This window comes from Asticcacaulis solisilvae (assembly GCF_052327315.1).
Taxonomy (GTDB): domain Bacteria; phylum Pseudomonadota; class Alphaproteobacteria; order Caulobacterales; family Caulobacteraceae; genus Asticcacaulis; species Asticcacaulis solisilvae_B.
In genome coordinates, this window is sequence record NZ_CP166196.1 from 1,765,445 (window position 1) to 1,823,115 (window position 57,671).

Consider the following 57,671-nt stretch of genomic DNA (forward strand, 5'->3'; position numbering starts at 1 on the left):
GCGGACGCTTAAGCTGTCCTATGTCGGCGAAAGCTGGGCGGCGGACGCCCTGCGCGATATCGACAAGCGCTATGACGACCTTTCGCTGGGTTCGTACCCGTTCGGCCTGGCCCAGGGTGAATTCGGCACGCAACTGGTCATCCGCGGTCAGGACGCGCATAGCCTCGATGCCGCCGTTTCCGAACTGAAGGCGGCGCTGGAACCCGTCATTGCCGAAGGCAAGAAGCGCAACCCCGAAGCCCGCCTCGAAGAAATCACCGCGTAAAGGACCTGCCATGAAGATCGCCGCTGTCGCGTTCGCCGCCCTCGTTTTCGCCGGTTTTTCAGGAATTGGCGGGCCGGCGCTGGCGAAACCCAAGCCGATGATGCCGGTCCCGAAGCCCGTGCCGGCCCTGACGCCCGAAGCCCAAGCGGCGATTTTACGCGACGATGCCCTGCAATCGAACGTGGCTTACCAGTGGGTCAGCGATATTACGACGCGCTTCGGCGCGCGCCCGGCCGGCAGCGCGAAGGAACGCGCCGCGGGTGAATGGGCGGCGTCCCGGTTGAAGGCAATGGGCTTCGATACCGCCGTGGTCGAAAGCTTCCCGTACCATGCCTGGGTGCGCGGGGCGAACGACAGCATCGAAGTCACCGGGCCGTTCCCGCAGAAGCTGGTCGGCGTGGCGCTGGGCGGCTCGACCGCCGGAGACGTCGAAGCCGAGGCCGCCGTCTTCGAGTCCTGGCAGACCTTCCTCGATTCGACGATCGACGTGACGGGCAAGATCGTCGTCATCATCCAGCCCATGGCGCGTTCGACCGCCGGCGAAGGCTATGGCGCCATGTCGGGGGCTATCCGCTGGGCCGGACCGCAGGCGGCGCAGAAACGGGGAGCCGTGGGCTTCGTGCTGCGTTCGCTCAGCACGGACGACCATCGCTTTCCGCACGCCGGCGCGACCAACTGGTCGGACGGCAAGGGCATTCCGGCCATGGCGATCAGCGCGCCGGACGCAGAGCAACTGGGGCGCATAGCGGCTATGCAGCGCAAGGGCGAGGCCGGACCGGTCCGCCTGCACATGGTCTCGGGCGCGGTCTTCCCGCCACTCGGCACCTCGGTCAACGTGGTGGCTGAAATCAAGGGCTCGGAGCACCCCGAGCAGGTCGTCGTCATCGGCGGTCACCTCGACAGCTGGGACCTCGGCACGGGCGCGATCGACGACGGGGCCGGGCACGCCATCGCCATTGCCGCCGCCAAGGCGATCCTCGACCACGGCCTGCGTCCCAAACGCACCATCCGCGTCGTGCTGTGGGGCTCCGAGGAGATGTCGCAGCCTGACGGTTTCGGTTCGGGCGGGTTCAACTATGCCAGGGCCCATGCGTCCGAGGCCGGCAACATGGTCGCCGCCATGGAGGCCGATTTCGGCGCCGACAAGGTGATCACGGCCTCGCTGCCGGCGACCGCCGACACGGCCTATGGCAAGACGATGAACCGGCTGCTGACGCCGCTGGGCATCGCGGTCAAGCGCGAGCCTTCGACCGAAGGCGATTCGGATACGGACGTGCTGCATGACCTGGGCGTGCCGTGCCTGACCCTGAACCAGGACGGCTACGACTATTTCAACACCCACCATACCCCGGACGATGTGCTGGACCGGATCCATCCCGAGAACCTGAACCAGGTCGTGGCGGCCTGGTCGGCGACGTTGTGGATGGTCGCCGACAGCGACATCAGCTTCACGCGTCCCGAACCCACCAAGGCGGAGAAGTAGGAAACCTTCTTGCACCTCCCCGTTTCGCAGAAATGGGGAGGGGGACCGCACGACTGAGCCGCAGGCGAAGGAGATGTGGTGGTGGGGTTTCTTACTTTCTTGTACGCTCCCTCAAGGACCTGAGGATTCTCGGATTTACCTATCGACGCTGACCCGAGCCTTCTCTATAACCCGGCCAGGGTCTACGCGGGCATGGCGGAATGGTAGACGCAACGGACTTAAAATCCGTCGGGGCAACCCGTGCCGGTTCGAGTCCGGCTGCCCGTACCACCCAGGGGCAGGGCCCCTGGCCCCTGACCTTCGTCGCCGGGAGCGACTGATTTTCCGACAATGTGCCTGACGCAACAGTCTACGGCGGTTATTAGCCTCACTTCACGTAATCCTGCCAATTCATCATGTCGGCATCTTTGGGGATTTCGTGACGCTTCCCGTCGCCCGTTATGATCATGGTCAGCTCGCAGCCATAACACCGATGAATCGAAGCCCCTTTGATAAGGCCCGTAGCGTTCATCGGACGATCTCCGCAGAAATCGCAAAGTAGCGTTTCTTTCGAAAACACGCGGTCGAAACTTGTATAGTAGGGCGTGTGTCCCTGGGCCAGGAAATGGCGATTGAACGCCTCTCGCCTGGCCGCATTGAAGTGTTGGGCGTTAATCCCCGAGCTGTCGCCGCCGTACCAGACTTGGCAACCGGCAACGGCCGACTCGAGGAACTCGACCAAGGCGCGGATAGTGGGCCAGTTTCCACGCTCATAACCGGGACCATAGTATCGCGACCAAAGGTGCACCCGGATGAATTGCTCCTGAGGTGCCCCGATGACAGGGGGGCCGTCTTGCTGCCAGACGGGGGCATCGTCGGGATGGCCGATCAAATCGTCAGCGCTCTCTCCGTATTCAGCGGCTTCGGCCCGCACGGTGGCAACAGTATCGGTTACAATCGAAAGCGCGTGGCGTGGGGCTTCGCCGTTTTGTGGCTTGCGATGGAAATGGAAATTTTCCGGCCCGATCAGGGCGCACAGATCGCCAGCCAGAAAGTGGACCTGTTTTTCGGTCAAATGCTGGCCTGCATGGCGAATGAAGATTTGGGCGTCAACGCCCATTGGCAAATTCCTTATGGAGAGGCGGCGCCTCGGTCAGATATCGTGATCCTTCGACGCAACGATGCAGGCGAGCGTAATCAGGGCCGAAACGCCCAGATAATAGCCGACATAGGGCAGGCCGTAGGTCTTCTGCAGCCAGGTTGCCGCGTAGGGCGCCAGCGACGCCCCGACAATGCCTGCGAAATTGAAGGCCAGCGAGGTCCCGGTATAGCGGACGCGCGTCGGGAAGGGCGCGGCAAGCGCCGTGCCGATGGGACCATAGGTCATGCCCATCAGCGCCATGGCCAGGGCGGCGAACACACAGATGCTGGTTACCGAGCCGCCCAGCAGCGGCGCCAGGGCGAACGAAAACAACGCGATCAGCACCGTGGTCCAGATCAGGACTTTCCGGCGGCCGTACTTGTCGGCCAGCCAGGCGGTCAGCGGAATGAACAGCAGGAAGGCGAACGAGCCCAGGATCTGGATGGCCAGGGCGTCGAGGAACGGGATGCCGCGCACCTTGACATTATAGGACAGAAGGTAGGCCGTGCCGATGTAGAACAGTACGAAGGTCGCCAGCGCTGCGAAGGTGCCGAGGAACAGGGCGCGCTTGTGACGGGCGAACAGCTCGCCGATCGGCACACCCGTATGGCCCTCCTGTGCGGCCGATTCGCGGAATTCGCGCGTCTCGGTCAGCGACAGACGCATCCACAGTCCGACGCCGATCAACACGATCGACGAGATGAACGGCACGCGCCAACCCCAGCTGATGAGCGCGTCCTGCGAGATGAAATGCAGCAACAGCCAGAAGACGCCTGACGACAGGAACAGGCCGACCGGCGCGCCGAGCTGCGGGAACATGCCGTACCAGGAGCGCTTGCCCGGCGGGGCGTTTTCCGTGGCCAGCAGGATGGCGCCACCCCATTCGCCGCCGAGGCCGAAGCCCTGGCCGAAGCGGCACAGCGACAGCAGCAGCGGCGCCACGACGCCGATCTGCCTGAAGCCGGGCAGAAGTCCGATGATGACGGTCGACAGGCCCATGGTCAGCAGCGCCGCGACCAGCGTCGCCTTGCGGCCGACGCGGTCCCCGAAATGGCCGAAGACGGCCGCGCCGATCGGCCGCGCGAAGAAGGCGATCGAGAAGGTGGCGAAGGATTGCAGCAGGGCCGAGGTCGGATCGCTGGACGGGAAGAACAGGGTCGGGAACACCAGGACCGCCGCCGTCGCATAGACGTAGAAGTCGAAGAACTCGATCGTGGTGCCGATCAGGCTGGCGACCAGGATGCGAAAGGGTGAGTTCAAGGCGACGGGCTTTTCGGTCATGCGTGTGTTCCCCTGGCGGTTACGGTTTCCGGCCTAACCTATGTCACGGGAAAAGGGGAGGTTTTTTTGCTCGGATCGAAAAGCGGAATGGCGTATTCCAGACGCATGACCGTCTATATCGATGACATGTACCGCTATGCCGTCGGCGAATTTCGCGGCATGCGCATGTCGCACATGATCGCCGACAGCGACGCGGAACTTCATGCCATGGCCGTCCGAATCGGCATGAAGCCCGAATGGTTCCAGGGCGATCATTACGATGTGCCGTTGCCCCGCCGCGAACTGGCCATCGATGCCGGAGCGGTTGCGATTACCTATCGCCAGGCCGGCGCCATGCGCCGCCGCCGCGTTGTCGAAGGGCATTGCGGCGAGCCGGGCATGGCGGTGGCCTGGTACGCCGCCTGGCTCAGGCGCTGACATATTTCCGGCGCCGTTAATGCCCCGAATCTACGGCCGAGACCGCTACAGACGTCTTTGCATCGGCCAGACAATTCTCATCGTACGCTTTTTTAAGACTCGTCTTTATGCGCTCGGCTTCAGCCTCCTGCCCGGGACCGGATGCATTGGCGATCGCGTTGTAACCGGTAATGAAGTGGCCTGCGCGCTGGAGGATGTTTTCCCGTTCATGCGCGTCGAGCTTAGCGAGGCTTTCATGTACGTCCCTGATGACGATCGGCTGAAGAGGATCAACCTTCTGAAGCTCGAGTTGCAGCAGTGTGCATTCATAAGCCTGTCTTGCAGTGTTGCCGGTTGTCAGGGTTGTATTGATCTGACTCAAATATCGCCCCGTCGCTTCCATCTGGGCTTCGGATACCCGGTTCTGGTTCGAGATTTGATTGATCTGGATTTTGGCGCTGTCCAGCTGGTTCTGCAGATTTGCAATACGCGCCTGAAAGGCCTGAATTTCCTCACCTTGGTAACCGGGCTTTTGATTCAGGGTTGTCGACATGCTGCTTTGAGTCGATGAAATTTCCTGCAGCTGGTCATGGACGTAATCCATCTGGTTCTGGATATAGGTTGCCGACTCCGCGCTGATATTGTTCTTCGTCAGAATATAGGCCCGTTGGTTGTCCGATAGATGGATGGACGGCGGCAGCCCTTTCTCTACCAGTTCAATATCGGTTTGCATTTTCGCCGTATCGGCCTGTTGCGCCACACCTATGCCGACCAGCCCGAGGCCCAGGACGGGAGCCGCCAGCTTCTGGGCAACGTCGAAAGCGCTGGTGACATCTTGCAGCATGATTTGAGGAAACCAGATTCCGAACGCGATGGTCAGCAGGCTGCCGAAGACGGTCGGCAAAACACCGGCCAAAGCACCCGACAGTAGCGGTTTTGCGTGAGGTTGGCGCTCCATTCGATGACATGTTGCGGGATGCCTTTATCGTCAGCATCAAGAGCGAGGACAAAATGTGTTTCAGTAATCTCTTGTGCGGGCGGGTGATAAGAAAAGAAAATATGAAATATAAAATATATCCCAGCAATTGCAGCATATGTTGCTACAACAATTAGTGTTGATCGCGGTAATTTTAAATTTTGTCCTGAAAAATTTATTAAAGAAAATAAAATATATGTCGTTAAGGAAAATAAAAAAATCGACGCCAGCAGATATAGCGCTATAAATTTGTCTGTGTGATCTTTTAAAGCTATATAAAATTGCATACCAACAAAGGTCAGGAGAGCCAGGCCTCCACCGCAAATAAGTGCGCCTATTATGATGTTGGACCGGTTTCGCAGATCTTCCTGGAAAGGCTCACCGCCGTTGAAATTGCGTTGCGTACGTATCCCGTTCGGCATTCAGTGAGCCCTCCGAAAAAATACGGCTCGGGCTTTCCGGTAAATGAATTGTGCTGCCCCAACGCCGTCCCCAGCCAGTTATCAGTGTAACGCAAAAGATTTGAACGGCTTACGGTATCATGGCGTTGGGGGCACGTGAAGGTTGCGCCGGCAGTACGCGACTATCTCCGCGACGGTACGACATTTCTGCCACTGTGGGTACTGGGGCCGCCTGACCATGCTGGCACCGCGAGCACGGTGCCGGAGCGGAAACGCCTTGTCCCGGAAACGTATTGCCCTGCGCAGTACGGGCTCAGAGGCTGGATCAGCGGCGCGGTACTGAACCGCGGGGTGTGTGCGGTCAAGCCGTACCATGGCCGATTTCTCCCCGGCAATGCGGAAGGGCGGCTTTTTTCATCCTATAGTGACGGACGGTAACCCGTTGTTGTTTCTGGACGAAATGTTTTTGTACGACTTATGCAGTAAATCCGTATCGGGTGAGACAGTTTTTCGAACTATCAAAACGGTGTTATTTGGTATACGGTCGTGCGAGGTCACCGCGCCTGCGTGTTTCGCCAGTACTTTATTGCGATGCACCAGCAGTCCGATGCAATTGAAACGGCAAAACTCGCCTATTCGGAGCATTAAAAGTTTGTAATGTGCGACAATGTGGCGGAAAATTGACACTTCCCCCTTGACGACTGGCAGTTAACTGACTTTTGTAACGATCTCGATGCAATAGTAAGGAGCTCCGTATGAACGGCAGGACGAAGTTCGCAGGCAAGCGCTTACGGTCTGGTCTTCTTGGCGGGGTCTTTCTGTCCCTGGGGCTTATGGCGGGCGCAGCCGGCGCGGCGACCTACACGCCTCCGGCCAATCCCATCCCCATCGATGCAATCGCGCAGTATGCGAGTCTTCAGGACCTGACCATTTCGCCCGATGGCAAACACATTGCCGGTCTGCTGGCGGTCAAGGGACAGCAATGGCCGGTCATCTCGATCTGGGATACGTCGGACCTGTCGAAGACGCCGGTGTGGATTCCGTCCGCGACGCAGCGCATCGACCAGGTCGGCTTCTTCAGCAGCGACAAGATATTCTTCGTGACCGAGCAGCCGATCAACGGCAGCGACGGCCGCCCGACCTTTATCCGCAAGCTCTATTATGTCGACGTCGACGGCCGCAACATCCAGGAGCCGTTCAAGATCACCGGCACGATGAACAAGGATGTCCGCGACGAGATGGAGCGCGGAATCTCGGTGAAGCCGTTCAACACCAGCCTGTACGATCCGTCCAAGGTCCTGATGGAGACCATCGACCCTGATTCGTTCGTTCAGAAGATCTTCGAGCTGGACACCAAGACCGGCAAGACACGCACCGTGGCGCTGGGCTCGGACAAGAGCGAATACATCAGGGAAGGCGTCGATCTCGAGACCGGCGAGCCGATGATCCGCCGGGCCGAGGAACTGGTCGGCAACGACTACTGGGTCAAAATCTTCATCAAGGACAAGGCCTCGGGGCAGTGGGTCTATCACCCTCAGCTCAGCTATCCGGTCAAGGATCGCAAGACGATCAGCATCCTGGGATACGACACGGATCCGTCGAAACTGGTCGTTGCGACGGACCTCAAGAGCGATAACGCCCAGGTCTACGATTACGATATCAAGGCGCAAGCCTTCTCGGGCGAGCCTTTGTTCGCCAACGACAAGTACAATGTCGATGTTGCCTTCCATATCGACCGCGCGGCGCACAAGACGGACATCTTCGGCGTGGTGGTGCATGGACCGAGCGAAACCGTGGTCTATCTCGACGACAAGTGGTCGGGCATCCAGAAGGGAATCCAGGCGGCTTTCCCGGGCAAGAACGTCTATTTCACTATCGACCACGCGCTCGACAAGGCTGTCGTCAAGGTCGATGCGCCCGACTATCCGCCGGAATATTACCTGTTTCAGGACGGCAAGCTGCTGAAGATCGGCGCCGAGCGGCCGTGGATCGATCCGAAGACCCTGGGCAAGGCCGAGTTTGTTATCTTCAAGGCGCGCGACGGCCTGGAAATTCCGGCCTTCGTTACCTATCCGGCGGGATGGACGCCGGACATGGGTCCTGTTCCCCTGGTCGTCATGCCGCATGGCGGGCCGTGGGCGCGCGATGAGTTCGAATGGGATCCCGCCGGCTGGGTCCAGTTCCTGGCCACGCGCGGCATCGCCGTCATCCAGCCGCAATACCGGGGTTCCGAAGAGTGGGGCTACAAGCTGTGGCGGGCCGGCGACAACGAGTGGGGCCAGAAGATGTCGGACGACAATGACGACGCGGCCGCCTACCTGGTCGCGAAGGGCGTCGCCGATCCCAAGCGCATGGCGATCTTCGGCTATTCCTATGGCGGCTTCGCGGCCATTGCCGCCAGTGTCCGTCCCAACAGCCCTTACAAATGCGCCATCGCCGGGGCAGGGGTGTCGAGCCTGGACCGTATCGGCAACCTGTGGGGGGACAGCCATATCCAGCGCGACGTCCAGGGCCACACCGTCGCCGGCATGGACCCGTTGAAGAACGTGGCCAAGGCGAATATTCCGATCATGCTCTATCACGGCGATCACGACCGCCAGGCCGATACCGATCATTCGCGCATGTTCTATGCGGCCATGAAGGCGGCCGGCAAGGATATCGAATACCATGAGATCAAAGGGATGTGGCACACCATTCCCTGGCATGTCGAATGGCAGCAACAGTCCCTGGGGTACATTCAGGACTACCTTAAAAGTCCTAAGTGCGGGCTGATACAGTAACGGCTTTCAAATCGAGGGGGGAAGATTGGTGTCGCAACGCGGGTTTGCGAAGCGATGCCGTGTGTCCTGGCTGGAATACTGTGTCTTTGTGATCACAATGGACCGGCCATGACGCGAAACACTGTGTTTTAATTTGCGTCAAATGTATGACGGTTTAGTTTCAAAAGTGCGGCAAGTCCTCAAGTCTCACCCCCCGGAGTATCTTCATGTCCAACCCTAAAGGTTTCTCCCGCCACTGGCTGCTGGCGGGTACCATCCTGACCTCGCTTGCGATCGGCCTGCCCGCCATCGCTCAGGACAACAGCACGCCCGCGCCGGCCGGTACCGAGAAGACGGCTCCGCCTAAGCCGGTCGCCAAGGTTCCTGCGGCGGCGGCCGACACGCAGGAAGTCGTGATCACCGGATCGCGCCTGCGCAAGAACGAGTTCAATTCGCCGTCGCCGGTGCAGGTCATCACGGCGGAAAAGTCGAGCCTGTCCGGCATGGTCAGTGCGACCGAAGTGCTGCAAAGCTCGTCCGTCGCCAACGGCTCGGGCCAGATCAACAACACCTTCACCGGCTACGTGGTCAACGGCGGTGACGGCGTCAACAGCATCTCGCTGCGCGGCCTGGGTTCGCAACGCACCCTGGTCCTGCTCAACGGCCGCCGCCTGCCGCCCGCCGGCGTCGGCGGGACGGTTGCCGCCGTCGACCTCAACACCTTGCCGGAATCGGTGATCTCGCGCTATGAAATCCTGAAGGACGGCGCGTCGTCGATCTACGGCTCCGACGCCGTCGCCGGCGTCGTCAACGGCATCACGCGCAAGAATTTCGACGGCCTCGAGCTCAATACGACGCTGAAGCCCAGCGAGCACAAGGGCGGCGACCAGTACGAAGCCGACCTGATGTGGGGCAAGACGTTCGACAAGGGCCACATCATGGTCTCCGTGTCGCACTATGAGCTCAAGGAACTGACGCAGGGCGACCGCGCGGCCTTCTCGTGCCCGATGAACAACTATGTCGGCGCCAATGGCCAGAATGCCGACCTGATCGACCCGAACACCGGCACCTACAAGTGCTACGGCGGCGCGACCAACGGCTATGTCGGGACCTATTTCGCCAAGGACTACTGGCAGCTGCTGTCCGACTACGGCATCTCGAACTACTACGGTTCGCGCGCCATCACGCCGAACACGCCGTGTACGCCGAACAATTTCGACGGCTGCGCCACCAACTGGGCGTTCATCCCGTACCAGAACCGCGATCTCAACGACAAGCGCCTGCAGAACAGCACCATTATCTCGCCGGTGCAGACCAATACGCTGTTCTCGGAAGGCTCCTACCGTCCCGACTGGGCCGGCGGCACGGAATTCTATTCCGAACTGCTGCTGACCCAGCGCAAGTCGGAACAGAGCGCCTGGCGGACCTTCTTCCCGCGTTACAACGAAAACTCGTCGGCTAACCCGTGGAACCAGGCCTGCGACCGCTACTTCTGTCTGCCCTTGCAGGCCGAACCCTACCTGGCTGTCCCGGCCAATTCGAGCCAGGATGTGAAACTGTATCGTGTCCTGGGTGGCGCGCGCGGCAGCTGGACGAACGGCTGGACGTGGGATGCCTACATCTCGACCTCGCAGAACAACGGCACCTACCACGACATCGCCATCCCGAACGACCGCGTCGAAGCGGGCACGGGCACCAGCCAGGAGACCTACGACCTGCTGCCCGGCGGCGTCTGCGGCGCCGGTTCGCCGACGGGCTGCGTGCCGCTGAACGTCTTCACCAAGGACATCCTGGAAAACGGCAACTGGCCAGACGCGCTGAAGAACTATTACTTCGTGCCGGAAACGGGCAAGACGATCTACGATCAGACGATCGTCGAAGCCAGCGCCACGGGGAACGTGTTCAACCTGCCGGCCGGTCCGGTGGCGGTGGCCCTCGGCGTTTCGCTGCGCCGCGACCACATCAAGGACACGCCGGGCGAATTCTCGCGCAACCACAATGTCTGGGGTTTCTCGACCGCCGGCGTCACCCAGGGCACCGACACCGTCAAGGAAGTCTTCGGCGAAGCGGAATTCCCGCTGTTCAAGGGCCAGCCCTTCATCGAAGACATGAAGCTCGACACTTCGGTGCGCTATTCGGACTATGACAGCGTGGGCTCGGCCACGACCTACAAGGTCGGTCTCGACTGGGCGGTCGACAACGTGCTGCGCCTGCGTGCCACGGCGGGGACCTCGTTCCGTGCGCCCGGCCTGTTCGAACTGTTCCTGGCCGACCAGACCTCGTTCCTGTCGCAGGTCCAGGTCGACCCCTGCATCAATTACGGCCTGAAGGATCAAAGCGGCAATTTCGTGCAGACCAACGCCACCATCCGCACCAACTGCGCGGCTGACGGCCTTCCGCAAAACTTCTCGGGCGGCGGCGCTTCGGCGACCATCATCCAGGGCGGCGGTTCCAGTCTGAAGCCGGAAGATTCGTACGCGGCGACGTTCGGCTTCGTGCTGACCCCGCCGGATACGGGCTTCAAGCTGGCGGTCGACTATTGGCGCATCCAGGTCAACAACCAGATCCTGTCGACCACCGCGGTCGTCAGCGCCTGTTATTCGAGCACCTACTTCCGCAGCCGCCCCGGCTTCTGCGACCTGTTCCACCGCGCGGCCGACAACTCGATCCAGACGATCGACGCCAGCTACCGCAACATCCCGACCGAGAAGACCGGCGGTATCGACTTCACCGTCAACTATACCAAGGACTTCAACTTCGGCACGCTGAGCATCGACTCGCAGGCGACCTATACCGCCTACGACAAGTCGCAGACCTTCCCGGGCGATCCGTTCGAAGACTTCAATGGTACGATCGGCGATCCCAAGTGGGTCGGCGACGTACAGTCGAAGTTCAAGCACAAGGACTGGACCTTCACCTGGACGGTCAACTACGTGCAGGAATCCGACAACAAGGGCTTTGCGGGTGAAACGGGCTCGACGACCGATATCTTCGGTACGCCTGTGACCTACCGCACCCAGGTGCCGGACTTCATCACCCACGACCTCAGCGTGCGCTACAAGGCCAAGAGCTGGCAGGTCATCGCCGGTGTCACCAACCTGCTCGACAAGACGCCGCCCTATATCGGCACGTCGGCGGTCGGCTTCGGCAAGATCGGCAACTATCCGTTCAGCAGCCAGTACTACAGCGGCTATATCGGCCGTCAGTATTTCGTCACGATCAGCAAGGACTTCTGATCCTGGCAACAGCCAAAGGAAAAGCGGCGGAGGTAACTCCGCCGCTTTTTTATTGGGACAACGCTTTAAACGTCCGCGCCGACATAGCCCATGGCCTCAAGCTGTGCGCGCAGGGGCTCGAGCTCGGTGGCGTAGCGGCGCCAGGCGCCCACGCCTTCGGCATTGATGGGCGCGCGCACCTGGGCTGAACTGGCGGTGGCGACCGCGCCCCTGGCTTCGTGCGGGCGCAGGCAGGCGTCTTCGAACGGCATGCCGCACAGGTCCAGCAGGCGGCGAATCTGCGCCTCGGGTTCGCGGATCAGGTCTTCGAGCGAGATCTCGACCAGCGGCTGGCCTGAGGCATCGAGGCAGGTCCGCCAGTACGTCATCAGCCGGCGATACTGGTCGTAGTGCTGCGCCAGGTGCTCCTGGCTGTAGGACCAGCGGTGGGCTTGCGAGAACAACAGCTTGTATGCACCGAACAGCGAGTCCATCGGCTCGCGCCGGACATGGACGATGATGGCGTCGGGGAAGGCGAGGCGGATCAGGCCGGCATATTCGTGGTTGGACGGCAGCTTGTCGATGGTGAAGGCCGAACCGTCGTGAAGATAGGCCGTTTGCTCCGTGTACCACTCGGCCAGGGCCAGGGGATCGAGGCGGCTGGCGGCAGCGATGGTGTCTGGGTCGAGCAGGCGCGGCGTGGCGGTCTGCCCGAGAATCTTGACCGCCGCGCCGAAGGTCTTGAGCTCGCCCAGGGCCTGCACCTCCGAATGCGCCACCAGGATTCGTTCTACCAGGGTCGTGCCCGACCGCGGCAGGCCGATGATGAAGATGCGGCGCGGGCCTGGCCGGGGGCGGTCGTCCGCCGTACCGAAGCGCGAGGGGGGAAGATATGCCTGCCAGCCGTCGAGCAGGGCCTTGTCCTCGTCGACCGACCACGGATCGATCGATCCGCCGATCATCGAGCCGTGCTGTAGCGCGTCCCAGGCGGCGGCCGTATTGCCCGTATCGTCATATTCCTTGAACAGGGAGTAGGCGACGCAGGCGGCGTCGAGGGAATGGCGGCACTGGGTGGCTTCGAGCCGGGCAATATGGTTGTCCTCCGCCGTCCAGCGCCGCAGGCGGGCCAGCGACATCCAGGCCATTGGCACGGGATTTCCAGTGCGCAGTCCGCACTGGATCGAGGTTTCGAACGCCGCTTCCGCGCCTTTGAGGTCGCCGAAGAACTGCCGGGCGCCGGCCAGGCCGAACCAGGCGGCGGCGTCATTGGGCGCAAGGCCGGCGGCGCGTTCCAGCAGCGGGCGAGCCTCGGCCTCCAGCCCGGCCTCGGACAGGACGGTGGCGGCGGCGACCAGGCCCGGCGCTTCGGCGATGCTGTCTATTGCGGCGCGGATATCGGCGACGGCGTCGGCCGCGAAGCCTTCGGCGATGCGGGCGCGGGCGCGCAGGGTCATGAACTGCCCGCGCGTCGGTGAGCCTTCCGGTGCGCGGTTCACGCCTTCGGAAAAGGCCGCGACCGCATCGTCGAAGCGGTTCGCGCTCGTCGCTATATTGCCCAGCACGTACCAGGCTTCGAGATGATCGGGATTGTGCCCGGTTGCGCGCAGGGCGGCGGCGCGGGCGCGGTCGAGATCGCCTTCGCGGTGGGCGGCATAGGCCTGGCGGACCGCTTCTTCGGCAGGGGACAGGCGCGGGCTTACAAACATGGGATTTCCGTCGAAAGATCGAACGGACATCTTATAGGTGGGGGCCATTTGCGCAACTGGCGGCGCCTACCTTGATTATCGAAAACGCCTTTTGGACGTGTGGCGCTGCTTAAATGGCTGCGGCGACCGAATAAACCTGCTTAAAATCAACATAACGTTGTGTTTTTGGGAAACTCGTGTTCATATTTCTTTCAAATTTTTTTTGAAAATCACTCCGGGGGCGACGGATGAGCAAACACGAATCCGGCTTTAGCATAAATGAGCTGGTGATTATATTTTGTGCGGCCACTTGGGTGGGAGCGATAATTGAGATTGCAAATCGCGATCCCCGCTACATAGACTGGTCTTTTTTACTTATGGCAGCCATGACATTTTGCCTGGTGCCGATGGAATATCATACCACGAAATATTGGGACATCATCAGCCAGCGCTATATGCCGTCACAACAATCGATAAGAGCTGATCGGACAAATGCCCTTTTGGTGGTCATTGAGACGTTCAGAATATTGTTTTTATCCTTGTGTTTTGTTTATATGAGAATACCGTTAAAAATTACTGGTAATGCAAAGATTGGAAATAAAGAATATTGCTATTACATCGCCTTTATAGGTGTATATCTTGTATTTACGTTTTTCTGGAACTTGGTGGCCCTGGGAGAGGATCGCGCAGTAGACGGTAGCGGGACGCGGAAAGCCCTTTATGGCAAATACGGACTTTTTTTCAAAAATTACTGTGAATCCAATGAGTACAAACAAAATAAGGACTATGCCTTTTTCGAGCAAATCGTGAACGGAAAGCCCGTTCTTGCCATTCGTTTTTCCAGCATTGTATCGTTCTTTAAAAATGCCAACCTTTTCATATATGGGGCGTTTTTTCCCATTTTGGGTCTGTTTGCCTTGGCATATGTAGGTGCCTGTTATGAAAACAACCTGATATTAAAGCTAACCGGGTATTCTTTACTTATAGATTTACCACATTACACGACTTTGATCACATTTTGGTTCTTTGGCGCGCAATTGGTATTCAAGATATTTCAGAACCTTATTTTGACTGTTATGATTGATGGCCGCACTGGCGGCGGAAGGGCGGTAGCTTAATGCCGGAACCAAGGGATTATCTCGCCACGATATTCAATATCGACGATCACAGCCTGAGACGCATGCCCGTCCCTTCTGAGCAATTGGCCGAGTTTCGCCGCAAGGCGTTCAAGGGCGATCTCAGGCGCGTTTACCCCGGTCTCGACAACCTGATTCTCGACAAGTGGGATGACGTCGCGGATCACGCGCTTTGTATGAAGGGCAACCGGATTGTCGGGGCTTCGCGCGTGGTGCCCGCCATGGGAGGTCTTCTGCCATTGTCCGCGAATATCAAGTTTGCTGGCTTGGCGTTGCCTAACGGCGCCTCCGAAATGGGGCGATTTATTATCGAATACGAAGCCCGCGTCGGAGCTCCTGCCGTCGCGTTATTTTCTGCCTGCATCGCCATATATCGCAGGAACCTATCCAAATATCGCGGCACGATATATGGCGATGTTATAGACGAGGGCAGGTTTCGGCTGCATCGCAGAAGTTACCTGAGAATGGGGTTCGACGATTTAGGTATTGCCTATTACGATCAGGATTACGCCGCGCGTTGCCGGGTATATTCCATGAAGGCGGAAAACCGGCAAAAATTCTACCAGTTCATCGACTGTCTCCAGAACCATAGAAGGGTCGTCTCCTTGCGAGACACCGGATAGTACCGTAGCCAGGCGGCTCTTTGCCTTATCGACGCCGGAAGTCGGGAAGGCGGTTCGGATCCGCCTCCCCATACCGGTATGTTGCTTACAGAACCCCAAGCATCTGGGCGACCAGCGGATGGCGCACGATATCCTTGTCCATGAGGCGGACGACGGCGATGGTGTCTACGCTTTCGAACTTGTCCGCCACATCGGCCAGGCCCGACACGCCGGGCAGCAGGTCCGACTGCGCCGGGTCGCCGGTGACGATCATGGTCGAGTTCCAGCCCAGCCGCGTCAGCAGCATCTTGAGCTGGACGTAGGTGCAGTTCTGCGCTTCGTCGATGACGACGAAGGCGTTGTTGAGCGTTCGGCCGCGCATATAACCCACCGGCGCGATCTCGATCAGGCCTTCCGCCATCAGCGCCTTTACGCGCTTCATCGACAGGCGGTCGGTAAGGGCGTCGTAGAGGGGACGCAGGTAAGGGGCCAGCTTGTCTTCCATGTCGCCGGGCAGGAAGCCGATCGATTCGCCGGCTTCGACGGCGGGCCGCGACAACACGATGCGGCCGACCTTGCCGGCCTCCAGCGCTTCCACGGCCTTGGCGATGGCCAGGTAGGTCTTGCCCGTGCCGGCGGGGCCGAGCGCCAACACCAGGTTCTTGTCGTCGATGGCGTTGAGAAGCGCCGCCTGGCCATCGGATTTCGGCTTGATCGTCTTGACGTAGCTCTGATCCCGGTCCTCGTTCGCCGCATTGCCCATGGGCGACCAGCCGCCGCCTGTGTGCACGTTCAGCCGGCGCACCTTCGTGTCAGGCTGGAATGCCGCCTCATCCAGATGGCCTTCACGCAGGAAACGCTTGGCGGATCGCTTGGTCATGGACGTGCTCCTTTACGGGCATAAAAAAAGGCGAAGCCACAAAAGGCATCGCCGGACGAACGCGTAGGATTGAAGAACAGGCTTCGGGCAGAGGGCCCGCCGCTGCCGAAATACGGCGGCGGAGGAAGTGGGATACCAGACATGCTACGCGGTCTTGCCACATCAACCTCAAAGGGCTTAAGCCTGGAGGCACGGGCGGCCCTGGGCCTCCCGTACACCTTACGAAGGAAAGCTGATTCCCGGGTAAGGATGCAATCAGATTCCGCTCTGAATATTACCGGAATATTAAAACTCGCGACCCTGTGGATAAATTCACGTAACTGTAATATCCGGAGCTTTTCCATGCCAGTTTATGCGCTTGATGATGTTTCCCCGCTTGTGCCGGAGACAGGCTGGATCGCGCCCGATGCCTCGGTCGCCGGCAATGTGAGGATGGGCGAGGGCGCCAGCGTCTGGTTCGGCGCGGTCGTGCGCGGCGACAATGAGCCGATCATTATCGGTGCGCGCAGCAATATCCAGGACGGCGCCGTGCTGCATTCCGATCCGGGTTCGCCGCTGACGGTCGGGGAGGGCGTGACCGTGGGGCACAAGGTCGTGCTGCACGGTTGCACCATCGGTGACAATTCGCTGATCGGCATCGGCGCGGTCGTGCTGAACCGGGCCAGGATCGGCAGGAACAGCCTGGTCGGAGCCGGGGCCCTGGTGACCGAAGGCAAGGCGTTTCCGGACGGTGTGCTGATCGTCGGTTCACCGGCGCGGGTGGTGCGCGAACTGACTCCGGAACAGATCGAAGGGCTCAGGCGCTCGGCGGAGCACTATGTCGGCAATGCCCGGCGGTTTGCGAAGGGGCTGAAAGCCGTTTAGTCGATGCAAACGCCCGGGCCCGACATCTTGCCGTCTTCGACGATGGCGTAGCATCCGAAGGTCGCGTGCTCGGCCTCGCACTTTCCGGTGACGGCGTCGCCGGGTTTGAGCGTCTTAACGGTCTGGCCATCGAGGTCGATCAGACAACGGCCCTGGCAATCGATCTTGCCTGTACAGGCCTTGCCGCCGTCAGAATACGGAATCTGGCAGAGGGGAGCCCCGAAGGGCGAGCGGCTTTCATGTCCGCCCTGGGCGCGGCAGGTCTCCGCGCTGGAGGCGGCAACGGGTCTCGGAGTCTGCGAGCAGCCGAAGAGAACCGCCGCCAGGACTATCAAGCCGATAAATGCCGTTTTGCGCATGCCGTTGCTCCCGTCATGTCGCCACTATAGCACGATTTACGACGCCGCCCTTGCCTCGGTAATGCCCTTGTTGGCCAACTGGTCGGCGCGTTCGTTGAGGTCGTGCCCGGCATGGCCCTTGACCCAGTGCCAGCGGATAGTGTGCCCCTTCTGCGCGGCGTCGAGCCGGATCCACAGGTCGTCGTTCTTAACCGGCTTGTTGTCGGCCGTCTTCCAGCCGCGCTTCTTCCAGCCGTGGATCCATTCCTTGATGCCCTTGAGCACATACTGGCTGTCGGCGTGCAGATCGACGTCGCACGGCTTCTTCAGGGCCTCCAGCGCCTGGATGACTGCCATCAGTTCCATGCGGTTGTTGGTCGTGACCGCTTCGTAGCCATAGAGCTCTTTTTCATGGCCGCCCGACATCAGGATGGCGCCCCAGCCGCCCTTGCCCGGATTACCCTTGCAGGCGCCGTCGGTATAGATTTCGACCTTTGGTTTCATGCTTGGGTCAGCACGCGCGGCAGCTTGAACGTCACCGTTTCCAGCACGCCGGCGTTCTCGATCACCTCGGCGTCGTAGCGGTCGGTGACGGCCTTGATCAGGTCGGTGATCAGGTTTTCAGGGGCCGAGGCCCCCGCCGAGATGCCGAGCGTATTCACGCCTTCGAACCACGCCCAGTCGACATGGCTGGCGTCGTCGACCAGGTAGGCGGCGCGGGCGCCGGCGCGCATCGCGACCTCGACCAGACGCTGCGAGTTCGACGACTTGGCCGAGCCGATGACCAGCACCAGGTCGCAGTCGGCGCCGATCTGCTTGACGGCCTCCTGGCGGTTGGTCGTGGCGTAGCAGATGTCTTCCTTGTGCGGCTCGGCGATCTCGGGGAAGCGGTCTTTCAGGACGCCGACTATGTCCGACGTATCGTCGACCGACAGGGTCGTCTGCGTCACGAAGGCGACATTGCCGGCGTCTTTCGGCGTAAAGGCGCGGGCGTCGTCTACCGTTTCGATCAGCTTCACCGTGCCTTCGGGCAACTGGCCCATGGTGCCGATGACCTCGGGGTGGCCGGCGTGGCCGATCAGCACGATCTCGCGGCCTTCGCGAAAATGGCGCTCGGCCTCGACATGGACCTTCGAGACCAGCGGGCAGGTGGCGTCCAGATAGAACATCTTGCGGGTTTTCGCCTCGGCCGGCACCGATTTCGGCACGCCGTGCGCCGAAAAGACGACGGGGCGGTCGGGCGGACACTGCTCCAGTTCCTTGACGAACACGGCGCCCAGCGCCTTCAGCCGGTCGACGACGTGGCGATTATGCACGATCTCGTGGCGCACATAGACAGGGGCGCCGTAGAGCTCGAGCGCGCGTTCGACGATCTGGATGGCGCGGTCGACACCGGCGCAGAAACCGCGCGGCGTGGCGAGATAGACCTTGAGACGTTGTGGGGCAGGGGACATGACTCGTCATGTAAGGCTTTTTCGGCGTGCGCGCCATAGCCGAGGCGCTATAGACACAGATATCACACCTGAATATCCTCCGCCGCGATTTGGCCGTAGTCGGTCGATAAAAGCCTTTGAATTCGCACCCACAGGCGCTACACATCGCCTGAAGGCGCCGTCTTCGGGGGAGACGGAGTCGTCGTTTTAAATCCCCGCGCACTCTTAGGAATCGCCAACCCATGATGCCCTTCTCGCGTAGACTTCTGGCCGGCCTGTGCATCGGTGTCCTTCTCAACACCGGCGCCGTCGTCGTTGCCCACGCCCAGCAGGGACCGGGCGGCGACCAGGGCGACGAAGACAAGGCCAAGGAGCGCGACAAGAAGGACGACGAGTGGAACGACCGCCAGCTGTCGCTGAAGAAGCTGCACGCCGAAGGCCCTTGCCCCTATGTCAAGGTGCTGTATGACGCCGCGCGTTTCCACGAGTTCAAGGACAACAAGGAAACCAGCAGCGCCGCCCAGTGGACCGGCGAAATCAACGGCGTCAATTCGGACTGCGCCTACAAGGGCGGCGATCCGATCCAGGTCGGCGTTGATATCGGTTTCTCGCTCGGCCGCGGCGCGGAAGCCGACGGCCAGACCAAGATCTATCACTACTGGGTAGCGGTGACCGAGCGCGACAAGACGGTGCTGGCCAAGCAGGAATTCGAGCTGCCGGTGACCTTCTCGGCGGGCGAACAGCGCAAGGACCTCAATACGCGCATCGACGGCATCGTCATCCCGCGCAAGGACGCGACGATCTCGGGCTCGAACTTCGAAGTCCTGGTCGGCTTCGACGTCACGCCGGAAATGGCCGAGTTCAACCGCGAAGGCAAACACTTCCGCTTCGTCTCGTCGGACGAGCAGAAGAAGCAATAAGACTTGTCATAGCAAAGTCCGGTGCTTAAGAGGTCGGGACTTTCCGACCTCTGGACCGTATTATGTCTGACGCCTTCGCTCCCTCGCACGATTTCAAGACGCAACTGACCGATACCGTTTCGGCGGCCTTCGTGGCCGAAGGGTTCGATGCGTCTGCCGGCCGGGTCAATGCGTCGGACCGTCCCGACCTGGCCGATTTCCAGTGCAATGGCGCGCTCGCCGTGGCCAAGCAGGCCAAGGCGAATCCGCGCGAGGTCGCGGGCAAGATCGTTGCGCATTTCGCAGGCGATACCCGTTTAAAAAGCACCGACATCGCCGGCCCGGGCTTCCTCAACTTCGTGCTGTCCGACAGCGCGCTCAGCGACCGCGTCAACGCGATCAACGCCGATCCGCGCGTCGGCGCGCCCGCAGTCGCGCAAAAGCGCAAGGTCATCATCGACTTCGGCGGTCCAAACGTCGCCAAGGAAATGCATATCGGCCACCTGCGCACCGCCGTCATCGGCGAAAGCCTGAAGCGGGTCATGCGTTTCATGGGCGACGAGGTCATCGGCGATGCGCACTTCGGAGACTGGGGCTACCAGATGGGCCTGCTGATCGTGGCGCTCAACGAATTGCAGCCGGAGCTGCCCTATTTCGACGAGGCCTATACAGGCGACTATCCGTCGGAGCCGCCGGTGACGCTCGACGATCTCGGCCATCTGTATCCCTCCGCCGCAGCGCGCGGAAAGACCCATATGGATTTCCGCGATCTGGCGAGGAAGGCCACCAAGGAATTACAGGCTGGCCGCCGGGGCTATCGCGCCCTGTGGCAGCACTTCGTCAATGTCAGCCGTGAAGCCTTGAAGCGCGACTATGCCGCCCTGGGTGTCGAATTCGACCTGTGGAACGGCGAATCCGACGCCGATCCGTACGTTGAGCCGATGATCGCCGACCTCGACGCCAAGGGGTTGCTGGTCGACGACCAGGGCGCGCGGGTGGTTCACGTCGCGAAGCCCGGCGAAACGCGCAAGAAGAAGCTCGACGACGGTTCGGTCGTCGAGGTTCCCAGCCCGCCGCCCTTGCTGGCCGTGTCTTCGGAAGGCTCGGCCATGTACGGTACGACCGACGTCGCCACCATCGTCCAGCGCCAGAAGGAATTCGGGCCCGACCTCAGCCTCTACATCGTCGACCAGCGTCAGGCAGAGCATTTCGAGCAGGTCTTCCGCACGGCCTATCTGGCCGGCTATGCCCGCGAAGGCCAGTTGGAACACGCCGCCAACGGCACGGTCAACGGCCCCGACGGCAAGCCGTACAAGACGCGCGACGGCGGTACGCTGAAGCTGCACGTACTGCTGGCTGAAGCGATCGAAAAGGCCACCGAACGCCTGCATGAGGCCGGGCTGGGCGAAGGGCTGTCTGAGGCGCAGTTCGCCGACACGGCGCACAAGGTCGCGGTCGCCGCGCTCAAGTTCGCCGAACTGTCGAACCACCGCCTGACCAACTATATCTTCGATCTTGACCGCTTCACCACCTTCGAGGGCAAGACCGGGCCGTACCTGCTGTACCAGGCGGTGCGCATGAAATCGATCCTGCGCAAGGCGGCGGAACAGGGCCTGGCCGCAGGCGGGATACTGGTCGCGGAGCCTGCCGAGCGCGAGCTCGTTCTGCTGCTCGACGCCTTCGACGGCGCGCTGAAAGAGACCTATGTCAAGCGCGCGCCGAACCTTTTGGCCGACCACGTCTACCGGCTGGCCCAGGCGTTTTCCAAGTTCTACGCCGCCTGTCCGGTCCTGGTGGGCAACGACGCGGCCATCAAGGCGTCACGCCTCGGCCTGGTCACGCTGACCCTGAAGCAACTGGAACTCGGCCTAGACCTCATGGGCTTGTCTGCGCCCGACCAGATGTAAGCAGGCCAGGGGGCAAGCCCCCTGGACCCGGACCCGCGACGGTGGAAACGCGCTCCACTTACTTCTCCTCCCCATCTTGATGGGGAGGGGGACCCCGAAGGGGTGGAGGGGTATCTTGCTTTCTAAATCTCGCCCGAAACGCAAATCCTGCTGACAAACTGCCGAACTTAGGCTTTAGTGTTACCGGCAGGTTAACGCGGAACTTAAAGCGTCATGGCGTCGAAGCAGGGGCAGGGGAAAGACACGACGCGCGCCGGCGGCTGGCATCTGCCGCTGTTCCGCAAGCGTGCGGCATTCTACATCGACGGCTTCAACCTCTACCATGCCATCGACGCCTATAAGCGCCCCTATCTCAAATGGTTGAACCTCAAGGCGCTCGGCCGCGCCATCGCGCCGAAGTCCGAGGTCGTCAAGCGCATCGTCTGGTGCTCGGCCATCCGCCAGCAGAACAAGAGCAAGATCAAGCGCCACGAAGACTATATGAAGGCCTTGCAGTCGCAGGGCGTGCTCTGCCGCATGGGCCACTTCGTCCACGCCCAGGACGGCTGCAATGCCTGCGGCCATAGCTGGCAGCTGTCGGTCGAAAAGCAGGGCGACGTCAATCTGGCCCTGTCGATCGCGGCGGACGCCGAAGACGACCTGTTCGACGTCTGCTACCTGGTCACCGCCGACGGCGACCACGCCGCCACCGCGCGCTATCTCAAGCAGCGCTTCCCCAAGAAGAAGCTGGTCCTGGTGACGCCGCCCGGCCGCTATCACAATCGCCATATCGAGCGCCTGGCCGACGAATGCGTCGAGATCGAGATGCACCATATCGAGGCGTCGCTTCTGCCGGAAATGACCAAGGTGCGCAAACGCCTGCTGGCCCGGCCGACACTGATAGAACGCCCGGAGCCGTACGACCCGCCGCAACTGCTTGAAAAAGGCCACCTGCGCCTGATCGTCAACAACGGCTAATTCATATTTGCCGTGAGCGGGGCGCCCCGGCTTGACTCTTTAACCTGCGCCGGGCACAAGGCCAGCGTTCTTGCGGGAGAGATCGCGACTCGTCGCGACGCCGAAGGCGCAACCGCCCCGGAAACGCTCAGGCCCACGGACCGCAGAACACACTGAACGCTGGAAAGTGATGCTTGAAGCATCCGCCGACGGAGCAAGGACGCTTGATTTCAGCGTCTAAATCTCTCAGGCTATCAGGACAGCGGGGGCAGACACGTTCAACAGACGATCTGCGAGTCCCGCCATGCCCGACACCCAAGATATCCCTCTCAAGTCGACCGCGCTTTACGATCGTCACGTCGCCCTTGGCGCGCGCATGGTGCCGTTCGCCGGCTACACTATGCCGGTGCAGTACGAGGGCGTTCTGGCCGAACACCGCTGGACGCGCGAAAGCGCCGGCCTGTTCGATGTGTCGCATATGGGGCAGGCGCGCCTGACGGGGGCGGATGCGATCGCCACGCTGGAAAGCCTGACGCCGACGGACTTTGCGGCATTATCTCAAGGAAAGCAGAAATATTCCCTGCTGCTCAATGACACTTCCGGAATTCTGGACGACTGGATGGTGTCGCGTCCCGAAACGAGCGGTTTCTTCCTGGTGGTCAACGCTGCCTGCAAGGACCAGGATTTCGAGATCATCGCCGAAGAGATCATCGGCGACACGCATTTCCAAGTCCTCGACGACCGGGCTTTGCTGGCCCTGCAAGGCCCGAAGGCCAAGGACGTGATGCAATCCGTCTGCCCGGCGGCCTGCGACATGTATTTCATGGACTGCGGCACGTTCGAGATCATGGGCGAGACGGCCTTCTTCTCGCGCTCGGGCTATACTGGCGAGGACGGCTTCGAAATCAGCGTACCGAACAGCATTGCCGGCGCCCTGTGGGACCGCCTGCTGACCGACCCCTTCGTTAAACCGATCGGCCTCGGCGCCCGCGACAGCCTGCGCATGGAAGCCGGCATGCCGCTCTACGGCCACGAAATGGACGCGTCCTATACCCTGGCCGAGGCCGATCTGAAATTCGCCATGTCGAAGTCGCGTCTGACGCGCGGCGACATCAAGGGCATCGACCGTCTGAAAAAGCAGCTCGACGGCCATCTCGACCGTGTGCGCGTGGCCTTGAAGATCCTGTCGGGTCCGCCGGCGCGCGAAGGCGCTGTCATCGTCGCCAAGGACGGCGGCGTGCTGGGCAAGATCACCTCGGGCGGGCCGTCGCCCAGCCTCGGTTACTCCATCGCCATGGGCTATGTGCCGCCCGCAGAAGCCGCCTTCGGCACCGAGCTCGACGTCGAGGTCCGCGGCAAGCCCTATCCCGCCGTCATCGTTTCCCTGCCGTTCGTCGCCAACGGCTATCACCGTAAGCCCAAGGGGTAAGTCATGAAGTTCACCAAGGATCACGAATGGGTCGAAGTCACGGGTGACGTCGCGCTGGTCGGTATCACTGCCTACGCCGCCAACGCGCTTGGCGACGTCGTCTTCGTCGAAGTCCCCGAAGTCGGCAAGGCGCTCAAGAAGGGCGACAGCTTCGCCGTTGTCGAAAGCGTCAAGGCGGCGTCGGACGTCTACGCCCCCGTGTCGGGCGAGGTCGTCGAAGCCAATACCGAGCTTCCGAACAGCCCCGACCTGGTCAATGCCGCCCCCGAAGGCGCCGGCTGGATCGCCAAGGTCAAGCTGTCGGACGCGTCGGAACTGGACGCCCTGATGGACCGCCCCGCCTACGAAGCCTTCCTCGACACCCTGTAATTTCTCAGACTCGTCCAATCGCGCACGTTACTCCTCCCCACAATTAGTGGGGAGGGGGACCGCGAAGCGGTGGAGGGGTCAACTCCCAACCCTGGAAATGGTCTGATGCGCTACCTCCCCCTCAGCGATACCGACCGGGCATCAATGCTCGATACCATTGGCTTGAAGTCGATCGACGACCTGTTCGTCGACGTGCCGGCACCCGCCCGCCGCGACGGCCCCGTCGATCTGCCGAAATATGCCGGTGAAATGGAGGTCGAGGCGCAACTGAACGCGTTTGCCGCCGAGAACCTCAGCCCGTCGAAGGCGCCCTTCTTCATCGGCGCCGGCGCCTATCGCCACCACATCCCGGCGACGGTCGACCACATCATCCAACGCTCGGAATTCCTGACCAGCTACACACCATACCAGCCGGAAATCGCACAGGGCACGCTGCAGGTCCTGTTCGAGTTCCAGACCCAGGTGGCGCGCCTGACGGGGATGCCGGTCGCCAATGCCTCGCTCTACGACGGCTCGACCGCCGCGGCCGAAGGCGTGCTGATGGCGCAGCGCATCACCAAGCGCAACAAGGCCGTCCTGTCGGGCGGGCTGCATCCGCATTACCGCGAAACGATCGAGACGCTTGCCCATGCGGTCGGTATCGAAACCGAAGCCTCGGCCTTGCAGGTCGACGGCGAAGCCGAGGTGTTGCAACACATCGACGCCAACACGGCCTGCGTCGTCGTCCAGACGCCCAACCTGTTCGGCACGGCAACCGACCTGACCGAGATAGCCAAGGCCGCCCAGGCCGCCGGCGCGCTGCTGATCGTCGTCGTCACTGAAGTCATGTCGCTGGGCCTGTTGAAATCGCCCGGTGAAATGGGCGCCGACATCGTCGCGGTCGAAGGCCAGTCGATCGGCGTGCCGCTGAGTTTTGGCGGCCCTTATGTCGGCCTGTTCGCCGCCAAGGAAAAGTACCTGCGCCAGATGCCGGGCCGCCTGTGCGGCGAAACGGTCGACGCCGACGGCGAACGCGGCTTCGTGCTGACCCTGTCGACGCGCGAACAGCATATCCGCCGCGACAAGGCGACGTCGAACATCTGCACCAATTCCGGCCTGTGCGCGCTGGCCTTCTCGATCCATATGAGCCTGCTGGGCCAGACGGGGCTCAACCGCGTGGCCAAGATCAACTACGCCAAGGCCCACACGCTGAAAGCCGAACTGGCCAAGGTCGCGGGCGTCGAGGTCGTGACGCCGCGCTTCTTCAATGAATTCACCGTCAAGCTGCCGAAGGCGGCCGACGGTGTCGTCGAGGCTCTGGCCGCCAAGGGGATTCTTGCCGGCGTGCCGGTGTCGCGCTTCGACAAGAGCCCTGAACTTGCCAACCACCTGATCGTCGCCGCGACCGAAACGGTCAGCGACGCGGATATTGCGGCGCTTGTAGACGCCCTGAAGGAGGTCCTGTGATGGCCGACGCCCCCAAGATGAATTCGGTCGGCCGCCCGACCGCGCCGTCGATCGACGTCGAAACGATCTCGTTCAAGTCGCTGCTCGGCGGGCGCGGCCTGTTGCAGAGCGAGAAGCTGATTTTTGAGTGGGACGACTATTCGCGCACCGGCGTCGATTTCGCCGATATCGCGATTGATACGTCGGACCTCGACGGCCTGATCCGCGACGACTTGTCGCTACCCGGCCTGACCGAGCCCGAGGCCGTGCGCCACTATGTGCGCCTGTCGCAGAAGAACCACGCCATCGACCTGGCCCTCTATCCGCTGGGGTCGTGCACCATGAAGCACAATCCGCGCCTCAATGAGAAGATGGCGCGCTTGCCGGGCCTGGGCGACATCCACCCGCTGCAACCCGTCTCGACCGTTCAGGGGGCGCTGCGCCTGATGGATTCGCTGGCGCACTGGCTGAAGACCCTGACAGGCATGCCGGCCGTGGCGCTGACGCCCAAGGCCGGCGCCAATGGCGAGCTATGCGGACTTCTGGCCATCAAGGCCGCCCACGAAGCGAAAGGGCAGGGCCACCGCCGCACCGTGCTGGTGCCGTCATCGGCGCACGGCACCAACCCGGCGACCGCGGCCTTTGTCGGCTATACGGTCCGTGAAATCGCGCAGACCGCCGACGGCCGCGTCGATATTGAGGACCTGAAAGCCAAGATCGACGACGGCATCGCCGCCATCATGCTGACCAACCCCAATACGTGCGGGTTGTTCGAGCGCGACATCATCGCTATCGCCGACCTGATCCACGCGGCGGGCGCTTACTTCTACTGCGACGGCGCCAACTTCAACGCCATCGTCGGCCGGGTGCGCCCGGGCGACCTGGGCGTCGACGCCATGCACATTAACCTGCACAAGACCTTCTCGACGCCGCACGGCGGCGGTGGTCCGGGCGCCGGGCCGGTGGTGCTGTCCGAAGCGCTTGCCGCCTACGCCCCGCGTCCCTGGGTCGTGGCGGGCGAGGGCGGTCTGGTCCTGGAAGAGCATGGCGAAGACGCGTCGCAGGCCAATTTCGGCCGCATGTGCGCCTTCCACGGCCAGATGGGCATGTATATCCGCGCACTCACCTACATGCTCAGCCACGGTTCGGACGGCCTGCGCCAGGTCGCCGAGGACGCGGTGCTGAACGCCAACTACATCAAGGCGTCGCTGTCGGACGTGATGAGCGTGCCCTTCCCGGACGGGCCGTGCATGCACGAAGCGCTGTTCGACGACCGCTGGCTCGAAGGCTCGGGCGTGACCACGCTCGACTTCGCCAAGGCGATGATCGACGAAGGCTTCCACCCGATGACCATGTACTTCCCGCTGGTCGTCCACGGTGCCATGCTGATCGAGCCGACCGAGACCGAGTCCAAGGCCGAGCTCGACCGCTTTGTCGCGGTGCTGAAGGCCCTGGCCGAGGCGGCGCTTGCCGGCGACGTCAACCGCTTCAAGGGCGCACCGTATCTCGCCCCGGCCAAGCGGCTCGATGAGACCCGCGCCGCGCGTCAGCCGAGACTGACCTATAGCTGAGATGATCCTTACACCTCCCCATTTTCTACGAAAACGGGGAGGTGCGAGAAGAAGGAAGGCTCAGGCGCCAACCATCGAAATTTTGCATGCCCTTCCCATATGATCGGCAAGGCATAGAGGTGAGCACATGGCGATCGTCTTCAAACTGATACTGATGATTGCCGGCGGGCTGCTCGTGGCGCTGGGCGTGGTGATTTCGCCGCTGCCAGGGCCGCTGGGCCTGCCGGTCGTGATTGTCGGACTGGTGCTGCTTTTACGCAGCTCGACCTGGGTCAAGCGCCAGTTCGTCAAACTCTACCACAAACATCCGAAATGGTTGGGGCCGCTGCGCTCCTTGATGCGGCCGCGCGCCAAGTTCCTGGCCATCCTGTGGCGCTTCATGCTGCGCGCGGAAGGTCTGGCGCTAAAGCCGCGCAACAGCCTGTTGCGCCGCATACACCGTCTTTTCCGCCGCCGCCATCACGCCGCCGCCCAGCCGGCCTGAAAATGCGAAACACAGAGTGATCGCGGTTAACCGCGGCAGATATGGCATTTTTCCACAGATGCCCCTATGTCAACCTCGCGTCGCAATGCCTTTGCTTTTCGGCATTTGCGGGGCGGGTTGACCTTACGAAAATTAAATTTCGTCCATCTTCATCGTGTGTTCAGCCTGTGCCCTTACAATGTCCAAATGCCTCTCCATATGGAGGCAATGGGCAGGGGCAGGACGCTTTTGTCTGAACGTCTGTCAGGGGCGCCAAGGAGCCCATCCGGAAAACCAATGTCGAGTGAACACGGCACATCTCTGGTCCCGCACAAATCGCACGGTTCGCGCCTGCGGTCGGTGAAGCGCACTTTCAAGCGCTTTACCAAGAAGGTGCTCGGCTGGGTGCTGATGGCGCTGGGCTTCGTGCTGATCGCCGCCGGTTTCGTGCTGATCATCATTCCGGGCCACTACTTCCTTATCGTCGCCGGCCTGATCCTGGTGCTGCGCAACGCCATGTGGGCGCGCCGCCAGTTCATCCATCTCAAGCGCCGTCACCCGAACTGGATCATGCCGATCCGCAAGCTTTTGCGCCGCAATCCGCAGATCCTGTCGGTCATGTGGCAGCAGACCCTGCGCATCGAGCGCCTGATCGTCCGCCGCGGCAGCCACCTCAAGCTCTTCCGCCGCCGGTTTTTTCGCAAGGCGCGGCCGGCCTGACACCGGCCGCGATCCGCAGGAACAGCAGGATTTAAAAACGCCCGCCGAGTGATCCGGCGGGCGTTTTTGCGTTTACCGTTTTCCGTGATACCGTCGTTCTGCCAGCAAGGGGAGGGCGCGATGGCGAGCAACGAAACTCAGGCCATTTTGAATACACTCGGTGGGGCGACCCCGTGGGCCGTCTACGCGGGGGCTGGAAGTCTCACAAAGCTATGCATGACAGTCAGCCTGCTGATGCTGGCCGCCGCTGTGGCCCTGGCGGTCCTGCGCCTGGCATCGGGCGGCAAGCCTTCGGCGGCACTGGCGACCGTCGGCGCGATCGGTCTGGTCGCCGGATGTTTGGGCGCCGTCTGGGACGGGCTCAATGCGTGGCTGGCCGCGCAGTCCGCGCACATCACCGATATTCTGGTCGTCCTGCCGGAGATTGTGGAAGTCGGCTATGCGCTGCTGTTCGGCGTCCTGGTCTGGCTGGTGGCGCGCATCGGCAATGCCGGAAAGCGCCGGGCCGCCTGATTGCAGTAGATTTTCGGAGCGGCAGCGGTTAAACGGCTGTCGCCGGTCGAACTGCCCAGGGAACCTGAACATGTCCGCTTCGCAATCCTCCGAAATCCACCTGTTTTCCTACGGTACGCTTCAACTCGAGGCCGTGCAGTTCGCCACTTTCGGCCGCCGGCTGGACGGGCAGGACGACGCCATGCCCGGCTGGCGGTCGCAGATGCTGGAAATCACCGATCCGGAAGTGCTGGCGACCAGCGGCGAACGCTTCCATCCCGTCGTCGTGCCGTCGGACAAGGCGGACGACGAGGTGGCCGGCAAGGTCTTTGTCGTGACGCCCGAAGAGCTGAACCACGCCGACGCCTATGAGGTGTCGGATTACAAGCGTGTCGAAGTCGCCTTGAAGTCGGGCCTGCGCGCCTGGGTCTACGTCCAGGCATGAGCGAGCAGGACCGTCTGATCGCGCTCGGCAGCGCCGAAGACCGTGCCTTTGCGCTGCTGACCGCCATCGAGGACAAGGGACTGATCGCGCCCGGCCGGACCGAGCGCGAGGTCGAGAACGACATCTACGCCCTGGCCGAAAGCGATTTCGGCGTCGAAGTCCACTGGCACAAGCGCATCGTTCGCGCCGGCGCCAATACCCTGGCCATCTTCTCGGACAATCCGCCGATCCTGACGATCGCGGACGACGACATCGTGTTCGTCGATATCGGACCGGTCTTCGGCGAATGGGAGGCCGATGTCGGCCGGACCTATGCCATCGGCAATGATCCCGTGAAGCATGCGCTGGTCCGCGACCAGCCGGTCATCTTCGATGCGGTCGCCGCCCACTATGCCGCCCATCCCGACATAACCGGCGCGGAGCTTTACGCCAAGGCCGTCGCGGAGTCCGAGGCGCGCGGTTGGCGTTTTGCCGGTGAAATCGCCGGTCACGTCGTCGCGGAATTCCCTCACGCGCGCGTTCCCGGCGAGAAGATGCATGGCCATATCCGCCCTGAAAACCCGACGCGGATGCGCGATCTTGACGGGCTGGGACGCGCACGTCACTGGATTTTGGAAATTCACCTGGCGGAACCGAACGGAACCTTCGGCGGCTTTTACGAGCGGCTGCTGGTGCGCGCCGGATAGCTTCTTTTCGCTGCACCTGCGAAATCTCTTGCGAGTCGAATAGTTTTTGGTACCTTGGTCCTGTGCGGGGCGACGCTGTCCCACACACACCAAGAGCCGGACCCTGTGCGGTCCAGGCGCTGAATGGCAAAGCCGCCATCACCCTTATCCGGTTTCGGATGTGGATGATGGCGGCTTTTTTGTTGGCTGGATGGCATGACGAAGACGGTCAAGAGCGTGTGTCCCTACTGCGGCGTCGGCTGCGGCATCTTGATGGACGTCGTCAATAACCGCGTCGTCAAGGTGACGGGCGACAAGGACCACCCGACCAATTTCGGCCGCCTGTGCACCAAGGGCAATACGTGCGGCCAGGCGCTCGCTGAATCGGGCCGCATGGAAAAGGCCTATATCCGCGACCGCCGCACCGGCGACCAGTTGCCTGTCGCCATGGACGAGGCGATCAGGGAGACCGCGCGGCGGCTGAAAGGCCTGCTCGACGAACACGGGCCTGACGCGATTTCGTTCTACGTGTCCGGCCAGATGTCGCTTGAAGCGCAGTACCTGGCCAACAAGCTGGCCAAGGGCTTTATCCGCACCCAGCACATCGAATCGAATTCGCGCCTGTGCATGGCCAGCGCCGGCAGCGGCTACAAGCTGTCGCTGGGTGCCGACGGGCCACCGGGCTCGTACCAGGACTTCGATAAGGCCGACCTGTTCTTCGTCATCGGCGCCAACATGGCCGACTGCCATCCCATCCTGTTCCTTCGCATGATGGACCGTGTCAAGGCGGGCGCCAGGCTGATCGTCGTCGACCCGCGCCGCAGCGCCACCGCCGACAAGGCGACCTTGTTCATGCAGATCAAGCCGGGCACCGACCTGATGCTGCTCAACGGCCTGCTGCACATCCTGGTGCGCGACGGCAAGGTCGATCGCGGCTTCATTGCTACCTACACCCAAGGCTGGGACGCCATGCCGGACTTCCTGGCCGGCTACGCGCCGGACAAGGTGGCGGAAGCCACCGGCATCCCCGAAGCCGATATCGAGCGCGCGGCCGCCGAGATCGGCAGCACACGCAACTGGATGACGTGCTGGACAATGGGTCTGAACCAGAGCACGCACGGCACCTGGAACACCAACGCCATCTGCAACCTGCACCTGGCGACCGGCGCCATCTGCCGGCCGGGCGCGGGGCCGTTCTCATTGACCGGCCAGCCCAACGCCATGGGCGGGCGCGAAATGGGCTATATGGGGCCGGGCCTGCCGGGGCAGCGCACCGCGCAGAACGACGCCGACCGTGCCTTCATCGAAAACATGTGGGGCCTCGACGCCGGAACGCTGCGCAAGGAGGGCGGCGGCGGCACCATCGCCATGTACGACGATATGAAGGCGGGCCGGATCAAGGCCTGCTGGATCATCTGCACCAATCCCGTCGCCAGCGTCGCCAATCGGGGCAGGGTGGTCGAGGCGCTCAAGGCGGCCGAGCTGGTCATCGCCCAGGACGCCTTCCTGGACACCGAAACCAACATCTATGCCGACATCCTGCTGCCGGGCGCCCTATGGGCCGAGGCCGAAGGCGTGATGATCAATTCGGAGCGCAACCTGACCCTGATGCAGCAGGCGGTGGATGCGCCAGGCGAAGCGACCGCCGACTGGAGGATCATTGCGCGCGTGGCCTGCGAGATGGGTTACGCCGACGCCTTTACCTACGGCTCGGCGTCGGATGTCTTCGAGGAGATCAAGCGCGCCTGGAATCCCAAGACCGGCTACGACCTGCGCGGGGCGTCGCACGACCGTCTGCGCGGGACGCCGCTGCAATGGCCATGCGCACCGGGCTGCGAGCACGACCGCAATCCGGTGCGTTACCTGAATGACGGTGTTAGCCAGACGCTGAAGATTGCCGACGACGGACGGCAGCCGGCCATCGTCTTCGCCACTGAAAGCGGCAAGGGCGTCTTTCTGGCGCGGCCGCACATGGATCCGGCGGAAATGCCCGACCCGGATTTCCCCTTCATTCTCAACACCGGCCGCGTCCAGCACCAGTGGCATACCCTGACCAAGACCGGGAAGATTCCGACGCTCAACAAGCTCAATCCCGGGCCGTTCGTCGAAATCCACCCGGAAGACGCCGTCGTGATGGGCATCGCCGACAAGGACAACGTCGAAATCCGCTCGCGCCGGGGCCGCGCCGTCCTGCCGGCGGTGGTCACCGATCGCGTGCGGCCGGGCAACTGCTTCGCGCCCTTCCACTGGAACGACGTCTTCGGCGACGACCTGGCGGTCAATGCCGTGACGTCGGACGCCGTCGATCCGATCTCACTTCAGCCCGAATTCAAGGTCTCGGCCGTCGCCCTTACGCGCATCGCGGCTCCGGCGGCGCCGTTGACGCCTTCCGCTACGCCTGAATTGCCCTCTGAAAAAGCCCTGGATATGCAACGACTCGATGCCTTTGCCGACATGCTTGGCCTTACCCACGCCCCGGCGCCGAAACTCGATCCGGTCGGGCTGGCCTATTTGCAGGGCTACTTAAGCAGCCTTCGCATGGATGCATCGCGCGCCGCCGGCGGCGTGCCGACCTTGCCGCCGACCGCGCCCTTCGACGCCCATACCCGCGCGGTCCTCGACGGCATGCTGGCGGGCCTTTTCTCGCGGACCTGGATCGATGAAGGCGCGAGGCCGGCCATGGGCGGCGCCACTGTCCCGCCACAGCCCGGTACGGGCGACGGTGACGGCTCCGGGCCGGGGCCGGTCACGGTCCTGTGGGCGTCGTCGACGGGCAATGCCGAGAGCTTTGCCGGCCGCTGCGCCGAGCGACTGAGCGCTGCCGGCCACAAGGTCAAGGTGGCCGCTATGGACGCGGTCAGCGCCACAGAGCTGGTGAAGCTGTCGCCCGTCCTGTTCCTGGCCTCCACCTTCGGCGACGGCGATCCGCCCGACAACGGCGCCAATCTGTGGGGCCAGATCCAGGGCGAAGGCGCCGCGCCGGTGGATGGCGTGCGCTTCGCCGTGCTGGCCTTCGGCGATTCCAATTACGACCAGTTCTGCGGCTTCGGCCGCAAGCTCGAAGCCCGGATGATCGCGCTCGGCGGCCAGGCGCTGGCCCCGCGCGTCGATTGCGAGCCCGATTACGAGGCGGCGGCTAATGGCTGGCTCAATGCCGTCTGCGATGCGCTGGTCGGCGTGGAGGCCCGCGTGCTTGAGCCGGCCGGACCTATGGAGGCAGCCCCCGCAGCGGCGCCGGTCGCCGCGCCGGTCTACAGCCGGGCTGCGCCGCTCAAGGCCCGCCTCAAGCACAATCGCCTGCTGAGCGGCGAGGGTTCGGCCAAGGAAACGCGCCAGATCGTTTTCGATATCGCCGGCACCGGTCTGGACTACGAAGCGGGCGATGCGCTGGGTGTCTGGCCGGTCAACTGCCCGAACCTGGTGGCCGACATACTGGACGCGCTCAGGCTCGACGGTCAGGCGCCGGTGTCCGTAAAGGACCACGGCGAAATACCGCTGGCCGACGCTCTGGTCCGCTATTTCGAGATCGCCCGGATCACCCCCGACTTCCTGCAATTCATGTGCGGGTTTGCCGGCAGCGATCACCTGGTGGCCTTGTCCAAACCCGACAGGAAGGACGCCCTTCGCGACTGGATGTGGGGACGTCAGATCATCGACGTGTTGCGCGAAATCCCGGTCACGACGACGGCCGCGGCCTTTGTGCGCGCGCTGAAGCGTCTTCAGCCCCGGCTGTATTCGATCGCGTCCAGTCCCAAGGCCTGCCCGGGCGAGGTGCATCTGACCATGTCGACCGTGCGCTACGACCACGGGGGGCTGCCACGCGGCGGCGTGTGTTCGACCTTCCTCGCCGACCGCGCCGAAGGCGTCGAGGTGCCGATCTTCGTGCAGAAATCGGCACATTTCCGCCCGCCGGCCGACGACAGCCTGCCGATGATCATGGTCGGGCCGGGCACGGGCGTCGCGCCCTTCCGTGCCTTCTTGCAGGAGCGCCGGGCGCGTGGCGCGAAGGGCAAGACCTGGCTGTTCTTCGGCGAGCAGCGCGCGGCCTGCGACTTCTATTACCGCGACGAACTGGACGCGCTGGCGGCCGACGGCACGCTCAGCCGGCTCGACACCGCCTTTTCGCGCGACCAGGGCGCCAAGGTCTACGTTCAGGACCGCATGATCGAGAACGGCGCCGGAATCTGGCGGTGGCTGGAAGAGGGCGCGCACTTTTACGTCTGCGGCGACGCCAGCCGCATGGCCAGGGATGTCGACGCGGCCCTGCGCCGGATCGCTGAGACGCACGGCGGCCTGTCGCCCGAGGGCGCCGAAGCCTATGTCCGCCGGCTGGCTTCGGAGAAACGTTACGGAAAGGACGTCTATTAGCGGTTTGCCGGCGGACTTTACGCAATCTGGCGGATCTGGGCGTAACGCATGGCCGGCGCACGCGTATAAGGGACAGATTCAACGTAAACGGCCCCGATGCGGCTCCACATCCTCGCCTGGCAACGGCACCGCGACCGGCAATCGCCTCTGCCAGCTGATCCGCCCGGCCGGACCCGTCGCCGACCGGGCCTTCACCATCACCGTCTTCGATCCGGGGGTGCGCGCCTTCACCTTCGGCTGAAGCGGGATCACGCCTCAACCACGTCTTCGAGGAATTGCCGGATGGCGGCGCGCGCGCGGCCGGCCGACAAGGCCGAATAGCACAGGCGGGCCGCCGGATCGTCGCCGGCTTCGGGGTTGTCGAAGGCGTGGTGCGTCTGGCTGAACAGGACGAAGCGCGCATCGTTTCCGGCTTCGTCCATTTCGGCGATGACGGCTGCGATGACATCGACCGGCGATACCTGGTCCTGCGTGCCCTGCAGTACCAGCACGGGGGCCTTGATCCGTATATCCATGCCTTCGCCCGCGGTCTTCAACAGGGCGGAGCAGACGATGATCCCGGCAAGGTCGGCGCCGCTGCGCCCATAGTCGATCGCCACCATGGCGCCCGCGCTGAAACCCAGGCAGAGGATGGGCGTGCCGGCGGCGAGCGTGGGGCGAAACGCCTCGATGCAGCCAGCCAGCGCCGCGACGCCGGCCGTACGGTTTTCCATCAGCCGCCTGACCATCGGGCCGACCTCGTCCGGGCTCGCCGGGTTGAAGCCGCCGCCGTACAGGTCGGCGATCACGACCTCGCAGCCGAGGCCGGTCAGGAAGGCGGCATGGTCGCGCGCCAGGCTGCTGACACCGCGCCAGTCCGGCAGCAGGACGACGCCGGCGCGGGGCCGCGCCGGGCCGGCGATCCGCAGCCCGAGATAGGCCTGGCCGCCGGCCGAATAGGAAAACGCAGTGCCATTTTGCCCGGTCATAAGATTGGTCCTTGTGGGAGGAAACGGAATATGGTGAACGATGATATTTGAATAACGGCATTATCTTTCGCAGCCATACGCGGCGTTGCGGCTATATCCCGCGTGGCGTGCATAGATGTGTGTGTCTATTTTGAAATAAATTATATATGCGGTTCGCGAAATAGTCTTTCGGATTTTTGCCGAAAAATATGAAACTTTCAAAGTTTGCGACGTGATATCGATTTCAATATTCAGTTTAATTGTGTTGTACGTGTGTATTTCTGAAAAATTATTCGGTAAATTGAATAAAATTCCGTAGCGTTCGTGAGAAAAGAAGTTGGAAATTAACGAATTTTAGTCAAAATTTCGTATAGCCAGCGTAAAAACTCTCTGTTAGCGTCGCCCCATCGGCAACAAATTGGGTGGGGTGCGCGTATGTCCGGCAACAAGGGCAAATCGGGGACGACGCCCCGCGACAGGTCTTCCCTGGCAGCGACACGGCGCGAACTGAAGCTGACGCGCCGCACCATCATGGGCTGGCTGCTGGCCGCCGGCGGCACGGCCGGGGAGGCCATGGCCCAGGCCGGCAAGGTCACCGCAGGCAATGCCGACCTCGGCAAGGTGCAGGTCCAGGGCGGTCCGCTGACCGCGGCCAGCGCGGCGGACAAGCTCCGTTTCGGCCTGGGCGATGTTGAAGCCTTCACCCTGCTGCGGCCGCGCGACCTGCTGTTACTGACTGTCCACCTCAAGAACATGAAGGTCACGGGTTCGGGCGCCGGCCGCAGGATCGTCATCACCGATCCGTCGCATCCCGCCTACATGCTGGTCGAGCACCAGCCCCAGGCCATTGCAGAGCGGACCTGGCCGGACGACGCCGGGCTTGCCAGCATCGTCAACAATGGCGACCGCGCCGAAACCTACATGGCCGGCACGACGCGCCTGGCCTATCGCGCGCCCTCGGGCTTCACCTCGATCCTCTGCACCGCCGACGAGGTGTTGAAAGCCTGCATGACGTGGCGGCTGAACCTCAGCCCGCGCGCCGTCGACGCCGTCGGGCCGGGGCTCGACTCGCTCGAGACCATCCGCCAGCGTCTCGATATCATCGCCGAGCAGCAGAAGGCGGACCTGCACGCCTTCGATCCGCACGTAGAGCCGGCGCTGCGCCGGGCGGCGGCCGTGGTCGCCGAGGCCATGCTGAAGGCTGTGCAGCAGAAGATCGTCTTGCCGACCACGAAGATCGACGCCCTGATCAAGTACGAGATCATGGCCAGCCTGACGCCGGAAAAGCTGCCGAACTACAATATCGGCCGGCCCAGGACGCCGGCCCAGTCCGGCTTCCCGTCGAAATCGGGCGTGCAGAAGCTCGGGGCCAATGCCTCGGACCCGTGGATGGGGGCCTATGTCGAGCGGGCCGCGCTGCAGCAGGTCGTACATCAGGTCGCCCCGCCGCCGGCCGCCCAGGCGCGGCCGGTCGCGCAGGTCAATCCGTCCGTCGCTAAGTCGGCCGCGCCGTCCGCGGTGCAGGCCGGCAAGCCCGCGCCCGGCATCGCCCAGCAGGCGCCCGACAACAAGGCGCCGCTGGGCCTGCCGCCGATGACCTTTGTCAAGACGTCGGGCACGATCGAGGACGACGCCACCGATATCGAGGCGCCGGTCCGCCTGCACGTGACGCCGCTGTCGACCGCCGGCTTTACCCACGCCACCGGCGTCGTCGATCACGGCGGGCGCATCGCGGAGCTGTGGCACACCAGCCTGGGCGGCCGTGCCAGCGACTGGACGGTCGGCGACATGGCGCAGCCCATACGCGCCCTCTATTCCGAGGACGAAGACCAGCCGACCATTCCCGGCGACCAGTGGGCAATGATGGCGCCGGACCGCCAGGACCTGGTCAAGCTGATGCGCGTCAAGACGGGCTACAAGGGCCTGCCGGCGGTCGCCAACCATATGCGGCTGACGGCGCTGGGCGCGTCGATGGACATCCTCGGCAACTGGCCCGACCCGCTGTCGGCCGGCGCCAACGTCTCGCAGTGGAAGCACGTATCATCGACCGGCCGCGACCAGTTCGTGCGCATCGTCAAGGAAGGCTATCTCTTCCCGTTCGGACATGCGGCGGCGCTGATCAAGGTGTCCGAACGCAAGTTCTCGCGCCAGTCGGGAGGCGGGCGCGTCGCAGCGCTGATGACCAAGTACTTCATCATCGTGCGCGACCGTGTCCGGACCTATCCGGGGCCGGGCCAGATGTACGACGGCCGCGACTTCCCGTTCGCCAGCGTCGAGATCCTTACCAAGCAGACGCCGGACCTGCACGCTCCGGTCGCCATCGACAAGCTCAAGGCCCAGAACTGGTACCCGCCGGTAAATTCCAAGAGCAAGGATATCGACCCCACCGAAGGTTTCTGGCCGTCCCTGTCCCTGGGTGACGCCGCCAATTCGGTGGGCGACGTCTTCCGCTTCCAGATCGCCGCCGTCGACACGGCGGGCAATCGGGCGGCGATCGACATGCCGCTGATCTTCGTGCTGGGCACGGTCAATGCCGACGCCACGCGGATCGCGCCACTGTCCACCTATTACAACGATCAGGCGCCCGCCGACTGGAAGGGGGCGTCGGTCAACGGCACCCTGGTGCGCTTCAGCCGCGACATTGACGCATCGGGCAACGCCGTCGGCGGCGAAAGCGACTATCCCGCCCGCCACCTGAACTTCAAGTCCTGGGCATGGGACGGCACGCCCCGGATGCCGCACTTCTATCCCGGTCTGGTCGATGCCGACATCGATGTGCCGTCGCTGAAAAAGCTGCTGGGCAAGCCGGCCAGCCCAAAGGTCACCTATCACGACACCTTCCTCAACACCGGCTTCAATTCCGCCAATCCGGCCCAGGTGGTGTTCAAGTTCGCATCTTCGATCGGACTGGGCGACGTCACGACCGACAAGTTCGGCGGCCTGGCGGCGCCCAAGCTGAACTTCGACGGCTTGTCGCGCAAGGTCGGCGTGCTCAACGGCTATGCCGACTACCTGAAGCCCTCGCTGTCGCCGGAGGACGTGTTCAAGGGGGCCAAGCTCCTGGGCGTCGTATCGCTGAGCGACATCATTTCCCTGGCCGGCGTCAGCGACCCCGGCGTGCCCAAGCTGACCACGGTCGATCAGGGCGATAAGATCGTCACCAGCTACACGATACAAAAGGATTCGGTATCGAGCGCCGGGCCGTTCATCGCGCTGACGCCGCACACCACGCCGCAGTTCAGTATCGTGTCGACGGTCACCATCTCCAAGACCGGCGGGACGCCCGACACGCGCGTCGAGGCGACGCTCAACAATTTCAAGATCAACCTGTTCGGCTTCATCATCCTCAACTTCGACAGCCTGTCGCTGACCGTGAAGCCCGGCAGCAAGACGGACGTCAATCCGACGCTGAATCCGGACGACGGCGTGCGCTTCGGCGGACCGCTGGAATTCATCAACAGCCTGCGCGACTACATTCCCATGGACGGGTTCTCGGATCCGCCCGGGCTCGATGTCACCGCCAGCGGCATCACCGCCAGCTATTCGTTGGGCCTGCCGACCATCTCGGTCGGGGTGATGAGCCTGCAGAACATCAATCTCGGCGCCGGCTTCGACCTGCCATTCACCGGGGACGGGCCGTCGGCGCGCTTCAACTTCGCCGAGCGCCACAACCCGTTCAACCTGACGATCTCGCTGTTCGGTGGCGGCGGCTTCTTCGCGCTGGGCGTCGATACGGGCGGGGTGCGCGAACTGGAAGCGTCGCTGGAATTCGGCGCGCAGATATCGATCGACCTGGGCGTCGCCTCGGGCGGCGTCTACGTCAAGGGCGGCTTCTACTTCCACTGGCAGGAGACGCCGTCCAAGCTGGTCCAGTTCGAAGGCTATGTCGAAATGGGCGGGCACCTGAGCGTGCTGGGCCTGATCACGGTCAGCCTGGTTTTCCATCTGGGCCTGACCTACGAAAAGACGGACGCGCATTCGCGTCTCTACGGCACGGCGACCCTGACCGTCGAAATCGATATCCTGTTCTTCAGCATCTCGCAGGACATCACGGTCGAGCGTCAGTTCGCCGGTTCCGACGCCGATCCGGCCTTCATCGAATACACGCCGGCTTCGGACGAGAAGAAGACGAAATCGGACGTCTGGGACGCCTATTGCGCGGCCTTTGCATAACAGGGGGACACCATGACAGATACCATTACCGAAAAAGTCGTCTGGACCCTGTGCCCCAATGGCCGCGATACCTCGGGGCGCATGCACCTGAGCGCCTTCGTCGCGCCGCAGCTCAAGGTCGATCCGACAGGCAAGACGACGCTTCTTACGCCCACGGCCTGGCAGAACTGGCCGAAGACCCTGGGGACTATCTCCATCAGCGTCATGGTGGCCGGACAGCCTGTCCCGCTGCCGCTCAAGCCGGTGTCGAAGGTATCCATCGATATCTACAGCGCCCTGTTTCCATCGGACACGCCGGTCGTCAGCTTCAACACCAAGACGCTGGAAAGCCTGAAGTCGGCGATGATCCTGAGCTATCCCGTCAGGACCCTGGCCGACCATATCGAAAACATCTACGGCGCCCTGGCGACGGCGACCTCGGAAGAGCTGCCGAAGGCCAAGGCGCTGACCGATGCGGGATGGCCCGGATACCGCACGCCCGAGGAGCGCCGCCAGGCCACGGCGACGCCCGTCCCGACGCACAAGCAGCGTCTCGATGGCATGCGCAAGCTGATGGCGGCCGGCCCCCTGACCAATTCCAAGGCGGTGTTCGAAGCCTTCTCGCTCTATCATACGCCGCTGCAGGCCGAGACGACCATGAAGCAGCAGCATTTCGGCCCACCCACGCCGGTCCACGCCCACGCCGTGCCGCCCAAGGCCGGGGTCGAGGCCTATGCCATGGACGCGAAATGGCCGGGCTACGTCGACCCCAAGGCGCTGCCGAGCGCGGCCGACCTCAAGGCCATTACGGACTTCCACAAGATCGTCGCCGGCCTGTCGAACTATTACCAGCTGGCGCGCCTGTGCGGCTTCGTCATCGACTTCACCCTCGAACCGGCCGACGCCGCCAAGGTTCCGGCCGGCGCCGACGTGGCGCTGTCCTTCCAGGTGCTGCGCAACAAGGTTGCGCACCCCGAGATCGACACCTGCGCCATCACCCACTGCACGGTCGCTCCCCAGGTCTTCGCCGCGCGCGGCGGCGACAAGCACGATAACGGCTTCCTGAGGATGCACGAAAACGGCGTCAGCTTCGTCCAGCTCGACGTCGACGGCGCGGCGCACAAGATGGCGGCGCTGGGCAGCTCGCTCGAGCGCATGACCATTACCAATTTCGACGATGACGAAGTCGACGGCATGCGCCAGGACGACATGCAGACCGGCACGCCCAGCCTGCGGTCCGCCGGCCTGATGCTGGCCAAGTCGGGCCGCGGTGCCGATCTTACCGCGCGCGCCAAGCGCAATTCCGACCTGCACGGCGCCGCTACGCCGGAGCTTGGCTTCGGTGACCTGCTGCGCGGCTACCGCGCCGATATTCTCGATCTCGACGGCCCCGACGGGCAGTGGCGGTCGCTGCACCGCCGCGTCATCAGCTATGGCCTGAAGAACGGGGCCAAGCTCGACGACTCCCCGGAAGAGGAGGGCGTGCTCAGTACGGCCGCCGGGTCGAGCGCCGATGGCAGCGTGCCGGACGTCTTTACGTTGCACGAAGGGCTTTTCGTGTGGCGCGGCTGGTCGCTGAGCGCGCCCGAGCCGTTCAAGACCGTGCGCCACAAGCCGAAGGACGGCGTGGACCCCAAGGACCACACGTCGATGATCGGTGAGAACACCGCCGAAATCCCGGCCGGCATGCCGCTGAGCACGACCTTTACCGTCGCTCCCGACGACAAGGGCAGCCTGCCCAAGCTGCGCTTCGGCCATACCTACAGCGTGCGCATGCGCGCGGTCGACATGTGCGGCAATTCGCAGTCCTACCGGTCCAAGGCCGCGCCCGTGGCGATCAGCGATCCGGTCAAGTACCGGCGCTACGAACCGATCGAAAGCCCGGTCCTGACCCTGGTCGGCAAGACCGATGGCGGGGCGCAGGCGACCACGCCCTGGCAGGTCACGGAATACCCGCTTCAGGGGGAATCGATGACGCGGCTGGCGCTGCGCACGCGCAACGCCGTCTATGACGACAAGAGCATCCCCAGCGATGTTCCGGCCGTCCACCGCAACCTGTGGCCGCCGCGCGTGACCGAGCGCTTCGCTGAGCAGCACGGCGTGCTCGACGACGAGCACGGCAGGATGCGGCGCGAGGTCTACAAGATGCTGTGGACCTTCGACAACGCCTTCACCGAAACCCAGTTGCCGCCGTCGGACGTCATCAAGGGCGTGAAACCGGTGCCCGCGACCTATGATGGGCCCACGACCAGCTATGCCGTGTCGCACACGCAGAACCCGATCCCGTACCTGCCCGATCCCCTGGCCGTCGGCGCCCTGGTGCGTATGCGCGGCCTGGAAGGCGGCGATTGGAAGGAGGTCTTCGTGCCCTTCTACAAGACTGTCGCCGCCGACATCGACGCGATCGCCAACCGCAAGTGGGACAAGGATGCCGGCCCGACGGTCGGCGGCATCACCATTGAGGGCAGTGAAACGGGCAGCTTCGGCTTCAAGGACGGCGTGCTGACCGTCCCCATGCCGCGCGCCTGCCGCCAGCGCCTGCGCATCAGCTTCGTAATGCCGCCGTCGAAGCTCGACTGGATGGCGCTGTGGGCGCTGATCGACAAGGGCAAGGCCACCGACGCGATCAAGACGAAAATCCTGCAGGGCAAGCACTGGATGTTCACGCCGTGGCGCGAGGTCGAGCTGGTCCACGCGGTGCAGAAGCCGCTGGAAATGCCGATCTTCGTCAGCCTCAATCCGCGGCGGCCGTTCGGCGCCACCGATACCGACATGGCGCTTGTCACACCGGTCGACGGGCCGTCGACCGTACGGCTGGACGTCAATGCCAGCTGGAACGAGCCTGACGACGCTATGGTCGAGGTCGACACCAGGACTCAGCCCGTCAACCGCCCGCACGTCCAGCAGGTGGTGCAGCTGCCGATCGCCCGCCGCGAAAGTATGGGCGGCGGTTCCATCAGCCGCCAGATCACGCACCATTTCCACGATACCCGCGCGCGCCAGGTCACCTATTCCATGGATGCCATCTCGCGCTTCCGGGAGTTCTTCGAATTGCCGCTGCGCGACAGTGAAAGCGACATGAAGATCACGTCGCAGCCGTTCACGCAGTGGATCAAGAGCAGCGCCCGGCCGCCGGCGCCGGCGGTGCTCTACGCCATCCCGACCTTCGGCTGGTTCAACGATCCGGAGGTCACGGCGTCGCGCCGCACCGGCGGTATCCGCGTCTGGCTCGACCGGCCATGGCTGGCCACCGGCTATAATGAGATGCTGGCCGTCATCCTGCCGGACGAGCCGGATACAAGCGGCCGGGTGACCGACAACGCGCCCAACCTGCCGTTCGTGACGCAGTGGGGCAGGGACCCCGTCTGGCTGAGCAGCGATATCAAGACTAACAGCCCGGCGCGCCACAACTTCCCGCTGGCCCGGATGAGCGGGCCGATCAGCCATCCCGGGACGGGCCTGCCGCCGTCGGAAGGCAAGGTTCCGGACTATCCGACGACCGGCCTGCAGGTGCCGAAGCAGCCGGGCACCTTCGCTGTCGCGCCGCACGAGGTCGGCTTCGATGCGGACCGCCAGCTGTGGTATGCCGACATTGTGGTGGATATCCCCAAGGGCAGCTACTTCCCGTTCGTCCGTCTGGCCGTCGCCCGTTTTCAGCCGACCTCGCTGACCTCGGACGACCTTGGGGCCGCCGCACCGTCGGGTGAACTTAACCTGCACCTGTCGTCGCCCGTGACCTGCGATTTCATGCAGATCAGCCCAGACCGTATCGCTGTTGCCATTCCGACCAGGGGCAATGCCTGCCGCGTCGTCGTGTTCGGCGACGTCGCCCAGTCCCCGGCCGACAAGGACGTGGCCAGGGCCCAGCCCAATGTCGTACGGTTGCGCACCCAGGTGCTCGACGAAGGCGCCGATCCCGTGACAGGCTGGCGCGACGAAGACGGTAAGCCATCGACGGGACCGGGGCCGATCATCCCCGATACCAAGGCGGACACGTCCGGGCCGGCGGCGCGATCGGCGGCCGTTCGCCTGATGGCGCGCGACCTGACCGAGCCGATGAAAGCCCAACCCTTGCAGGCGCAATTGCAGGCCCACCCGAACGAAGCGCTGTTCGGGGCCGCCGTGACGCCCAACGTGCTGCTGGAACAGGTCGTCTTCCTGCCGCAGGTGCCGGCGAACGGCAAGCGCCGCATCCTGGTCGTCGAGTCGGAAGTCTATCCCCACCTGCCGCCCGGCAACCACGAGGAAGGTCCGCTCTTCGCCGAACGGATCATCTACGCCGAAGGGCTGGAGCTGTAGGCGAGGTGCACGCAGTCTTCTCCCTCTCCGTGTTCGCGCGGGGAGGGGAGACGCAAAAAAGCCCGGAGCGAAGGCTCCGGGCTTTTGTCTTGTCAGGCTGTCGGCGCTTACGAGAAGCGGCCCGGCAGCTGTGCGATGGCGGTGTCGACGGCCTTGTCGGCGCCGAGGCCGGCCGTGCGCTCCGTCAGGATGCTTTCGGCCAGCTGCGACGCCAGGTCGGCGGCGGCAGCCTTGACGTCGGCGGCGGCGCGGGCCTCGGCCTGCGCGATCTTGCGCTCGGCCAGTTCCTCGCGGCGCTTGATCGAGTCGGCCAGCTTGGCGCGGGCTTCTTCGGTCAGACGCTGGGCTTCTTCCTCGGCCAGGGCAATGATCTCCTTGGCCTTCTTTTCAGCGGCCTGGCGCTGCGCCTTGATCGAGTTCAACAGCTCGGTCGCTTCCTGACGGATGCGGACGGCCTCGTCGAGCTCGGCGCGGACGGCCTTGCCGGTTTCGCCGAGACCGCGCCAGACATTGGCGGGAACCTTGGCGAAGACCAGGATCAGAAGGAAGATGACCAGACCGGCATGTACCCAGAATTCGGCATCGTGCATAAATTCGGGCATGGTCTTACACCTTGTTGAAGGCGGACTTGAGCGCCGCCTGGGTGGGAGCCTTGCCGGTCAGCTTGGCGACGAGGGCGGAAGCCGTGTCCGAGGCGATGTCGCGGACGTGGCTCATCGCCTCGTCGCGGGCCGCCTTGATGCGGGCTTCGGCTTCACCGAGGCGCGCATTCAGCTTGACGTCTTCCGCGGCCTGGGCGGCGGCGATCTCGGCGTTCGAGCGGGCGATGGCGTCCTGGGCCAGCTTCTTGGCGGCTGCGTGGGCAGCGGCCGTTTCGGCTTCGGCTTCGCGCGCCTGGGCTTCGGCTTCGTCGCGGATCGCGCGGGCGTTGGCCAGGTCTTCGGCGATGGTCGAACCGCGCTTGTCGATCACCTTGCGCAGACGGGGCGCGAAGATGGTAGCGATCAGCGCGTAGAAGACCGCGAAGACGATGGCCAGCCAGATGATCTGGCCGGGCCAGTGCTCGACATTGAGCTGCGGCAGGCCTTCGTCACCCTTGGGATGCTCGGTCGTCGCCGTCGTCTCTTCGGCCGCGACCTGCGACTGCGCCAGTTCGGACGCGTTCGCCAGGGGCACGGTCGAGGCAACCGTCACCGGCGGCGCCGAGGCGTCGGTCGAGGAGACGGTTGCGGATGAACTTGCGGCGTTCATATCGATTTCCTGAGGGGGCCGGACTTAGTGGCCGAACAGGACGAGCAGGGCGACGACGAACGAGAAGATGCCGAGGGCTTCGGTCAGGGCCATACCGATGAACAGGTTGGTCTGTTGTTCCTTGGCGGCCGACGGGTTGCGCATGGCGCCGACGTAGTAGTTGCCGAACAGGATGCCGAGACCGATACCGGCACCGATCATGCCGAGGGTCGCCAGACCGGCGCCGATGAACTGCAGGCCGTGGGCGATGGCTTGAGCGGATTGAAGGTCCATAGGGTAACTCCGTAGATGAAGACAGGTTGATAGGGTTTAGTGATGGCCGATGTTGACGACGTCACTGAGATAGACGCAGGCCAGAACCGCAAACACGAAGGCTTGCAGGTACGCGACCAGGAATTCGAGGGTGGTCAGGGCCACGATGGTCAGCATGGGCAGGATGGCGCCCAGCATGCCGCCGATGCCGAGGGCCGACAGGCCGATGACGAAGGTGGCGAAGACGTAGAGAACGATGTGGCCGCCGACCATGTTGCCGAACAGACGAAGCGTCAGGGTGACCGGGCGGACCAGGAAGGAGACGACTTCGATGATGATGATCAGCGGAGCCAGGTACAGCGGCACGCCCGACGGCAGGAACATCTTGAAGAAGCCGAGGCCGTGGCGCAGCAGGCCGACGCCGATGACCAGGACGATGGTGATGGCGGCCAGGGTCACGGTGACGGCGATCTGCGACGTCGCGGTGAAGATGCCGAACAGGCCCAGCAGGTTACAGCTGAGGATGAACAGGAACAGGGTCAGGATGAAGGGGAAGAACTGGCGGCCGTCGTGGCCGATGATCGAATCGGCCATGTCGTCGATCAGCTTGAAGATGCCTTCGGCCATGACCTGGCCGCGGCCGGGGATGATCGCCGCACGCGCCGTGGTCAGCGCGAAGAACAGCAGGGCAGCACCGACGGCGATGAACATGGCCAGCACCGAATTGGTGATCGACATGTCGACATAGTGTCCGCCCACGGTAAAACCGGGAAGTTTGTAAACGGTCTCGATCTGAAACTGTTCCAATGGTCCGGCCATGAGCCCTATCTACCTCTTGCGACTGGGACCGCGCGCGCCTGCGCAGCGTATCCTTATGAAAAATCTGACGACGAAGACTGTCCTGAACAGAAGGGCCTTTTGCCCTTCAGGATCGCCGGTTCTGGCCCGATTTGACGACCGCATAGACGGCCGCGACCATTCCCAGCAGAGTTCCGACAATCATGCCCCACGGCGTGGTGTGCAGGTATTTGTCGGCGACCCATCCCAGTCCCAAACCTGCCAGAATACCCCCGATCAGTTCGCCAAGAGCCTGCATGCCCTTGTTCGCGCCGACTTCCGCGCCGTGGTCGACCGATTTGCTGTTACGCGCTTCGATCGCCTTCAGGCGCTGGTCCAAATCCTTCAGCTTTTCGGCGTCCGGTTCGTTGTGGGGTTCATCTGTCACGTTCAGCACCTAACAGGCGGGATGATGGATCATCCCGTCTTCGAACGGCGCGGAACCTACTCAAGACGTTGTGAAAGGTCAAGCAATTGCGCAAGACAAAACGAACGTCGATCACATTTGCGCGCATCGGTCGCGGTTACAACGCTGTCAGAGGTGTAATTGTATAGCGTTTAGCCGGTTTTATACGTGAATAGATCGAGAGATATAGCGAGGCGGGGTGGGGGATATAGGCTTGCACCGCTGGCGTGCGGTGCAGGATGTTTTTGAAGTGATCCGCAGATTACGCAGATTTCGCAGATTAATCGCTGAACCCTTTGGCGCGTTGTGGAAGACGGTCTTTGTGTTGAGGGAAAGGAAGGCGGTCCACAGATTACACAGATTTCACAGATTTTTCCGAGCGTGACCGTGCGGCCAGAGTTCTGGATCAGGGGGAGAGGCGCTTCGCGCTGCCGCGGAACCGCGTGAAGCGCAACAATTCACCGGGTTGCGAACCCGGAAATCAGCCGATAGGTCGCTGAAAAATCTGTGAAATCTGTGTAATCTGTGGATCACTTTGCGGCATTTCCGCGCGCACCTGCAGCACCGATCGTCAGGCCACGTTCTCGGCCACCAGGGCCTCGGCCGTCGACAGATCGACGCTGACCAACTGCGATACGCCGCGTTCAGCCATGGTGACGCCGAACAGGCGGTCCATGCGCGACATGGTCACCGGATTGTGCGTGATGGCGATAAAACGCGTATGCGTGCGGTTGCGCATCTCGGCCAGCAGGCGGCAATAGCGGTCGACATTGGCGTCATCGAGCGGCGCGTCGACTTCGTCGAGCACACAGACCGGCGCCGGGTTTGCCAGAAAGACACCGAAGATCAGCGCCGTGGCGGTCAAGGCCTGCTCGCCGCCCGACATCAGGCTCATGGCCGACAGGCGCTTGCCCGGCGGGCAGGCGAAGATTTCAAGGCCGGCTTCGAGTGGATCGTCCGATTCGACCAGGCGCAGCTCGGCCGAGCCGCCGCCGAACAGGCTGACGAAAAGGGTCTTGAAGTGCTCGTTGATGATGTCGAACGCCTTCAGCAGCCGTTCGCGGCCTTCGGCGTTCAATTCATCGATGCCGTCACGCAGCTTGGCGATAGCGGTGATCAGGTCGTTGCGCTCCTTGCCGAGGGTATCCAGCCGGCTTTCGTACTCGGAGGCCTCTTCTTCGGCGCGCAGGTTCACGGCGCCCAGATTGTCGCGTTCGCGCTCCAGGCCCGACAGCAGTGATTCGGCGCCCGACGGATCGGCGGGCGTGGCGATCGCTTCTTCCTTGAGCTTGCGGCCGAGGTCGTCGGGCGTGCCTTGCGTCTGGTCGAGGATCAGCGCCTCGATTTCGTTGCACTTGTTCTGCAACGCTTCGACGCGGGCGGCGGTGCCGGCGCGTTCTTCGCGGGCGGAGGCGGCTTCCTGTTCGCGGGCGCGGACATTGAGGTCGGCATCCCTGCGCGTCCCTTCGGCGGTGTTCAGCGCATCGCGCGCCGTCGACAGGCGTTTTTCGGCGGTGGCCAGCTGGTCGACCAGGGTGATGCGGCGGTCCTCGAAGGCGCGCGGCGCCTCGACGGCGATTTCCAGGGCGGCGCGTGCCGTTTCCTGGTCTTTTTCCAGCTTGGCGATGCGCGCCGACGAATCACCGGTGCGGCGCGTCCAGTCGCCCAGTTCACGCGACAGGGTGCGTTCGCGGTTCTCGCGCGCCTGGCGGTCGCGCTGGTCCTGGTCCAGGGCAGCGCGCGCCTGCATGACGGCCTGGCGGTGCGTTTCAGCGATCTTGCGAGCCTGGGCCAGCTTTTCGCCCATGTTTTCGCCCGGATTGGCCTGGCTCTGGCTTTCGACGGCGGCCTTATAAAGATGCTCGATCTCCTTGTGGTCGCCCTCCAGGCGCTTCAGGCTTTCGTCCAGGCTCTCGCGGCGGGCTTCGTATTGGGTCTGGGCGCGCACGCGGTCGTCGAAGGCCTGCTGGCGGGCGCGGGCATTGCGTTCCAGGTCCGGCACCTTCTGGCGGGCTTGGCGCAGATTGTTTTCGTATTGCGTCTGTGCGTCGGCGGCGGTTTTTTGCGTAGACTGCGCCTCGGCGAATTTCGGGCGGATGGCCGCGATCTCGGCTTCCAGCTCCTCCAGGCGATTGCGCTGGGCCAGGCGGACGGCCGCCGGCTTGGGCGCCTTGGCGCGCACCACCATGCCGTCCCAACGCCACAGGTCGCCTTCCTTCGAGACCAGGCGTGCGCCGATCGGCAGTTGCGATTGCAGGCGGTCGCCGTCTCCTTGCGCCACCACGCCGATGGTCGAGAGACGAAGGCTCAGGGCGTCGGGCGCGCGGACATGGGCGGACAGGGCGGCGACGCCGAGACCCGACAGGTCCATTTTCGCGGCGCGGCTTTCGAAGCCTTCGCTCCAGAAGGCCAGCGCCTGGGCGTCCTTGGTCAGGCTGAGGTTGAGGTCGTCGCCGAGCGCGGCGGCCAGGGCCAGCTCATAGCCCTTGTCGGGGCGGACCGCATCGAGTACCGGCGGCCCGCCGGCGGTCTGCTTGCCCGAACCTGACAGGATCTGCGACAGGCCGCGGGCTTCCGACGACAGACGGCCGAGCGCATCCTCGTATTCGCGCATGGCCTTGCGGGCCTGTGCCTCGGCATTGACCAGGGCGACGCGGCCGCCTTCCAGCGCCTCGGCGTCCTTGCGGGCGGTATCGAGCTGTTCGGCAGCGGCAGCAGCGTCGGCCTTCAGCTTTTCCAACTGGTCGTAGTCGAAAGTGCCCAGCGCCTTGCGGTCGTTGAGCGCCTGGGTCAACTGGGCGCTCAAACGGTCATAACGCGTCTTGGCTTCCTGAAGGCGCGTCGCCTCCAGCTTCTGGCGTTCCAGTAGCGCGGCCTGTTCGGCGGCCAGGGCCTCGATCGCCTTGTCGGCTTCCTGGCGCCTGGTTTCGGCGGCGTCGACGGCGGCCTTCAACTCGGGTTCGCGCGACGGCGCCTCCTTGATCTCGGCCTGGACGCGCGCCAGGGCCGAGGTCAGGCGTTCGACCTGAAGCGCGCCGTCGGCCGTCAGATCGCGTTCGCGCTGGAAGTCGCTGCGCAGGCGTTCGACCTCGGTCTTCAGGCGCGCGATCTCGCTGGTGGCCTGCTTTTCCTCGAGGTCGAGGCGTTCCTTCTCTATGTTGAGACGGTGCATGACGGTCGCGGCCACGGCCTCTTCTTCACGCAGCGGCGGGACGGCTTCGGTGGCGTTGATCGCGTCGGTCTGCGCCGTGGCGGCGGCGCGGGCGGTTTCCTCGACGCGCTGCGACTGGCCCTGCATGTCAAGGACGGACGCCTCGAACTGCCCGCGGGCCTCCAGCCATTTCGAATGGAGGATGGCGCGTTGCAGGGCGCGGATTTCGGCCGAGATGCGGCGGTACTTTTCGGCCTGGCGGGATTCCCGCTTCAGGCGTGACAGGGCGGTGTCGAGTTCGCGGGCGATGTCGTCCAGGCGCGACAGGTTGGCTTCGGCCGCCGACAGGCGCAGTTCGGCTTCGTGGCGGCGGGTATGCAGGCCGGAGACGCCGCCGGCTTCTTCCAGCACGCGGCGGCGGTTCTGCGGCTTGGCGCCGATCAGCTCCGAGATCTGGCCCTGGCGGACAAGCGCCGGCGAATTGGCGCCGGTCGAGGCGTCGGCGAACAGCAACTGGACGTCGCGGGCGCGCACCTCCTTGCCGTTGATGCGATAGGAAGACCCTGCGCCCTTGTCGATGCGGCGCGCCACGTCCAGCACCGGCTGGTCGGTAAAGGGCTGGGGCGCCAGGCGATCGGCATTGTCGATGGTCAGGGTGACTTCGGCCCAGTTGCGCGACGGGCGCTTGTCCGAGCCGGCGAAGATGACGTCTTCCATGCCGGCGCCGCGCATGGCCTTGGCGGACGTTGCCCCCATGACCCAGCGCAGGGCTTCGAGCAGGTTCGACTTGCCGCAGCCATTCGGGCCGACAATGCCGGTCAGGCCCGGGTCGATACGGAATTCCGTCGTATCGACAAAGGACTTGAAGCCCGAGAGTTTGATCTTCTGAAACTGCAACTGGGTGGGCCTTTGGCGCCGGACTGATTCTTCACCGGCTATAACAGCGCAATTCGCGTGACAAGACAATTGCGCGCGAACATCGCGTCCCAAATGGGGATAAATCTGAACACGGAGCGATCCGCCAGGGCTCCCTCAGGCCGCGAGACGAGCGCGGCACCGGACGCGTGTCCAAGCTTTACAGCTATTTCGCCGCCGCCGCGATCGCCGCGTCGATATCCTTCATGTCGTGGCCGTCGACCGTCTTGCCGTTGACGATGAAGGTCGGGGTCGAGTGGATCTTGTCGGCCTCGGCGTGGGTGTTCATCGTCTTGTAGAAGGCGTCGATCTGCTTCTGGTCGGTGACGCAGTCGAGCTGCTTCATAGTGCTGAGGCCGGTAGCCTTGGCGACCTGGGCTTCGATCGGCGCCATGTCGCCCGTCTTGTAATAGGCGTCCTGGTTCCTGAAGAAGGCATCGACCACGGTGAAATAGTTGGTCGAATTCTGCGGCGTCTTGCTCTGCGCCACGGAGCACCGGGCGATCATGAAGCCGGCCAGGGCGTACTCCGCGGGGTTGGTGAGCAGTTCGCGGAAGACGTACTTGACCTTGCCGGTGGCGATATACTTGTCGCGGAAGGTCGGCCAGTTGTCCTTGTTCCACGCCGCGCAGTGCGGGCAGGCGGCCGACGCATATTCGACCACGGTCACCGGCGCTTTGGGATTGCCCAGCACCATGTCGGGCAGCAGGCCCGGCTCGGACGGCATGACATAGGCGCCGCTCGTCGACGCGGCGGGGGCCTTGCTGGCGACTTTGGCCGGCTTTGCCTTGGCCATGACGGCGTGGGGCGCGGCGACCAAGGCCGCGAACACGAACACCAGGGACAGGATAGGCTTAAGGGTCATGGCTTGCCCGTTTGGCTGAGAAGGGGAGACAGCGCGCGATCGAAATCCTGGATATCGCCCGTCGTGCGCTGAAGGAATTGTCCGTTGACGAAGAAGGCCGGGGTGCCCTCGATCGGCGTCTGGAGGTCGGTCTGGGCCATGCCGGCCTGGATGCGCTTCATGCCGTCGGCGTCGGTGATGCAGCGGTCGAACTGCTTGTCGGTGACGCCGAAGTTCTGGCCGATGCGGCGAAGGACGGGCAGGGCGTTTTTCGACGTGCCGCCGGCGAACATTTCCGGCTGGGCCTGCATGACCGCTTCGACCACGTCGAAATAGCGGTCAGTGCCGGCGCAGCGCGCCAGCAGGAAGCCCGCGGCGGCGACATTGTTGGGCGGTGTCAGGTATTCGCGGAAAACGTAACGGACCTTGCCGGTGTCGATATATTTCGCCTTCAGGGCCGGGAAGACCGCGGCCTGGAATTCCGCGCAGTGGGCACAGGTCACCGAGGCGTATTCGACGAGGGTGACAGGCGCGTCGGCGCGGCCGATCACCATGTCGTCGGGCCGTTCGGCCATGAATTTGGGGCGGCCGCACGCAGCCAGGAGCATGGCCGAAGCCAGCATCAGCAGGAGGGTGCGCCGCCCCGTTGTCATCACTTCTTGAGCAGAGGCTGGATGGCGTTGTCCAGGTCGCTCATGTCGTACTTCTGCAGCGGAATCTTCTTGCCGTTGACGAAGAAGGTGGGGGTGCCGTCGACGCCGTCCTTGATGGCCTTGTCGTGCGCGTCGTTCAGCGCCTGGACGCCCTTGGGATCGGTGACGCACTTGTTGAACTGCTCGTCGGTAAGACCGACCGACTGCGCGATGCGCGTCAGCACGGTGCGGGCATTGGCGTATTCTTCCGGATGGCTGCTGCCCTGGTCCATTTCTTCCTGCGAGCGCATGATGGCGTCGACCACCTTGAAGCTCTTGTCCGGACCGGCGCACTGAGCCAGCAGGTGGCCAGCGACGGAGACGGCCGGGTTGCCGGTCATCATCGGGCGGTAGATGTAGTGGACCTTGCCGGTATCGACATATTTGGACATGAAGGTCGACATGGCGGCCTGGTTCATGCGCGCGCAGATCGGGCAGGCGACCGAGGCGTATTCGACGACGGTGATCGGGGCGTCGGCCTTGCCGGCGGACATGTCGCCCGAACCGATCTTGTCGGTCGACGGGCCCTGGCTGCAGCCGGCGGCCAGCAGCGCGATCCCGGCGAGCGCGCCCAGCGCCAGCGCGCGGACGGTGGAATGGAGGTTGGTCAGCATCGTTGTCCCCGTGCGTAAAAATGGTGCGGCGGCGTGCCGTTATTCACCCTTAGGCATTTGCTCCTTGGGAACAGGCGCGCCGCTTTTTGTCAACCGGATTTTGACTGTAACTATGTCCGAATTATGAAGTCATCTTACGGCGCAGCATGATCGAGCGGCCCAGGCGCAAAAGGTCGGCCCGCAGCTTCGGGTCTTCGACGTCCGCGACCATCTGCTGAAGCTCGACTTCCTCGCGCGCATCGAGCGGTCGGGGGCGCGGCGGCTGGGGCGTCTTTTGTGGCGTCGACAGCGGCCCTTGGACGATGCGAATGCGCTCGACGGCCTTGCCGCCCATATAGAGGTTGACACGATCTATCAGAGTCGCCGACTGGTGCTGGACCAGCGGAGCGAAGGCGCCGGTGACGCGGACCTCAAGCGTGCCGGCGCGCGGGTTGGCGGCGGTCGAGCGGGTCTTGATGATCTTGACGGGTTCGCAGATGCGCGCCAGCGACTCACCGGCGATTTCCCGCCAGCGGTCGCGCAGCTTGGACGATCCGTCGTCCAGGGCGGCGAACTTCGCTTCCAGGCTTTTCAGCAGCGGGTTGACCTGTTTCGACACGGTCGGCCCGACGCGCGGCGCACGCTTGGTGCGGTTCGTGCGTAAAATCCGCACCGACTCTTCGAGCGAGGGCAATGGACGTTTCATGACGGCGATTATAGAGAAGGATAAGGGTCTTGTCTCGCGTTTGCGGGCCGATCTGCTCGAGTGGTACGACCGCCATAAACGCGACCTGCCGTGGCGTCGTGGCGCGCGCGATCCGTACCGTGTCTGGCTGTCCGAAATCATGTTGCAACAGACGACGACGGCGCACGCCGCGCCATACTATTCGCGTTTTTTGGAACTTTGGCCGGCGGTGACGGACCTGGCGGCAGCGCCCGACGAGCAGGTCATGGCCGAGTGGGCGGGCCTTGGCTATTATTCGCGGGCGCGCAACCTGATCAAGTGCGCCCGCGCAGTGGTCGCAGATCATGGCGGCCGGTTTCCTGACACCGAGGCAGGGCTCTTAAGCCTGCCGGGCCTGGGCGCCTATACGGCGGCGGCCGTCGCCGCCATTGCCTTCGACAAGCCGGCCAATGTCATCGACGGCAATATCGAGCGCGTCATGGCCAGGCTGTACGCCCTGGAAACGCCACTGCCCGAAGGCAAGGCCCTGGTCCGTCAGGCGGCGCAGCAATGGGTCTCGGCCGAGCGGGCGGGTGACTGGCCGCAGGCCTTGATGGACCTGTCGGCGGCGGTCTGCCGTCCCAAGACGCCGCAGTGCCTGCTGTGTCCTTTGCGTGAAGGCTGTTCAGGGTACGCTTCCGGAAACCCGGAAAAATATCCGGTCAAGGCAGCGAAGACCGCCAAGCCTCGCCGCCATGGCATTGCGTTTTTGATCGTGGGCGAGGGCGGCTTTATCGCCGAGCGGCGGGCCGACAAGGGGCTGCTGGGCGGCATGCTGGGCGTACCGCATACGCCGTGGCGCGATGCGTCGTGGACGGCCGCCGAAGCCGACCCGCCGTTGCCCGGCTTCCGTCCGGTCGGGCACTATGAGCACGTCTTCACGCACTTTGCACTGGAGCAGGCCGTGTGGAAGCGCGATGCGACGGCGGCCGAGATCGCCGATCTGCTGCGCCGGCATAACGACTGGCAGCTTGTGCCGTTCGATCACCAAAAAGCCCTGCCGACAGTGTTCAGAAAGGCGCTGAAATTTTTGTAGGTGGGCGCCCCGGTTGGAGCGCCCTGAAACCTATTTCGCCGTATTGCTCCCGTTCCCGGGAATAGTGCACTTTTCCGGCACCTTCTCGGACTTGGCGGCGACGTCGCACGGCACGGCCGGGCTGAACACGGTCCGCTTGGCATCCAAAACCGCGATGTAGCCGCGCTTGTTGACGCAGGCCAGTTCGGTGATCAGGCGGCCGTCGCCGGTCATGAAGGCATAGCGTGCCGTTTCCACGTCGCAGTCAGGATTCACACCCTTCGATGCCTTGGCGATGACCTTGACGCGCGCCAGCAGGTCGGCCTCGGTCGTCAGCTTGCACGGCAGTTCCTTCATGCGCGCCGTAAAGCAGTCGAAGCTCTCGAACTGCGCATCCGGCTTCGCGGCCGGGACGAAGGCGATCAGCCCGTTGGGCTGTTCGGGGCACTTGAACTCGATGACGTCGCGGCCGGTGTCGGCCTGGGCGCCGATGCGGACAAAGGTGTCGCCCGAGCAGTCGATGCCGGCCTTGTCGAGCGCGGCGGCATAGGCGGTGCGGTTGGCTTCGGCCTTGGCGTGCGCCTCGGCCTTGACGGCAGCGACATCGGTGAACTTGCACCCGCCGATCGCGACCGCCTTGTCGCAGCCCACGGCGCCCTGGACGTCGCCCTTGGCGTCGAGCACGATCACGAAGCCCGGCGGCGTCGCGCAGCCGACCTCATAATAATCGCGGTCCTTGGCGCCGCCGAGATAGCGCATGTCGGAGACCGTGCAGTCGTCCTTGGAATCCTGCGCCAGCGGCGTCAGCTGCTCGACGGCTTTTGCATGGTCTGACAGCTCGCATTTCAGCGGCGTGCCCTCGACCTTCAGGCAGTTCATATAGCCGACGGTCTGGTCGGCGGCGTCATAGTTCGCAATGGCGTAGATGCCGCTGAAGCCGGTCTTGCACAGCAGCTCATAGAAGACCTTGTCGCCGGCGGCGTTGGGTGCGATCCAGCGCGCCTTGCCGACATTACAGTCCGGCGTCACCGTCTTGGCCAGCGGCGTCAGCCAGTAGTGGTTGATGCGGTTGCCCTTCAAGGCGCACAGGGGATTGGCCGGATCCTTCGCGTGCAAGGCCTCGGCCTTGTTGCAATTGGTGACATCCGTCTTGCCGTCCTGGAAGGCAATCAGGAAGAAACCCTGGTTGGTCGAGCAGGCGACCTCATAAGCCTTGCCCTTGACGGTCTTGCCGTCGCGCTGAGCACTTGCGTCGGCGACATAGCGCGCTTCGGTAATCTCGCACGGCACCTTGGCTGCGGCGACCACGGCGGGCGCCTCCTTGGCGCCGCGCTTGATGTCGTCCTCGGTGACCGGGGCGGGGCGCGCGGCGACAGGCTTGGTGCTTTGCGGCGCCGGTGGGCGGCCGGTCTTGACGTCGTTGCCGACGGCGTCGGTCTGCTGCGCGTGCGCCGGCAGCGTGACGACAAGCGCCAGCACGGCACAGATGAGTGTCAGGAAAATGAAAACAGGACGCGCAAGCGCGCGTCCGGAGAGCCCAGCCATATCCATTCCTCCGCGCCGTTTCGACGCCTTACGTTTTTATTGTCGTAATATTGAGGACGGAATGTGCGCAAAATCAAGCAAAAATGATCGATCATGCGCGATCGATCATTTTCGCTCTCGGTTTGTGCCTTTTAGTTCATATCGGCGCGGATGCGCGAACGCAGGTCGTCGATCGGCTTAAGGCCAGCGTCGGTCTTGAAGCGCCAGTAGGTCCAGCCGTTGCAGGCCGGGCTTTGTTCCATCATGGCGCCCATCTTGTGGATCGAACCCGTCAGGTCGCCGGCCACCAGCGAGCCGTCGGCGCGGACGCGCGCCGTGCGGTCGCCCTTGGGCGTATAGAGCATGTCGCCGGGCTGCAGCAGGCCGGCCTCGACCAGGGCGCCGAAGGGCACGCGCGGCTCGGCCTTCTTCGAGCCCATGACGCTCAGGTCTTCCTGCGTCGCCGGCTTGATTTTCGCGATGCGGTCGCGGGCGTGGCGCGCATAGGTCATGTCGCGCTCGATACCGATAAAGTGGCGGCCCAGGCGCTTGGCGGCGGCGCCGGTCGTGCCGGTGCCGAAGAAGGGGTCCAGAATGACGTGGCCCGGCTTCGAGCACGCCAGCAGGACGCGGTAGAGCAGGGCTTCGGGCTTCTGCGTCGGGTGCGCCTTGTTGCCGTTCTCGTCCTTCAGGCGCTCGTCGCCCGTGCACAGGGGGATCGACCAGTCCGAACGCATCTGCGTGTCTTCGTTGAAGGCCTTGAGCGCATCGTAGTTGAAGGTATAGCGCTTCTGGCCCTTGCCCTTGGTCGCCCAGATCAGGGTTTCGTGCGCGTTGGTGAAGCGCGTGCCCTTGAAGTTCGGCATCGGATTGGCCTTGCGCCAGATGACGTCGTTCATCACCCAGAAACCGAGGTCCTGCAGCGCCACGCCCAGGCGGAAGATGTTGTGGTACGAGCCGATGACCCAGATCGCGCCGTCGTCCTTGAGTACGCGGCGGCATTCACGCAGCCAGTCGCGCGTGAAGGCGTCGTAGGCTTCAAAGCTGGCGAACTGGTCCCATTCGTCGTCGACGGCGTCGACCTTGGAATTGTCGGGACGCAAGAGGTCGCCGCCGAGTTGAAGATTATAGGGCGGGTCGGCGAACACCATGTCGACCGAAGCGTCGGGCAGGGACTTCAGCACCTCGATGCACTCGCCGACATGGATCGTGTCCAGCTTGAGCGGCGCGGAGGGCAGGGGACTTTCGACGGCTTTTAGCTTCGGCATGGGATGTCTCTCGCTGCGCCGCGAACCTTTTGTTCGCAAGGCGTAAGGTCTTGAATCCCATGAATAGAATCTTAGATGATTAACAAGAAGTAAAAACTTGACTCGCCCCGAATCGGGCGATTCGTTTTTTTGTGGGTGAGTCTTTTCGGACTCACTTTTGGATTCGTTTTGTTCCACCCCTGGCCAAAGTTCCGGGTGGCCTAAGCTCGTCGGAGCGCATTATTCCGCGACGGCCGCCAGGTCGCGGATGGTCGCCCAGCTCTTGCGATGGACGGGCG

At 63.3% G+C, this 57,671-nt stretch carries 47 protein-coding genes, 1 tRNA gene and 1 riboswitch (2 of these 49 running past the window's edge); of the genes, 25 read left to right on the forward strand and 23 right to left on the reverse strand.

Translation table 11 applies throughout. From position 1 onward, the window contains the following. From AB8717_RS08165 to AB8717_RS08175, 3 genes are all read left to right on the forward strand, one after another. On the forward strand, nt 1-265 hold the final stretch of the coding sequence (locus tag AB8717_RS08165) for a competence/damage-inducible protein A (RefSeq protein WP_443750530.1). 530 nt of this gene lie to the left of the window's left edge; the window shows 265 of its 795 coding nt (coding positions 531-795); the start codon falls outside the window, past its left edge; it ends in the stop codon at nt 263-265. A 10-nt stretch (nt 266-275) separates the two neighbouring features. Then, nucleotides 276-1,748: a M20/M25/M40 family metallo-hydrolase gene (locus tag AB8717_RS08170; RefSeq protein ID WP_443750531.1), complete on the forward strand. Its 1,473-nt coding sequence runs from the start codon at nt 276-278 to the stop codon at nt 1,746-1,748. 186 nt (nt 1,749-1,934) lie between these two features. Continuing rightward, a tRNA-Leu gene (locus AB8717_RS08175) sits at nt 1,935-2,018 on the forward strand. A gap of 97 nt (nt 2,019-2,115) precedes the next feature. Here AB8717_RS08175 and AB8717_RS08180 read toward each other — a convergent pair. Then, nucleotides 2,116-2,847: a hypothetical protein gene (locus AB8717_RS08180; protein WP_443750532.1), complete on the reverse strand. Its 732-nt coding sequence runs from the start codon at nt 2,845-2,847 to the stop codon at nt 2,116-2,118. A 33-nt stretch (nt 2,848-2,880) separates the two neighbouring features. Further along, nucleotides 2,881-4,149, reverse strand: coding sequence for an MFS transporter (locus AB8717_RS08185; protein WP_443750533.1), 1,269 nt, complete (start codon nt 4,147-4,149; stop codon nt 2,881-2,883). 87 nt (nt 4,150-4,236) lie between these two features. On the opposite strand from AB8717_RS08185, the gene AB8717_RS08190 reads away from it, so the two are divergent. Beyond that, entirely contained in the window at nt 4,237-4,566 is a 330-nt protein-coding gene (locus tag AB8717_RS08190) for a DUF4031 domain-containing protein (RefSeq protein WP_443750534.1), read from the forward strand. Nucleotides 4,567-4,582: 16 nt separating this feature from the next. Here AB8717_RS08190 and AB8717_RS08195 read toward each other — a convergent pair whose 3' ends face one another. Both AB8717_RS08195 and AB8717_RS08200 read right to left on the reverse strand, forming a co-directional pair. Further along, complete coding sequence (locus tag AB8717_RS08195; RefSeq protein ID WP_443750535.1) at nt 4,583-5,449, reverse strand: hypothetical protein; 867 nt, start codon at nt 5,447-5,449, stop codon at nt 4,583-4,585. Continuing rightward, nucleotides 5,422-5,943 (reverse strand): hypothetical protein, encoded by a 522-nt coding sequence (locus AB8717_RS08200; protein WP_443750536.1) that lies wholly within the window; start codon nt 5,941-5,943, stop codon nt 5,422-5,424. Before AB8717_RS08200 ends, AB8717_RS08195 begins: the two co-directional genes overlap by 28 nt. A 734-nt stretch (nt 5,944-6,677) precedes the next feature. Between AB8717_RS08200 and AB8717_RS08205 the strand changes: the two genes are divergently transcribed. Together AB8717_RS08205 and AB8717_RS08210 are read left to right on the forward strand one after the other, a co-directional pair. After that, nucleotides 6,678-8,702 (forward strand): alpha/beta hydrolase family protein, encoded by a 2,025-nt coding sequence (locus AB8717_RS08205; protein WP_443750537.1) that lies wholly within the window; start codon nt 6,678-6,680, stop codon nt 8,700-8,702. Nucleotides 8,703-8,908: 206 nt separating this feature from the next. Then, nucleotides 8,909-11,917: a TonB-dependent receptor plug domain-containing protein gene (locus AB8717_RS08210; RefSeq protein WP_443750538.1), complete on the forward strand. Its 3,009-nt coding sequence runs from the start codon at nt 8,909-8,911 to the stop codon at nt 11,915-11,917. Nucleotides 11,918-11,982: 65 nt separating this feature from the next. Here AB8717_RS08210 and AB8717_RS08215 read toward each other — a convergent pair whose 3' ends face one another. Then, nucleotides 11,983-13,602, reverse strand: a complete 1,620-nt coding sequence (locus AB8717_RS08215; protein WP_443750539.1) for a tetratricopeptide repeat-containing sulfotransferase family protein — start codon at nt 13,600-13,602, stop codon at nt 11,983-11,985. A gap of 227 nt (nt 13,603-13,829) precedes the next feature. Between AB8717_RS08215 and AB8717_RS08220 the strand changes: the two genes are divergently transcribed. Then, nucleotides 13,830-14,699, forward strand: a complete 870-nt coding sequence (locus AB8717_RS08220; RefSeq protein WP_443750540.1) for a hypothetical protein — start codon at nt 13,830-13,832, stop codon at nt 14,697-14,699. Then, complete coding sequence (locus AB8717_RS08225) at nt 14,699-15,340, forward strand: hypothetical protein (RefSeq protein WP_443750541.1); 642 nt, start codon at nt 14,699-14,701, stop codon at nt 15,338-15,340. The genes AB8717_RS08220 and AB8717_RS08225 overlap by 1 nt, the downstream gene beginning before the upstream one ends. A gap of 85 nt (nt 15,341-15,425) precedes the next feature. Here AB8717_RS08225 and AB8717_RS08230 read toward each other — a convergent pair whose 3' ends face one another. Next, nucleotides 15,426-16,199: a PhoH family protein gene (locus tag AB8717_RS08230; RefSeq protein ID WP_443750542.1), complete on the reverse strand. Its 774-nt coding sequence runs from the start codon at nt 16,197-16,199 to the stop codon at nt 15,426-15,428. Nucleotides 16,200-16,541: 342 nt separating this feature from the next. Between AB8717_RS08230 and AB8717_RS08235 the strand changes: the two genes are divergently transcribed. Then, the gene (locus tag AB8717_RS08235; RefSeq protein ID WP_443750543.1) at nt 16,542-17,063 is read left to right on the forward strand and encodes a gamma carbonic anhydrase family protein; all 522 of its coding nucleotides are present in this window, start codon (nt 16,542-16,544) and stop codon (nt 17,061-17,063) included. Here AB8717_RS08235 and AB8717_RS08240 read toward each other — a convergent pair. The 3 genes from AB8717_RS08240 to ispH are packed head-to-tail and all read right to left on the reverse strand — an operon-like array spanning nt 17,060 to nt 18,855. Further along, nucleotides 17,060-17,422, reverse strand: a complete 363-nt coding sequence (locus tag AB8717_RS08240; protein ID WP_443750544.1) for a hypothetical protein — start codon at nt 17,420-17,422, stop codon at nt 17,060-17,062. The two genes, AB8717_RS08235 and AB8717_RS08240, sit on opposite strands and share 4 nt — an antisense overlap. Before the next feature lie 36 nt (nt 17,423-17,458). Continuing rightward, nucleotides 17,459-17,905 carry a ribonuclease HI gene (rnhA, locus tag AB8717_RS08245; RefSeq protein WP_443750545.1) on the reverse strand — a complete coding sequence of 149 codons (447 nt, stop codon included), beginning with the start codon at nt 17,903-17,905 and terminating at the stop codon, nt 17,459-17,461. After that, nucleotides 17,902-18,855 carry a 4-hydroxy-3-methylbut-2-enyl diphosphate reductase gene (gene ispH, locus AB8717_RS08250; protein WP_443750546.1) on the reverse strand — a complete coding sequence of 318 codons (954 nt, stop codon included), beginning with the start codon at nt 18,853-18,855 and terminating at the stop codon, nt 17,902-17,904. Before ispH ends, rnhA begins: the two co-directional genes overlap by 4 nt. Before the next feature lie 221 nt (nt 18,856-19,076). On the opposite strand from ispH, the gene AB8717_RS08255 reads away from it, so the two are divergent. The 13 genes from AB8717_RS08255 (at nt 19,077) to AB8717_RS08315 (ending at nt 34,523) form a co-directional block, all read left to right on the forward strand. Next, entirely contained in the window at nt 19,077-19,754 is a 678-nt protein-coding gene (locus tag AB8717_RS08255; RefSeq protein ID WP_443750547.1) for a Tat pathway signal sequence domain protein, read from the forward strand. A 62-nt stretch (nt 19,755-19,816) separates the two neighbouring features. Beyond that, the gene (gene argS / locus AB8717_RS08260; RefSeq protein WP_443750548.1) at nt 19,817-21,640 is read left to right on the forward strand and encodes an arginine--tRNA ligase; all 1,824 of its coding nucleotides are present in this window, start codon (nt 19,817-19,819) and stop codon (nt 21,638-21,640) included. A 213-nt stretch (nt 21,641-21,853) separates the two neighbouring features. Beyond that, nucleotides 21,854-22,597 carry an NYN domain-containing protein gene (locus tag AB8717_RS08265; RefSeq protein WP_443750549.1) on the forward strand — a complete coding sequence of 248 codons (744 nt, stop codon included), beginning with the start codon at nt 21,854-21,856 and terminating at the stop codon, nt 22,595-22,597. A 63-nt stretch (nt 22,598-22,660) separates the two neighbouring features. After that, a riboswitch (glycine riboswitch) is annotated at nt 22,661-22,750 on the forward strand. A gap of 130 nt (nt 22,751-22,880) precedes the next feature. Further along, nucleotides 22,881-24,005, forward strand: coding sequence for a glycine cleavage system aminomethyltransferase GcvT (gcvT, locus tag AB8717_RS08270; RefSeq protein ID WP_443750550.1), 1,125 nt, complete (start codon nt 22,881-22,883; stop codon nt 24,003-24,005). Between the two features lie 3 nt (nt 24,006-24,008). After that, on the forward strand, nt 24,009-24,374 hold the full coding sequence (gene gcvH, locus AB8717_RS08275; protein ID WP_443750551.1) for a glycine cleavage system protein GcvH: 366 nt from the start codon (nt 24,009-24,011) through the stop codon (nt 24,372-24,374). Between the two features lie 105 nt (nt 24,375-24,479). Further along, nucleotides 24,480-25,820, forward strand: coding sequence for an aminomethyl-transferring glycine dehydrogenase subunit GcvPA (gcvPA, locus tag AB8717_RS08280; protein ID WP_443750552.1), 1,341 nt, complete (start codon nt 24,480-24,482; stop codon nt 25,818-25,820). Between the two features lie 17 nt (nt 25,821-25,837). Continuing rightward, complete coding sequence (gcvPB, locus tag AB8717_RS08285; RefSeq protein WP_443750871.1) at nt 25,838-27,370, forward strand: aminomethyl-transferring glycine dehydrogenase subunit GcvPB; 1,533 nt, start codon at nt 25,838-25,840, stop codon at nt 27,368-27,370. A 127-nt stretch (nt 27,371-27,497) separates the two neighbouring features. Further along, nucleotides 27,498-27,854, forward strand: a complete 357-nt coding sequence (locus AB8717_RS08290; RefSeq protein WP_443750553.1) for a hypothetical protein — start codon at nt 27,498-27,500, stop codon at nt 27,852-27,854. Nucleotides 27,855-28,130: 276 nt separating this feature from the next. Next, nucleotides 28,131-28,553 carry a hypothetical protein gene (locus AB8717_RS08295; protein WP_443750554.1) on the forward strand — a complete coding sequence of 141 codons (423 nt, stop codon included), beginning with the start codon at nt 28,131-28,133 and terminating at the stop codon, nt 28,551-28,553. A 216-nt stretch (nt 28,554-28,769) separates the two neighbouring features. Continuing rightward, entirely contained in the window at nt 28,770-29,066 is a 297-nt protein-coding gene (locus AB8717_RS08300) for a hypothetical protein (protein WP_443750555.1), read from the forward strand. 70 nt (nt 29,067-29,136) lie between these two features. Beyond that, the gene (locus AB8717_RS08305) at nt 29,137-29,490 is read left to right on the forward strand and encodes a gamma-glutamylcyclotransferase family protein (protein ID WP_443750556.1); all 354 of its coding nucleotides are present in this window, start codon (nt 29,137-29,139) and stop codon (nt 29,488-29,490) included. Beyond that, the gene (locus AB8717_RS08310; protein ID WP_443750557.1) at nt 29,487-30,176 is read left to right on the forward strand and encodes a M24 family metallopeptidase; all 690 of its coding nucleotides are present in this window, start codon (nt 29,487-29,489) and stop codon (nt 30,174-30,176) included. Before AB8717_RS08305 ends, AB8717_RS08310 begins: the two co-directional genes overlap by 4 nt. Nucleotides 30,177-30,371: 195 nt before the next feature. After that, entirely contained in the window at nt 30,372-34,523 is a 4,152-nt protein-coding gene (locus AB8717_RS08315) for a molybdopterin-dependent oxidoreductase (protein ID WP_443750558.1), read from the forward strand. A 248-nt stretch (nt 34,524-34,771) separates the two neighbouring features. Here AB8717_RS08315 and AB8717_RS08320 read toward each other — a convergent pair whose 3' ends face one another. After that, nucleotides 34,772-35,491, reverse strand: a complete 720-nt coding sequence (locus AB8717_RS08320; RefSeq protein ID WP_443750559.1) for a dienelactone hydrolase family protein — start codon at nt 35,489-35,491, stop codon at nt 34,772-34,774. A 414-nt stretch (nt 35,492-35,905) separates the two neighbouring features. Between AB8717_RS08320 and AB8717_RS08325 the strand changes: the two genes are divergently transcribed. Both AB8717_RS08325 and AB8717_RS08330 read left to right on the forward strand, forming a co-directional pair. Then, nucleotides 35,906-39,643, forward strand: coding sequence for a hypothetical protein (locus AB8717_RS08325; RefSeq protein WP_443750560.1), 3,738 nt, complete (start codon nt 35,906-35,908; stop codon nt 39,641-39,643). 12 nt (nt 39,644-39,655) lie between these two features. Continuing rightward, on the forward strand, nt 39,656-43,921 hold the full coding sequence (locus AB8717_RS08330; protein ID WP_443750561.1) for a hypothetical protein: 4,266 nt from the start codon (nt 39,656-39,658) through the stop codon (nt 43,919-43,921). A gap of 107 nt (nt 43,922-44,028) precedes the next feature. On the opposite strand, the gene AB8717_RS08335 is transcribed toward AB8717_RS08330, so the two are convergent. From AB8717_RS08335 to AB8717_RS08380, 10 genes are all read right to left on the reverse strand, one after another. Further along, entirely contained in the window at nt 44,029-44,523 is a 495-nt protein-coding gene (locus AB8717_RS08335) for a F0F1 ATP synthase subunit B family protein (RefSeq protein ID WP_443750562.1), read from the reverse strand. Between the two features lie 4 nt (nt 44,524-44,527). Then, complete coding sequence (locus AB8717_RS08340; protein WP_443750563.1) at nt 44,528-45,172, reverse strand: F0F1 ATP synthase subunit B family protein; 645 nt, start codon at nt 45,170-45,172, stop codon at nt 44,528-44,530. Nucleotides 45,173-45,196: 24 nt separating this feature from the next. Then, a complete protein-coding gene (locus AB8717_RS08345) occupies nt 45,197-45,445 on the reverse strand; it encodes a F0F1 ATP synthase subunit C (protein ID WP_443750564.1) in 249 nt (82 codons plus the stop codon). A gap of 36 nt (nt 45,446-45,481) precedes the next feature. Then, entirely contained in the window at nt 45,482-46,243 is a 762-nt protein-coding gene (locus AB8717_RS08350) for a F0F1 ATP synthase subunit A (protein WP_443750565.1), read from the reverse strand. A 106-nt stretch (nt 46,244-46,349) separates the two neighbouring features. Continuing rightward, on the reverse strand, nt 46,350-46,649 hold the full coding sequence (locus AB8717_RS08355; protein WP_443750566.1) for an AtpZ/AtpI family protein: 300 nt from the start codon (nt 46,647-46,649) through the stop codon (nt 46,350-46,352). 589 nt (nt 46,650-47,238) lie between these two features. After that, on the reverse strand, nt 47,239-50,715 hold the full coding sequence (gene smc / locus AB8717_RS08360; protein ID WP_443750567.1) for a chromosome segregation protein SMC: 3,477 nt from the start codon (nt 50,713-50,715) through the stop codon (nt 47,239-47,241). A gap of 184 nt (nt 50,716-50,899) precedes the next feature. Then, a complete protein-coding gene (locus AB8717_RS08365; protein WP_443750568.1) occupies nt 50,900-51,598 on the reverse strand; it encodes a DsbA family protein in 699 nt (232 codons plus the stop codon). After that, nucleotides 51,595-52,230 carry a thioredoxin domain-containing protein gene (locus tag AB8717_RS08370; protein ID WP_443750569.1) on the reverse strand — a complete coding sequence of 212 codons (636 nt, stop codon included), beginning with the start codon at nt 52,228-52,230 and terminating at the stop codon, nt 51,595-51,597. Before AB8717_RS08370 ends, AB8717_RS08365 begins: the two co-directional genes overlap by 4 nt. Further along, the gene (locus AB8717_RS08375; protein WP_443750570.1) at nt 52,230-52,883 is read right to left on the reverse strand and encodes a thioredoxin domain-containing protein; all 654 of its coding nucleotides are present in this window, start codon (nt 52,881-52,883) and stop codon (nt 52,230-52,232) included. The genes AB8717_RS08370 and AB8717_RS08375 overlap by 1 nt, the downstream gene beginning before the upstream one ends. A gap of 121 nt (nt 52,884-53,004) precedes the next feature. After that, nucleotides 53,005-53,568 (reverse strand): DUF721 domain-containing protein, encoded by a 564-nt coding sequence (locus tag AB8717_RS08380; RefSeq protein WP_443750571.1) that lies wholly within the window; start codon nt 53,566-53,568, stop codon nt 53,005-53,007. On the opposite strand from AB8717_RS08380, the gene mutY reads away from it, so the two are divergent. Next, nucleotides 53,567-54,622, forward strand: a complete 1,056-nt coding sequence (gene mutY, locus AB8717_RS08385; protein ID WP_443750572.1) for an A/G-specific adenine glycosylase — start codon at nt 53,567-53,569, stop codon at nt 54,620-54,622. The two genes, AB8717_RS08380 and mutY, sit on opposite strands and share 2 nt — an antisense overlap. Nucleotides 54,623-54,652: 30 nt before the next feature. Here mutY and AB8717_RS08390 read toward each other — a convergent pair whose 3' ends face one another. From AB8717_RS08390 to AB8717_RS08400, 3 genes are all read right to left on the reverse strand, one after another. Continuing rightward, the gene (locus tag AB8717_RS08390; RefSeq protein WP_443750573.1) at nt 54,653-56,146 is read right to left on the reverse strand and encodes a hypothetical protein; all 1,494 of its coding nucleotides are present in this window, start codon (nt 56,144-56,146) and stop codon (nt 54,653-54,655) included. Nucleotides 56,147-56,277: 131 nt separating this feature from the next. Continuing rightward, the gene (locus AB8717_RS08395) at nt 56,278-57,393 is read right to left on the reverse strand and encodes a site-specific DNA-methyltransferase (protein ID WP_443750574.1); all 1,116 of its coding nucleotides are present in this window, start codon (nt 57,391-57,393) and stop codon (nt 56,278-56,280) included. A gap of 219 nt (nt 57,394-57,612) precedes the next feature. After that, nucleotides 57,613-57,671: the end of a ribonuclease HII gene (locus AB8717_RS08400; protein WP_443750575.1), read on the reverse strand. Its footprint extends 544 nt past the window's final position; only the last 59 of its 603 coding nucleotides appear in the window; its start codon lies beyond the right edge, outside the window; its stop codon occupies nt 57,613-57,615.

Excerpts from the sequence above, each read along its gene's own strand:
- AB8717_RS08170 (WP_443750531.1), top strand. The coding sequence starts at position 276 with ATGAAGATCGCCGCTGTCGCGTTCGCCGCCCTCGTTTTCGCCGGTTTT.
- AB8717_RS08340 (WP_443750563.1), bottom strand. The coding sequence starts at position 45,172 with ATGAACGCCGCAAGTTCATCCGCAACCGTCTCCTCGACCGACGCCTCG.
- AB8717_RS08235 (WP_443750543.1), top strand. The coding sequence starts at position 16,542 with ATGCCAGTTTATGCGCTTGATGATGTTTCCCCGCTTGTGCCGGAGACA.
- gcvT (WP_443750550.1), top strand. The coding sequence starts at position 22,881 with ATGCCCGACACCCAAGATATCCCTCTCAAGTCGACCGCGCTTTACGAT.
- AB8717_RS08295 (WP_443750554.1), top strand. The coding sequence starts at position 28,131 with ATGTCGAGTGAACACGGCACATCTCTGGTCCCGCACAAATCGCACGGT.
- AB8717_RS08370 (WP_443750569.1), bottom strand. The coding sequence starts at position 52,230 with ATGACAACGGGGCGGCGCACCCTCCTGCTGATGCTGGCTTCGGCCATG.
- AB8717_RS08290 (WP_443750553.1), top strand. The coding sequence starts at position 27,498 with ATGGCGATCGTCTTCAAACTGATACTGATGATTGCCGGCGGGCTGCTC.
- AB8717_RS08255 (WP_443750547.1), top strand. The coding sequence starts at position 19,077 with ATGATGCCCTTCTCGCGTAGACTTCTGGCCGGCCTGTGCATCGGTGTC.
- AB8717_RS08310 (WP_443750557.1), top strand. The coding sequence starts at position 29,487 with ATGAGCGAGCAGGACCGTCTGATCGCGCTCGGCAGCGCCGAAGACCGT.
- AB8717_RS08300 (WP_443750555.1), top strand. The coding sequence starts at position 28,770 with ATGACAGTCAGCCTGCTGATGCTGGCCGCCGCTGTGGCCCTGGCGGTC.
- AB8717_RS08265 (WP_443750549.1), top strand. The coding sequence starts at position 21,854 with ATGGCGTCGAAGCAGGGGCAGGGGAAAGACACGACGCGCGCCGGCGGC.
- AB8717_RS08345 (WP_443750564.1), bottom strand. The coding sequence starts at position 45,445 with ATGGACCTTCAATCCGCTCAAGCCATCGCCCACGGCCTGCAGTTCATC.
- AB8717_RS08180 (WP_443750532.1), bottom strand. The coding sequence starts at position 2,847 with ATGGGCGTTGACGCCCAAATCTTCATTCGCCATGCAGGCCAGCATTTG.
- AB8717_RS08215 (WP_443750539.1), bottom strand. The coding sequence starts at position 13,602 with ATGTTTGTAAGCCCGCGCCTGTCCCCTGCCGAAGAAGCGGTCCGCCAG.
- AB8717_RS08305 (WP_443750556.1), top strand. The coding sequence starts at position 29,137 with ATGTCCGCTTCGCAATCCTCCGAAATCCACCTGTTTTCCTACGGTACG.
- AB8717_RS08380 (WP_443750571.1), bottom strand. The coding sequence starts at position 53,568 with ATGAAACGTCCATTGCCCTCGCTCGAAGAGTCGGTGCGGATTTTACGC.
- AB8717_RS08335 (WP_443750562.1), bottom strand. The coding sequence starts at position 44,523 with ATGCCCGAATTTATGCACGATGCCGAATTCTGGGTACATGCCGGTCTG.
- AB8717_RS08320 (WP_443750559.1), bottom strand. The coding sequence starts at position 35,491 with ATGACCGGGCAAAATGGCACTGCGTTTTCCTATTCGGCCGGCGGCCAG.
- AB8717_RS08205 (WP_443750537.1), top strand. The coding sequence starts at position 6,678 with ATGAACGGCAGGACGAAGTTCGCAGGCAAGCGCTTACGGTCTGGTCTT.
- AB8717_RS08240 (WP_443750544.1), bottom strand. The coding sequence starts at position 17,422 with ATGCGCAAAACGGCATTTATCGGCTTGATAGTCCTGGCGGCGGTTCTC.
- argS (WP_443750548.1), top strand. The coding sequence starts at position 19,817 with ATGTCTGACGCCTTCGCTCCCTCGCACGATTTCAAGACGCAACTGACC.
- AB8717_RS08200 (WP_443750536.1), bottom strand. The coding sequence starts at position 5,943 with ATGCCGAACGGGATACGTACGCAACGCAATTTCAACGGCGGTGAGCCT.
- AB8717_RS08330 (WP_443750561.1), top strand. The coding sequence starts at position 39,656 with ATGACAGATACCATTACCGAAAAAGTCGTCTGGACCCTGTGCCCCAAT.
- ispH (WP_443750546.1), bottom strand. The coding sequence starts at position 18,855 with ATGTCCCCTGCCCCACAACGTCTCAAGGTCTATCTCGCCACGCCGCGC.
- AB8717_RS08230 (WP_443750542.1), bottom strand. The coding sequence starts at position 16,199 with ATGACCAAGCGATCCGCCAAGCGTTTCCTGCGTGAAGGCCATCTGGAT.
- AB8717_RS08350 (WP_443750565.1), bottom strand. The coding sequence starts at position 46,243 with ATGGCCGGACCATTGGAACAGTTTCAGATCGAGACCGTTTACAAACTT.
- AB8717_RS08375 (WP_443750570.1), bottom strand. The coding sequence starts at position 52,883 with ATGCTGACCAACCTCCATTCCACCGTCCGCGCGCTGGCGCTGGGCGCG.
- gcvH (WP_443750551.1), top strand. The coding sequence starts at position 24,009 with ATGAAGTTCACCAAGGATCACGAATGGGTCGAAGTCACGGGTGACGTC.
- AB8717_RS08225 (WP_443750541.1), top strand. The coding sequence starts at position 14,699 with ATGCCGGAACCAAGGGATTATCTCGCCACGATATTCAATATCGACGAT.
- rnhA (WP_443750545.1), bottom strand. The coding sequence starts at position 17,905 with ATGAAACCAAAGGTCGAAATCTATACCGACGGCGCCTGCAAGGGTAAT.
- AB8717_RS08325 (WP_443750560.1), top strand. The coding sequence starts at position 35,906 with ATGTCCGGCAACAAGGGCAAATCGGGGACGACGCCCCGCGACAGGTCT.
- gcvPB (WP_443750871.1), top strand. The coding sequence starts at position 25,838 with ATGAATTCGGTCGGCCGCCCGACCGCGCCGTCGATCGACGTCGAAACG.
- AB8717_RS08395 (WP_443750574.1), bottom strand. The coding sequence starts at position 57,393 with ATGCCGAAGCTAAAAGCCGTCGAAAGTCCCCTGCCCTCCGCGCCGCTC.
- AB8717_RS08185 (WP_443750533.1), bottom strand. The coding sequence starts at position 4,149 with ATGACCGAAAAGCCCGTCGCCTTGAACTCACCCTTTCGCATCCTGGTC.
- AB8717_RS08365 (WP_443750568.1), bottom strand. The coding sequence starts at position 51,598 with ATGACCCTTAAGCCTATCCTGTCCCTGGTGTTCGTGTTCGCGGCCTTG.
- gcvPA (WP_443750552.1), top strand. The coding sequence starts at position 24,480 with ATGCGCTACCTCCCCCTCAGCGATACCGACCGGGCATCAATGCTCGAT.
- AB8717_RS08210 (WP_443750538.1), top strand. The coding sequence starts at position 8,909 with ATGTCCAACCCTAAAGGTTTCTCCCGCCACTGGCTGCTGGCGGGTACC.
- mutY (WP_443750572.1), top strand. The coding sequence starts at position 53,567 with ATGACGGCGATTATAGAGAAGGATAAGGGTCTTGTCTCGCGTTTGCGG.
- AB8717_RS08390 (WP_443750573.1), bottom strand. The coding sequence starts at position 56,146 with ATGGCTGGGCTCTCCGGACGCGCGCTTGCGCGTCCTGTTTTCATTTTC.
- AB8717_RS08315 (WP_443750558.1), top strand. The coding sequence starts at position 30,372 with ATGACGAAGACGGTCAAGAGCGTGTGTCCCTACTGCGGCGTCGGCTGC.
- AB8717_RS08190 (WP_443750534.1), top strand. The coding sequence starts at position 4,237 with ATGGCGTATTCCAGACGCATGACCGTCTATATCGATGACATGTACCGC.
- AB8717_RS08220 (WP_443750540.1), top strand. The coding sequence starts at position 13,830 with ATGAGCAAACACGAATCCGGCTTTAGCATAAATGAGCTGGTGATTATA.